At 59.6% G+C, this 56,965-nt stretch carries 53 protein-coding genes and 1 pseudogene (2 of these 54 running past the window's edge); 33 read left to right on the forward strand and 21 right to left on the reverse strand.

Annotated elements, in window-relative coordinates; translation table 11 throughout:
• Window positions 1–471 carry the 5' portion of a 2-isopropylmalate synthase gene (gene leuA, locus CCGE525_RS14105; protein ID WP_120704819.1) on the reverse strand. Its footprint begins 1,242 nt before the window's first position, so 471 of the gene's 1,713 nt are visible here — the first part of the coding sequence; the start codon lies at window positions 469–471; its stop codon lies beyond the left edge, outside the window.
• Between the two features lie 412 nt (window positions 472–883).
• Complete coding sequence (locus CCGE525_RS14110; RefSeq protein ID WP_120704820.1) at window positions 884–2,068, reverse strand: benzoate/H(+) symporter BenE family transporter; 1,185 nt, start codon at window positions 2,066–2,068, stop codon at window positions 884–886.
• Between the two features lie 259 nt (window positions 2,069–2,327).
• On the opposite strand from CCGE525_RS14110, the gene CCGE525_RS14115 reads away from it, so the two are divergent.
• The 3 genes from CCGE525_RS14115 to CCGE525_RS14125 all read left to right on the forward strand — a co-directional run bounded on the left by CCGE525_RS14115 (window position 2,328) and on the right by CCGE525_RS14125 (window position 4,068).
• Window positions 2,328–2,711 (forward strand): YciI family protein, encoded by a 384-nt coding sequence (locus CCGE525_RS14115; RefSeq protein ID WP_120704821.1) that lies wholly within the window; start codon window positions 2,328–2,330, stop codon window positions 2,709–2,711.
• A 194-nt stretch (window positions 2,712–2,905) separates the two neighbouring features.
• Window positions 2,906–3,154, forward strand: coding sequence for a nucleotidyltransferase family protein (locus CCGE525_RS38300; RefSeq protein ID WP_162950168.1), 249 nt, complete (start codon window positions 2,906–2,908; stop codon window positions 3,152–3,154).
• Complete coding sequence (locus tag CCGE525_RS14125) at window positions 3,151–4,068, forward strand: GSU2403 family nucleotidyltransferase fold protein (RefSeq protein WP_162950169.1); 918 nt, start codon at window positions 3,151–3,153, stop codon at window positions 4,066–4,068. The genes CCGE525_RS38300 and CCGE525_RS14125 overlap by 4 nt, the downstream gene beginning before the upstream one ends.
• Window positions 4,069–4,197: 129 nt before the next feature.
• Here CCGE525_RS14125 and CCGE525_RS14130 read toward each other — a convergent pair whose 3' ends face one another.
• Complete coding sequence (locus tag CCGE525_RS14130; protein ID WP_120704824.1) at window positions 4,198–4,785, reverse strand: ATP-dependent Clp protease proteolytic subunit; 588 nt, start codon at window positions 4,783–4,785, stop codon at window positions 4,198–4,200.
• A gap of 231 nt (window positions 4,786–5,016) precedes the next feature.
• On the opposite strand from CCGE525_RS14130, the gene CCGE525_RS14135 reads away from it, so the two are divergent.
• Window positions 5,017–5,799, forward strand: a complete 783-nt coding sequence (locus CCGE525_RS14135) for a DUF2076 domain-containing protein (protein ID WP_120706408.1) — start codon at window positions 5,017–5,019, stop codon at window positions 5,797–5,799.
• Window positions 5,800–5,859: 60 nt separating this feature from the next.
• Here the strand turns inward: CCGE525_RS14135 and queF are convergent, their stop codons facing one another.
• The gene (queF, locus tag CCGE525_RS14140) at window positions 5,860–6,324 is read right to left on the reverse strand and encodes a preQ(1) synthase (RefSeq protein ID WP_120704825.1); all 465 of its coding nucleotides are present in this window, start codon (window positions 6,322–6,324) and stop codon (window positions 5,860–5,862) included.
• Window position 6,325: 1 nt separating this feature from the next.
• The gene (locus CCGE525_RS14145) at window positions 6,326–7,240 is read right to left on the reverse strand and encodes a cation diffusion facilitator family transporter (protein ID WP_120704826.1); all 915 of its coding nucleotides are present in this window, start codon (window positions 7,238–7,240) and stop codon (window positions 6,326–6,328) included.
• Window positions 7,241–7,651: 411 nt separating this feature from the next.
• Here CCGE525_RS14145 and bluB point away from each other — a divergent pair, with 411 nt between their 5' ends.
• Window positions 7,652–8,401, forward strand: a complete 750-nt coding sequence (bluB, locus tag CCGE525_RS14150) for a 5,6-dimethylbenzimidazole synthase (RefSeq protein WP_245472018.1) — start codon at window positions 7,652–7,654, stop codon at window positions 8,399–8,401.
• Between the two features lie 60 nt (window positions 8,402–8,461).
• Here bluB and CCGE525_RS14155 read toward each other — a convergent pair whose 3' ends face one another.
• The 3 genes from CCGE525_RS14155 to CCGE525_RS14165 form a co-directional block, all read right to left on the reverse strand.
• Complete coding sequence (locus tag CCGE525_RS14155) at window positions 8,462–10,651, reverse strand: anthranilate synthase (protein WP_120704827.1); 2,190 nt, start codon at window positions 10,649–10,651, stop codon at window positions 8,462–8,464.
• Between the two features lie 443 nt (window positions 10,652–11,094).
• On the reverse strand, window positions 11,095–12,639 hold the full coding sequence (locus CCGE525_RS14160) for an ABC-F family ATP-binding cassette domain-containing protein (protein WP_120704828.1): 1,545 nt from the start codon (window positions 12,637–12,639) through the stop codon (window positions 11,095–11,097).
• Window positions 12,640–13,075: 436 nt separating this feature from the next.
• Window positions 13,076–15,298, reverse strand: coding sequence for a TonB-dependent hemoglobin/transferrin/lactoferrin family receptor (locus CCGE525_RS14165; protein ID WP_120704829.1), 2,223 nt, complete (start codon window positions 15,296–15,298; stop codon window positions 13,076–13,078).
• 279 nt (window positions 15,299–15,577) lie between these two features.
• Between CCGE525_RS14165 and CCGE525_RS14170 the strand changes: the two genes are divergently transcribed.
• From CCGE525_RS14170 to CCGE525_RS14185, 4 genes are all read left to right on the forward strand, one after another.
• On the forward strand, window positions 15,578–16,381 hold the full coding sequence (locus CCGE525_RS14170) for an extensin-like domain-containing protein (RefSeq protein WP_120704830.1): 804 nt from the start codon (window positions 15,578–15,580) through the stop codon (window positions 16,379–16,381).
• A gap of 172 nt (window positions 16,382–16,553) precedes the next feature.
• The gene (locus CCGE525_RS14175; RefSeq protein WP_120704831.1) at window positions 16,554–18,125 is read left to right on the forward strand and encodes an amino acid adenylation domain-containing protein; all 1,572 of its coding nucleotides are present in this window, start codon (window positions 16,554–16,556) and stop codon (window positions 18,123–18,125) included.
• Window positions 18,122–19,621, forward strand: a complete 1,500-nt coding sequence (locus tag CCGE525_RS14180) for a hypothetical protein (RefSeq protein WP_120704832.1) — start codon at window positions 18,122–18,124, stop codon at window positions 19,619–19,621. The genes CCGE525_RS14175 and CCGE525_RS14180 overlap by 4 nt, the downstream gene beginning before the upstream one ends.
• Entirely contained in the window at window positions 19,621–19,872 is a 252-nt protein-coding gene (locus tag CCGE525_RS14185; RefSeq protein WP_120704833.1) for an acyl carrier protein, read from the forward strand. Before CCGE525_RS14180 ends, CCGE525_RS14185 begins: the two co-directional genes overlap by 1 nt.
• Window positions 19,873–19,934: 62 nt before the next feature.
• Here CCGE525_RS14185 and CCGE525_RS14190 read toward each other — a convergent pair whose 3' ends face one another.
• The gene (locus CCGE525_RS14190) at window positions 19,935–21,614 is read right to left on the reverse strand and encodes a formate--tetrahydrofolate ligase (RefSeq protein WP_120704834.1); all 1,680 of its coding nucleotides are present in this window, start codon (window positions 21,612–21,614) and stop codon (window positions 19,935–19,937) included.
• A 176-nt stretch (window positions 21,615–21,790) separates the two neighbouring features.
• Here CCGE525_RS14190 and CCGE525_RS14195 point away from each other — a divergent pair, with 176 nt between their 5' ends.
• Window positions 21,791–22,303: a TIGR00645 family protein gene (locus CCGE525_RS14195; RefSeq protein ID WP_120704835.1), complete on the forward strand. Its 513-nt coding sequence runs from the start codon at window positions 21,791–21,793 to the stop codon at window positions 22,301–22,303.
• A gap of 15 nt (window positions 22,304–22,318) precedes the next feature.
• Here the strand turns inward: CCGE525_RS14195 and CCGE525_RS14200 are convergent, their stop codons facing one another.
• A complete protein-coding gene (locus CCGE525_RS14200) occupies window positions 22,319–23,296 on the reverse strand; it encodes a COG3904 family protein (protein WP_120704836.1) in 978 nt (325 codons plus the stop codon).
• Between the two features lie 88 nt (window positions 23,297–23,384).
• Window positions 23,385–23,915 (reverse strand): annotated as a pseudogene (locus CCGE525_RS14205) (aldehyde dehydrogenase family protein); the annotation flags it as partial.
• A 220-nt stretch (window positions 23,916–24,135) separates the two neighbouring features.
• Here CCGE525_RS14205 and CCGE525_RS14210 point away from each other — a divergent pair.
• Window positions 24,136–24,867 carry a helix-turn-helix transcriptional regulator gene (locus tag CCGE525_RS14210; protein ID WP_120706410.1) on the forward strand — a complete coding sequence of 244 codons (732 nt, stop codon included), beginning with the start codon at window positions 24,136–24,138 and terminating at the stop codon, window positions 24,865–24,867.
• A gap of 104 nt (window positions 24,868–24,971) precedes the next feature.
• On the opposite strand, the gene CCGE525_RS14215 is transcribed toward CCGE525_RS14210, so the two are convergent.
• From CCGE525_RS14215 to CCGE525_RS14230, 4 genes are all read right to left on the reverse strand, one after another.
• The gene (locus tag CCGE525_RS14215; protein WP_120704837.1) at window positions 24,972–26,111 is read right to left on the reverse strand and encodes a DUF2333 family protein; all 1,140 of its coding nucleotides are present in this window, start codon (window positions 26,109–26,111) and stop codon (window positions 24,972–24,974) included.
• Window positions 26,112–26,305: 194 nt separating this feature from the next.
• Window positions 26,306–27,328, reverse strand: a complete 1,023-nt coding sequence (locus CCGE525_RS14220; RefSeq protein ID WP_120704838.1) for a hypothetical protein — start codon at window positions 27,326–27,328, stop codon at window positions 26,306–26,308.
• A gap of 81 nt (window positions 27,329–27,409) precedes the next feature.
• Window positions 27,410–27,796 (reverse strand): c-type cytochrome, encoded by a 387-nt coding sequence (locus CCGE525_RS14225; RefSeq protein WP_120704839.1) that lies wholly within the window; start codon window positions 27,794–27,796, stop codon window positions 27,410–27,412.
• 96 nt (window positions 27,797–27,892) lie between these two features.
• Window positions 27,893–28,474, reverse strand: coding sequence for a thymidine kinase (locus CCGE525_RS14230; protein WP_120704840.1), 582 nt, complete (start codon window positions 28,472–28,474; stop codon window positions 27,893–27,895).
• A 231-nt stretch (window positions 28,475–28,705) separates the two neighbouring features.
• Here CCGE525_RS14230 and CCGE525_RS14235 point away from each other — a divergent pair, with 231 nt between their 5' ends.
• The 3 genes from CCGE525_RS14235 (at window position 28,706) to choV (ending at window position 31,737) form a co-directional block, all read left to right on the forward strand.
• On the forward strand, window positions 28,706–29,662 hold the full coding sequence (locus CCGE525_RS14235) for a choline ABC transporter substrate-binding protein (RefSeq protein WP_120704841.1): 957 nt from the start codon (window positions 28,706–28,708) through the stop codon (window positions 29,660–29,662).
• A gap of 171 nt (window positions 29,663–29,833) precedes the next feature.
• Window positions 29,834–30,691, forward strand: coding sequence for a choline ABC transporter permease subunit (gene choW, locus CCGE525_RS14240; RefSeq protein WP_120706411.1), 858 nt, complete (start codon window positions 29,834–29,836; stop codon window positions 30,689–30,691).
• Window positions 30,688–31,737, forward strand: coding sequence for a choline ABC transporter ATP-binding protein (choV, locus tag CCGE525_RS14245; protein ID WP_120704842.1), 1,050 nt, complete (start codon window positions 30,688–30,690; stop codon window positions 31,735–31,737). Before choW ends, choV begins: the two co-directional genes overlap by 4 nt.
• 166 nt (window positions 31,738–31,903) lie before the next feature.
• Here choV and CCGE525_RS14250 read toward each other — a convergent pair whose 3' ends face one another.
• Window positions 31,904–32,869 (reverse strand): alpha/beta hydrolase family protein, encoded by a 966-nt coding sequence (locus CCGE525_RS14250; RefSeq protein ID WP_120704843.1) that lies wholly within the window; start codon window positions 32,867–32,869, stop codon window positions 31,904–31,906.
• 183 nt (window positions 32,870–33,052) lie between these two features.
• On the opposite strand from CCGE525_RS14250, the gene CCGE525_RS14255 reads away from it, so the two are divergent.
• Genes CCGE525_RS14255 through CCGE525_RS14265 form a run of 3 tightly spaced genes read left to right on the forward strand, consistent with a single transcriptional unit; the run spans window position 33,053 to window position 34,691 of the window.
• Window positions 33,053–33,379: a PadR family transcriptional regulator gene (locus CCGE525_RS14255; RefSeq protein ID WP_120704844.1), complete on the forward strand. Its 327-nt coding sequence runs from the start codon at window positions 33,053–33,055 to the stop codon at window positions 33,377–33,379.
• Complete coding sequence (locus CCGE525_RS14260; RefSeq protein ID WP_120704845.1) at window positions 33,376–33,948, forward strand: DUF1700 domain-containing protein; 573 nt, start codon at window positions 33,376–33,378, stop codon at window positions 33,946–33,948. Before CCGE525_RS14255 ends, CCGE525_RS14260 begins: the two co-directional genes overlap by 4 nt.
• Window positions 33,949–33,983: 35 nt before the next feature.
• Complete coding sequence (locus CCGE525_RS14265) at window positions 33,984–34,691, forward strand: GIN domain-containing protein (RefSeq protein ID WP_120704846.1); 708 nt, start codon at window positions 33,984–33,986, stop codon at window positions 34,689–34,691.
• A 17-nt stretch (window positions 34,692–34,708) separates the two neighbouring features.
• Here CCGE525_RS14265 and CCGE525_RS14270 read toward each other — a convergent pair whose 3' ends face one another.
• Window positions 34,709–35,101, reverse strand: a complete 393-nt coding sequence (locus tag CCGE525_RS14270) for a GFA family protein (RefSeq protein WP_120704847.1) — start codon at window positions 35,099–35,101, stop codon at window positions 34,709–34,711.
• Window positions 35,102–35,263: 162 nt separating this feature from the next.
• On the opposite strand from CCGE525_RS14270, the gene CCGE525_RS14275 reads away from it, so the two are divergent.
• The 6 genes from CCGE525_RS14275 to ade all read left to right on the forward strand — a co-directional run bounded on the left by CCGE525_RS14275 (window position 35,264) and on the right by ade (window position 41,949).
• Complete coding sequence (locus CCGE525_RS14275) at window positions 35,264–36,013, forward strand: HugZ family pyridoxamine 5'-phosphate oxidase (protein WP_120704848.1); 750 nt, start codon at window positions 35,264–35,266, stop codon at window positions 36,011–36,013.
• A 113-nt stretch (window positions 36,014–36,126) separates the two neighbouring features.
• A complete protein-coding gene (locus tag CCGE525_RS14280; RefSeq protein WP_028751732.1) occupies window positions 36,127–36,444 on the forward strand; it encodes an ArsR/SmtB family transcription factor in 318 nt (105 codons plus the stop codon).
• 369 nt (window positions 36,445–36,813) lie between these two features.
• Complete coding sequence (gene aptA, locus CCGE525_RS14285) at window positions 36,814–38,142, forward strand: omega-aminotransferase AptA (protein WP_120706412.1); 1,329 nt, start codon at window positions 36,814–36,816, stop codon at window positions 38,140–38,142.
• Window positions 38,143–38,336: 194 nt separating this feature from the next.
• Window positions 38,337–39,617 carry an IS4 family transposase gene (locus tag CCGE525_RS14290; RefSeq protein ID WP_245472019.1) on the forward strand — a complete coding sequence of 427 codons (1,281 nt, stop codon included), beginning with the start codon at window positions 38,337–38,339 and terminating at the stop codon, window positions 39,615–39,617.
• Window positions 39,618–39,675: 58 nt separating this feature from the next.
• Window positions 39,676–40,080 (forward strand): endonuclease domain-containing protein, encoded by a 405-nt coding sequence (locus tag CCGE525_RS14295; protein ID WP_120704849.1) that lies wholly within the window; start codon window positions 39,676–39,678, stop codon window positions 40,078–40,080.
• Between the two features lie 171 nt (window positions 40,081–40,251).
• A complete protein-coding gene (ade, locus tag CCGE525_RS14300; RefSeq protein WP_120704850.1) occupies window positions 40,252–41,949 on the forward strand; it encodes an adenine deaminase in 1,698 nt (565 codons plus the stop codon).
• Here the strand turns inward: ade and bglA are convergent, their stop codons facing one another.
• Entirely contained in the window at window positions 41,950–43,596 is a 1,647-nt protein-coding gene (gene bglA, locus CCGE525_RS14305; RefSeq protein WP_120704851.1) for a beta-galactosidase BglA, read from the reverse strand.
• Window positions 43,597–43,892: 296 nt separating this feature from the next.
• Between bglA and CCGE525_RS14310 the strand changes: the two genes are divergently transcribed.
• From CCGE525_RS14310 to CCGE525_RS14345, 8 genes are all read left to right on the forward strand, one after another.
• Window positions 43,893–45,473 (forward strand): peptide ABC transporter substrate-binding protein, encoded by a 1,581-nt coding sequence (locus CCGE525_RS14310; RefSeq protein WP_120704852.1) that lies wholly within the window; start codon window positions 43,893–43,895, stop codon window positions 45,471–45,473.
• Between the two features lie 49 nt (window positions 45,474–45,522).
• On the forward strand, window positions 45,523–46,446 hold the full coding sequence (locus CCGE525_RS14315; protein ID WP_120704853.1) for an ABC transporter permease subunit: 924 nt from the start codon (window positions 45,523–45,525) through the stop codon (window positions 46,444–46,446).
• Window positions 46,443–47,360: an ABC transporter permease subunit gene (locus CCGE525_RS14320; protein ID WP_120704854.1), complete on the forward strand. Its 918-nt coding sequence runs from the start codon at window positions 46,443–46,445 to the stop codon at window positions 47,358–47,360. The genes CCGE525_RS14315 and CCGE525_RS14320 overlap by 4 nt, the downstream gene beginning before the upstream one ends.
• 1 nt (window position 47,361) lies before the next feature.
• Window positions 47,362–48,357 carry an ABC transporter ATP-binding protein gene (locus tag CCGE525_RS14325; protein ID WP_120704855.1) on the forward strand — a complete coding sequence of 332 codons (996 nt, stop codon included), beginning with the start codon at window positions 47,362–47,364 and terminating at the stop codon, window positions 48,355–48,357.
• Window positions 48,350–49,336 carry an ABC transporter ATP-binding protein gene (locus CCGE525_RS14330; RefSeq protein ID WP_120704856.1) on the forward strand — a complete coding sequence of 329 codons (987 nt, stop codon included), beginning with the start codon at window positions 48,350–48,352 and terminating at the stop codon, window positions 49,334–49,336. The genes CCGE525_RS14325 and CCGE525_RS14330 overlap by 8 nt, the downstream gene beginning before the upstream one ends.
• Window positions 49,337–49,429: 93 nt before the next feature.
• Entirely contained in the window at window positions 49,430–50,347 is a 918-nt protein-coding gene (locus CCGE525_RS14335; protein WP_120706413.1) for a sugar kinase, read from the forward strand.
• 123 nt (window positions 50,348–50,470) lie between these two features.
• Window positions 50,471–51,577, forward strand: a complete 1,107-nt coding sequence (locus tag CCGE525_RS14340; protein ID WP_120704857.1) for a glycosyltransferase family 4 protein — start codon at window positions 50,471–50,473, stop codon at window positions 51,575–51,577.
• 409 nt (window positions 51,578–51,986) lie between these two features.
• A complete protein-coding gene (locus tag CCGE525_RS14345) occupies window positions 51,987–52,427 on the forward strand; it encodes a MarR family winged helix-turn-helix transcriptional regulator (protein ID WP_120704858.1) in 441 nt (146 codons plus the stop codon).
• A gap of 12 nt (window positions 52,428–52,439) precedes the next feature.
• On the opposite strand, the gene der is transcribed toward CCGE525_RS14345, so the two are convergent.
• From der to CCGE525_RS14360, 3 genes are all read right to left on the reverse strand, one after another.
• Complete coding sequence (gene der / locus CCGE525_RS14350; RefSeq protein ID WP_120704859.1) at window positions 52,440–53,867, reverse strand: ribosome biogenesis GTPase Der; 1,428 nt, start codon at window positions 53,865–53,867, stop codon at window positions 52,440–52,442.
• A gap of 15 nt (window positions 53,868–53,882) precedes the next feature.
• Entirely contained in the window at window positions 53,883–54,566 is a 684-nt protein-coding gene (locus CCGE525_RS14355; protein WP_120704860.1) for a tetratricopeptide repeat protein, read from the reverse strand.
• 100 nt (window positions 54,567–54,666) lie between these two features.
• Window positions 54,667–55,248, reverse strand: a complete 582-nt coding sequence (locus tag CCGE525_RS14360; RefSeq protein ID WP_120704861.1) for an NnrU family protein — start codon at window positions 55,246–55,248, stop codon at window positions 54,667–54,669.
• A 200-nt stretch (window positions 55,249–55,448) separates the two neighbouring features.
• Between CCGE525_RS14360 and CCGE525_RS14365 the strand changes: the two genes are divergently transcribed.
• Window positions 55,449–56,429: a polysaccharide deacetylase family protein gene (locus CCGE525_RS14365; RefSeq protein WP_120706414.1), complete on the forward strand. Its 981-nt coding sequence runs from the start codon at window positions 55,449–55,451 to the stop codon at window positions 56,427–56,429.
• Between the two features lie 138 nt (window positions 56,430–56,567).
• Window positions 56,568–56,965 carry the start of an IS110 family RNA-guided transposase gene (locus CCGE525_RS14370; RefSeq protein ID WP_120702917.1) on the forward strand. 706 nt of this gene lie beyond the right edge of the window, so only the first 398 of its 1,104 coding nucleotides appear in the window; the start codon lies at window positions 56,568–56,570; the stop codon falls past the right edge of the window.

Consider the following 56,965-nt stretch of genomic DNA (forward strand, 5'->3'; position numbering starts at 1 on the left):
CTTGATGCCCTTCACATCCTTGGCGAACACCACGCGGCGCTGCAATTCGCTGGTGGAATTATAGAAATGCACGATCGGCTTATTGGCGCCGTCCAATGCCTCGAAGGTACGGGTGATCAGCTCCGGACGGCACTGTACCAGGACCTGCAGCGACACGTCATCCGGCACACTGCCGTGCTCGATGCACCATCTGGCAAAATCGAAGTCGGTCTGCGATGCAGAGGGAAAGCCGATTTCAATTTCCTTGAAACCCATGTCCACCAGCAGATGGAACATGCGTTCCTTGCGGTCGTGGCCCATCGGATCGACCAGCGCCTGATTGCCGTCACGCAAATCGACGGAGCACCAGATCGGCGCCTTGGTGATGGTTTTCGAAGGCCAGGTTCTGTCGGGGATGTTGATCTGAGGGTAAGCCCGGTATTTCACCGCTGCTTCGGGCATGCCTTTGGGGGAATGGCTGTTCGCGTCCATGGTTTCGTCTCTTCCTTTCCCGTCATTTGTCCCGCGTCTTAACCGATCGTACGCGGCTTGGCGATGACAAATGCGGACCCGCTGCGGGTATCCTGTCGATTTTGGGGATATGTCGCGAGGAGCGATGGCCGGGCAGGCTCTACGGCCGCCGAGCGCTCCTCAAAGGACCCGGCAACCGCGCGTAAGGCCGAGAAGAAGAAGCGAAGTAAGGGCGCGCGTATTGTCACGCAGGGCAACGCGCCCACGTGCAATCTGTTCGGAAATCTTTGCGCCAGTCGTCTTCATGGTCGCGCTTATAGCTGCGCGGCAAAAAAGAAGCAACCCCTTACCGCGCCGCACACCCGAAGGACGCGGTAACACTTCTAAATGCGCATACCTCCCCAAAATCGGTTCCGATTTAGGGGGTATGCGCTTACCGTTTGAGCAGTTGCACCCCATGTGACAAGGCCATCATCAATCCGCCGGCAATCAGGCCCCAGAAAGCGCCGGAGATCCCAGCGAATGAAACGCCCGATGCCGTGACGAGGAAAGTGATAGCGGCGGCCTCGCGCGATTCCGCCTTTTGAAAGGCATTCAAAGCCGAGTTGGAAAGTGCGCCGACCAGCGCCAGACCGGCGACGGCTTCGATCAGGATCGGCGGCGCCAGCGCAACGAAGGCGGTGACTGCGCCGGCGAGCAGCCCAAGGATGATGTACACGACGCCGGCAATGATGGCCGCCCAATAGCGCCGCTTCGGATCGGCATGCGCATCTTGCCCCGCGCACATGGCTGCGGTGATCGCGGCGAGATTGACGGCATGGCCGCCGAAGGGGGCGCTCATCAACGAAAACACCCCGGTGACGGCAAAGAGCGGGCCTGGCCTCGGATCATAGTGGTGCACCTTCAGCACGGCGATGCCCGGAATATTTTGAGACGCCATGGTGACGATGAAGAGGGGCAGCGCGATCGAGATGAGGCCGGCGACGGTGAAGACCGGCCTGACCAATTCGACGCTCGGTAGCAGCGAATGCTGCAGCGACGTCAGCGCTCCATCAGGCACCTTCACGCCGAATGCCAGCACCAGCGCAAAGGCGCCAAGCGCCGCCGGCACGGCCCAAAGCCGCTTGAACGCTCCGACCACGATCCAGGCGATGATGATCGGCAGGCCAAGCAACGGATTGAAACCGATCGCCTTGACCGGCGCGAAACAAAGTCCAAGCAACACGCCGGCGAGCATCGCATTGGCAAGCGGCGCCGGGATGGCCGCGACCGCACGTCCAAGCGGCCGGAACAGGCCGGCAATCACGATCAGCGCCGCACAGACAAGAAATGCGCCGACCGCCACCGGAAACCCACCCTCGACGGCGCCTGCGTTAGCAAGTAATGCCGCCCCCGGCGTCGACCAGGCGATACTGACAGGCAGCTTCGTCGCGGTGCTGAGCACGATGGCGCAGAGCCCCATCGAAATCGACAGGGCCGTCAACGCTGAAGCGGCCTGCGCGTCCGTTGCACCGACAGCCTGCAGTCCATGCAGTACGACGGCGAAAGAACTGGCAAAGCCGACAAAGGCGGTGAGGCAGCCCATGAACAGGCTTTGAACGGAAAAATCTTTAAGCATGACGACGGCTGGAAACTCGTGGAAGCGGCGGAACGCGCATGGAGCATCACAAGCGGCGGTCGTGCAAGTGCAGTTTCGCGAAAGAACGGAACGGCACTCCGATTGATTGTGGAAAGGATTGGACGGGGTTGCGCATCAGCCAACAAACATGTGTGATGTGTGTCCAATAGGTTTCTAAATTTCAGCCCGCCGGCCGGGGCTCCCAGGCATGCCGAAGCTCGGCCGGCTAAAATTGACAGATACATGAGGGGAACGTTCTATGTATTACGCCATCTTGGCCTATCACGAAGAGGGCGTGGTCGAATCCTGGACCAAAGAGGAGGATGCGGCGTTGATGACCGAACTTCTCCAAATCAACGATCGCCTAGTCCAGGAGAAGTCTCTGGGACCGGCCGCACGGCTCGGTCCCACGCAACGCGCCGTCACGCTGCGAGGAAAAGGTGCCGGTATGATCACCGATGGCCCCTTTGCTGAAACCAAGGAACAATTGCTGGGCTTCTATGTCGTGGATTTTCCAACGCTCGACGCAGCGGTTGCAGCGGCGCGCGACCTCCGTCGCGCCAATCCGACGGCAGTCTACGAAATCAGGCCGATTTCGCTTTTTGCACCCGGCGTGCCTCTGGCACCTCGGGACGAGGAATAGCAGGTCGCCCGGTAATTCGGCCGCAGTGGCTACAAGCCATCATCACGGCTTTCGTCACCCAACAAGACAGTAACGGTAGCAACTGCAAGTTCTTGCTGCAAGCCTGCCAAACTTGTAGCAAGAACTTGGTTGGACGCCGCTGACATGATAACCTTGCTACAAGTTTGGCAGACTTGCAGCAAGGTTATCACGTCATGAGAGTCCTGAATCGACTTGATCAAATCGCATTTTCAGATTTGGTCGAAAGAGCCCACGATGTGCAGTTTTTGGACCAATTCGGCGAAAAGGGCTCATTCACGAAGCTCAGGCGCCATAGCCGCGAATATTGGTATCATCGCACATTGGAACCACAGGACGACGGCCGTCCAAAACTGAAGGCGCTGTATGTTGGCCCCGCGGACGATCCCGAAGTTGCCAAGAGGGTGGAAATGCAACTAGGTTGAAGGCGGACTATGTTTCTCGGCGACGGCTTGCCAGCCAACTCAGACGCAGCGGGCTGCCGTCGCGAACGCGCACCGAGGGCGAGGTCATCTCACAACTCGCCAAGAGCGGCCTCTTCAGACTTCGTGCAGTTCTTGTGGGGTCACATGCGTTTCAAACCTATGGCGGACTTCTCGGCCTTAGGTTCGATGAGGCGAACTATCTGACGCAAGATGACGATATTGCCCAATACCACAGTATTTCGGTTTTGATCGATGATGCGATGGAAGACATCGGATCAATCCTCACAAAGGTAGACGCTACGTTCAAACCGATTTTCAATCCGCACTCGCCATTCCTGGTCGCGGGATACAGGAACTCTGATGGAACAAGAGTCGAGTTTTTGACCCCCAACCGAGGCGACGCGGCCAATAGCCAGAGTCTGACGAAAATGCCCGCGCTGGGCGGTATCGGAGCGCAGGCATTGCCCTACCTCGACTTCCTGATAAGAGAGCCGGTACGGTCCGTCGTGCTGCATGAGGCCGGGGTGGGGGTCGTCGTCCCTGCACCCGAGCGCTACGCTGTTCACAAACTCATCGTCTCCACACGTCTACGGGTGGAAACAGGAACTATGAGCAAGATAACGAAGGACCTGGCGCAGGCGAGTGCGCTTATCGCTCGACTATCGGAAACCAAGCAGGAGTTCGAACTCGGCTCCGCGTGGATAGAGGCTTGGGAAAGAGGCCCACGATGGAGACGACGGCTCGCTGTCGCTTCACTTCGTCTTGAGGAGGAAGAATTCTCATTACTAGAACAAGCGGTGGTCACGGCGGAACGCCTTTCCGGCATCGAAGACCGCCGTCACGGGATGGGAACGGGTAAGAAAGGAATTCTCGAACTGCGGGACCACTGGAGCGGTGGTCGTTCACCAAGCTAGGTGTGAAAGATGATGATTTCCCGGATCATGTCAACGGCTCAGCGTTTGGTGGCATTTGTAGTCCCGCACAAAAGCGCCCTCGCCCGCCTTTCCGGCAAACGAGGACGCTTCGATAAGCAAAGCGGCTAATCAGATTTCCGCCTGCGACCTCACGATCCGCGAGACCAGGCCGTAAGCCTTGGCTTCCTCGGCCGACAGCCAGTAATCGCGATCGGTATCCTTGGCGATGCGCTCGACCGGCTGACCGGTGGCTTCCGAGAAAATCTTGTTCAGGCGCTCGTTCATCTTGATGATCTCGCGCGCCTGGATTTCGATGTCGGAGGCCATGCCGCGCGTGCCGCCGGACGGTTGGTGCAGCAGGAAGCGGGTGTTCGGCAAGCAGATGCGGCGCTCTTTCGGAGCGGCGACATAGATCAAGGCGCCCGCGGACGCAACCCAGCCGGAGCCGATCATCCAGACCTTCGGCTTGATGAACTTGATCATGTCGTGAATGGAATCGCCGGATTCGACATGGCCGCCGGGCGAATTCACATAGATGCGGATATCGTCATCGCTGGCGGCCGCGAGTGCCACGAGCTGCGAGCAGACCTTCTGCGCCAGTTCCTGCGTAATACCGCCATAAATGAAGATCGAGCGCGATTTGAAAAGATTCGCCTCCGCGTCCTTGCCCAACGGCAGCTCTTTCGTCTTTTCTTCCTGTTCGTCTTCGTCGTTCATTCGCAAGTCTCCAGCAGATGTGTCCTACCGCACATAGTGCGACTCAATGCGTAAAACAATGCCGGAAAAAGGCAAGGCGCGAATAGCTCGGGAAAGCATGGCGGTATGGTTGCGGATTACCGAAAAGTAACATGAAGAGGCTTTGAAAAGCCGGAATTCCATCTTACGTCAGGTGAGCGCGATGAGAATCGCGCCCCGAATTTGCAGCAACAGATAGCCAAGGAGGCCATCATGTCGCCTGAAGAACGTCAAATGCTTGTGTCCCTCTTCGATCGCGTCCGCGCTACGGGCAGCACCCAGCGCGATGCTGATGCAGAAGCCTTCATCAATCAGTCGGTTCGCGAGCAGCCCTACGCACCCTATTTCCTGGCGCAAGCCGTGCTCATACAGGAACAAGGCATGAAGGCTGCGGCCGACCGCATCCAGCAGCTCGAAGCACGCGTGCACGAATTGGAACAGCAAGGCGCCGGCAATCAGCCGCAAGCCCAGAGCGGAGGCTTCCTGGGCGGTCTCGGCTCGCTCTTCGGCGGCCAACAACAGCCGCAGCGTGGCCCGGCGCCGCAAGCCCCGCAACAGCAGGGTCGTCTCTACGACGATTACGCCCGCAACGCTCCGCAGCCAGGCCCATGGGGCGGCCAGCAACAGCCGACCGGTCCCTGGAGCCAGCAGGCTGCGGCTCCCTCGGCGACCGGCAGCTTCCTGCGCGGCGCTCTCGGTACGGCGGCCGGCGTCGCTGGCGGCGTGATGCTGGCGGAATCGCTCTCTAGCCTCTTCAGCCCCCATCTCGGCGGCACCGGCGGCGGTGGCCTTGGCGGACTCTTCGGCGGTAGTGCCAACGCAGCCGAACAGCCGGCTCAGGAAACGATCATCAACAACAACTATTTCGGCAACGACGACAAAAGCGATCAGAATGACAACGATCAGTCCAATGTCGACTATGCCGCGGACGATCGGGATGACGACTACGATGATGATTCGTCCGACACTGGCGGAGACGACAGCTCGTTCGCGTGACACGGATCGTCTCTAATTGCAAAAGCCGCTTTCCCTTGGGATGGCGGCTTTTTTTCAATTTCAGCCACGCCCACGATAGGGCTGCACGCCTTGATCCGGCAGCCATACGCCCTCGGGTGGCTTGCCCGTTTGCCAGAAAACATCGATCGGGATGCCGCCCCGGGGATACCAGTAGGCGCCGATACGCAGCCATTTCGGCTCCAGCAGATCCACCAGCCGTTTGGCGATGTAGATCGAGCAATCCTCATGGAAGGCGCCGTGGTTGCGGAAGGAATGCAGGAAGAGTTTCAGCGACTTCGATTCCACCAGCCATTCGCTCGGCACATAATCGATGACGATATGGGCAAAGTCCGGCTGCCCGGTCATCGGGCAGAGGGACGTGAATTCCGGCGCAGTGAAGCGCACGACATAATCCGTGCCGGCATGGCCGGACGGCACCTTTTCCAGAACGGCAGCCTCGGGGTTTGCGGCCGTTTCTGTCTGACTGCCGAGCATCGACAGACCGGAAACATCGGTTGTAGGCATCTTAGGTCTCCTTGATCACCTTGACGCGGATGCCATGGGCCTTCTCGCCCTCCGGCTCCACGTGAATGGTTATTTCCGCGCCCGCATGGATCGCCCGTATGGCGTCTTCAAGGCGATCGCAGATGCGATGCGCCTCGCGAACCGGCATCGCTGCGGGTACGACGAGATGGAAGTCGACGAAGGTGACGGCGCCTGCCCGGCGCGTCTTCAGATCGTGCACGCCGAGCGAACCCTCCGCATGCGTCGCGATCGCCTCCTTGATCACCACTTCCTCGTCCGGCAGGACGGCCTTGTCCATCAGCCCGTCAATGGAATTGGAGGTCACTTTCCAGCCTTGATAGAGAATGTTGATGGCGACGAGAATGGCAAGTACCGGGTCGAAGATCGGATAGCCGGTGCCGATCGCCAACAACAGGCCGATGAGCACGCCGACCGAGGTATAGACATCGGACATGATGTGCTGTCCATCCGCCGTCAGCGCCGGCGAGCGGTGCTCGCGTCCAGCCCGGATCAGCGTCAGCGCCCATAGGGCATTGAGGACACCGGCAGCAAAGTTGATGGCGAGACCGAGAACGGGCGCCTGCATCGGCTGCGGATTGCTCAGGTGCCCCACTGCTTCCTGCACGATCATCAGCGCCGCAACGATGATCATCGCACCTTCGGTGACAGCCGAAAGATACTCAGCCTTATGGTGGCCGAAGGGATGATCGTGATCCGCCGGCTTCTGCGCATAGCGGATGGCGAAGAAGGCGATGAAAGCGGCCACGACATTGACAAGGGATTCGAGACCGTCCGACAACAGCGCGACGGAGCCCGTCACCCACCAGGCGAGCATCTTCAGCCCCATGACGCCGAGCGATATCGGAATGCCCCAGAGGGCCAGCCGTTTGATTGTCTGGTTGCCCTGTCCGTTCATGTGTTTCTCCAATGCGGATGCGGCCATGCTTATGCGAGTGAATTGCAAAAACTGTGCCGTTCAAATGCAAAACCGCCCACGCGAAAATCGCGCAGGCGGCTCATTGGGGCTCATATGATGCAGAACGCGCCGTTTGTCAAAGGACGACCTGGATCTCGCGCATCACAATTTATCCGAAATATAGCCGTTAAACAAAGCAGGGAGGCCGCCAGTCCAGCCTCACGCTGAGATCAACAACGGCCGGATAGACCTTCCACGACAACTTCGGACGAATCCCATGCCCGCCTGTGAAAATCATAACGGCACCTTCCCGCGCAAGCGCGCACTAAGCTATACATCAACCCGCAACGACCCAGCGAACGGCATGCCGCCAATGAAACGTCGCCGCTGCCTCTAAATCCATGGTGGAACATGCCCTCATTTGATGATCCCGCCCATCCGCGCAACGCCCCTTCGCCCGCCGACATATCGACCAAGGAAGGGGATCATCTGATAGCGGCATGCGCGTTTTCGGAAACAGAACGAGCCGCAGTCTACCGCGCCATCGAAACCCGCCGCGACGTGCGCGATCAGTTCCGCTCCGACCCCTTGCCCGAGGATCTTGTCAGACGGCTGCTCGAGGCTGCCCATCACGCGCCGTCCGTGGGCTTCATGCAGCCGTGGAACTTTATCCTGGTCAAGCAGGGCGAGACGCGGGACCGGGTGTGGCAGGCATTCCACCAGGCGAACGAAGAAGCCGCGCTGATGTTCGACGGAGGACGACGCTCGCAATATCAGCGGTTGAAGCTCGAAGGCATCCGGAAGGCTCCGCTCAGCATCTGCATCACCTGCGATACTCAGCGCGGTGGGCCTGTCGTGCTTGGGCGGACGCACAATCCGGCTACGGACGTCTATTCGACGGTCTGCGCCGTTCAAAATCTTTGGCTTGCCGCGAGGGCCGAAGGCGTCGGCGTCGGCTGGGTGAGCATTTTCCACGAGGAAGCCATCAAATCGATCCTCGGCATACCCGAGCATGTGAAGATCGTTGCATGGCTTTGCGTCGGCTATGTGGACGAACTCTATGACATGCCGGAGCTCGCCGTGAAGGGATGGCGGGACCGGCTCCCGCTCGAGGAGCTGATTTTCGAGGAATGCTGGCAGGCGGACGGCAAGGAACGCTAGATTCCGCCAATTTGGCGAAATCCCAGCGGCCCATTGGTATCCATCAGCGAAGCGGCGCCGTCAGGCAGCCTTGGTCTTCACTCTGCGCGCCAGATGTGCCACGACATTCTCGATCATCCGCATGCCGGCGTCGCCGCCGAGTGTCATGATCGATTCCGGATGGAACTGAACGGCTGCGATAGGCTCCTTGACGTGCTCTATCCCCATGATCGTGCCGTCCTCGCTTTCGGCCGTAATCATGAAATCGCGCGGCAGCGTCGAGGGATCGGCGAAGATCGAGTGATAGCGACCGACAGTGACCTCGCGGCCAAGGCCGGAGAACACCAAGCCAGGCTCCAACACGCGGATGCGCGAGGGCTTGCCGTGCATCGGCAGCGCCAGATGACGAAGCTCACCGCCATAGGCTTCGGCCAGCGCCTGCAGACCAAGGCAGACGCCGAAGATCGGGAGGTTCCGCGCCCGCGCCTTCTTGATCGTCGCCTTGCAGTCGAAATCCTTCGGATTGCCAGGTCCGGGCGAAAGCACCACCAGATCCGGGTCCAGCCGATCGAACACGTCTTCCGGCACCGGCGTGCGTACGGTCGAGACGGTCGCACCCGTCTGGCGGAAATAATTCGCCAGCGTATGCACGAAACTGTCTTCATGGTCGACCAGCAGAATTTTTACGCCCTTGCCGACGGAGGCAACGTCGCGCTGCTGCTTGCCGGAATTCGCAGCCTTGGCATCACGGATAGCGGACAACATGGCGGAGGCCTTCAGTTCGGTTTCGGCTTCTTCATCCTCTGGGATCGAGTCGTTCAGCAATGTAGCGCCGGCCCGCACCTCGGCAATGCCGTCCTTGATGCGCACGGTGCGCAACGTCAGCCCAGTATTCATGTCGCCGTTGAAGCCGACCATGCCGACCGCCCCGCCATACCAGGCGCGCGGGCTCTTCTCATGGTTTTCGATGAAGCGCATGGCCCACAGCTTCGGCGCGCCGGTGACGGTGACGGCCCATGCGTGGCTCAGGAAACCGTCATAGGCGTCCATGTCGTCGCGCAAACGGCCCTCGATATGGTCGACCGTATGGATCAACCGCGAGTACATTTCAATCTGCCGGCGGCCGATGACCTTCACCGAGCCCGGCTCGCAGACGCGGCTCTTGTCGTTACGGTCGACATCCGAACACATGGTCAGCTCGGACTCGTCCTTCTTCGAATTCAGCAGCTTCAGGATCTGCTCGCTGTCGGCGATCGGGTCGTCGCCGCGCTTGATCGTGCCGGAAATCGGGCAGGTTTCGATACGGCGGCCGGAGACGCGGACGAACATCTCAGGCGAAGCGCCGACCAGATATTCCTGATTGCCGAGGTTGATGAAGAAGGAATAGGGCGACGGATTGATCGCCTTCAGCCGCTTGGAAATATCGGACGGCTTGCTCTCACAACGCTCCATGAATTTCTGGCCAGGCACGACTTCGAAGAGATCGCCCTTGCGGAAGCTTTCCTTCGCCTTGACCACCAGCTCGGCATATTCGCCGGGACGATGATCGCTCTTCGGCGGAATGGCATCGGTATGACGAAAAGGTTCGGCAGCGATCTCGCCGGACTTGCCTTCGGTCGAAACGCCGCCTTTGGCGAAATCATAACGATCGATCCAGGCCTTGGCCGAGTAGTTGTCGACCACCAGGATTTCATCCGGCAGGTAGAGTACCATGTCGCGCTGATCGTCGGGACGCTCGAGCTTGAGGTTGATGGCGTCGAACTGGAAGGCGAGATCGTAGCCGAAGGCGCCATAAAAGCCGATGCTCGCATCAGCCTGCGAGTAGAAGAGATCGGTCACGGCGCGCAAAACGGTGAACACGGTCGGCGTCTTCGATCGCTCTTCTTCGGTAAAGACCCGATCCGGCGTCTTCACCGTCAGGTCGAGCCGGCGGGCTGTCGATGCGCCAAGCACCAGTTCGGAAACCGTCTTCAGCTTTTCAGCGATGAAACCGAGGATGACCTCGCCCCGCTCATTATAGGCTTTGATCCAGACATTGCGCCCATTGCAGGACAGACCGAGCGGCGGATCGACGACGGCGGTATCCCAACGGGTGTAGCGGCCAGGATATTCGTAATTCGACGAGAAGACCGCGCCTCGGCGCTCGTCGAGCTTGTCGATATAGGACGAAACCGCATCCGCATAGGGAGTCGGCCGGCGCTGCCGGGTGACGGTGATCCCCCCCTTCGTCTCGTAGATTTCCGCACCATCGTCCCGAAGGATCGTTACCATTGTTCCTCACTCCGTTGTCGGGCCCGGATGACAGGCGGCCTTTATAGCAAAAAAGCCGCCTCGAAATCTCGGGCGGCTCACTCGTCGTCTTTGAACACGATTGGTCGAGGCCGCCTCAGCGAGCCCACCACCAAACAGCAATGTTGTTCAAGGACATGTTCATGGAGCGAATTGTTAGCGTGAGATGAGGTGATGCGCAAGCGGGATAAACGGGGAAAGTTCTTGAATGGGTGAGCTTATCACCATGTCAGGCAAGTCTGCCGATGCTGCAAGTCTGTGCCCGGCCCCTCACCCCGCTCATGCGGGGCGAGGGAGTTCACGGCCGCAGGAGCGGTTTTCCTCAGGGCAGTAAGGCCGGTGTTCGCTCGATCGTTCCTTTCCCCGAAGGAGCGGGGAGAAGCCCAGGATAAGGGGCCAGGCACCTAGGTGCGGCATCGGTGGAGCTATCTGACGCCCACCATCCCCTCGCCGCGCCGCCCAGCCTCCCCAAAAAACTCCTCCGGCCCGTCAACTTCGACCAGTCGCCTCTTCTCGATCAGCCAGAAGCGATTGCCTATGGCGCCCACGAAACTGCGGTCGTGAGACACAAGCAGACAACTTGCCTCCCGCGCCATCAACTCACCTTCCAGCGCCTCCTGCCCATCGATATCAAGGTGATTGGTCGGTTCGTCTAGCAGATAGAAGTTGGGGTTGGTCAATCGCAGCACCAGCATGGACAATCTCGCCTTCTGGCCGCCCGAAAGCCTGCCGATAGCGCGCCCCTGCATGTCGATGCCCATGCCGGCGCCGGCGAGCAGGGTGCGCGCCCGTTGTTCGCCCAGCTCGAACAGCCGCGTGATCAAGCCGAGCGGGGTATCGTCAGGGCGGAGATGGGAGAGCGCCTGGTCGCTATAGCCGAGCGTCAGCGATGGCGTCGCCTTGATCGCCGCTACACCAGTCTGACCGACTATGGCATTGCGGATCATTTCAACAAGACGGGTCTTACCCGCACCATTGTGACCAAGTAGGACGATGCGGTCGCTCTGGCAAATCCAGCGTTTGCCGGTCTTGAACAACAGCGTACCGTCAGGTGTTTCGACGGAAGCGTCGTCCAGCGTCACCAATATCCTGGCCTGAATGCCGCGATTGGCGAGCTTGATTGCGCCTGATGACCGCTCCTGATGACCGGGCCGGGCCGTATCCTCAAAACGCTCGGCGCGCGCCTTGAGCTGCTTCGTCTTCACTGTCAGCAAGTCGCTGCCGGAATTGATGCCGAGGTTGTTGAGCTTGGCCGCCTGCTTGCGCAGTTGCTGGGACGTTTTCATATCCTTCTGGAAACGCCGCTCGTCGGAAGCGTCGGCCTCGTCCAACGCTGCCCGCGCCCGGCTATATGGCAGAGAATAGGCCAGCGATAGCTCCTGTCGCAGGAAAAGAGTGCGGTTGCAGACGGCATCGAGAAAGGAGCGGTCGTGGCTGGATATCAGCACGGGCACGTCACGCGGCAGAGCGTTCAACCAATCCTCCAGCAGGGCGATCTTGGCGAGATCGAGATGGTTGGTCGGCTCGTCCAGCAGCAGCAGGTCGGGTTCGGTCACCCAGACTCGGGCAAGCATGGCAAGCCGCTGCCAGCCACCGCTGAGTTCGGCAAGCGCCCTCTCACGCATGGCCTGCGGCACGTCGAGCGAATCCAGCGTGACGTCGACGCGCCAGCCCTCGCTCTCAGCCTGCTCCTCCGGCAGAGCGCGCAAAACCGCATCGTAAAAGGATACAGCAGCCAGATTGGCGGGCACATTTTGTTCGACATAGCCGACCTGCAGCCCGCGCGAGCGAGTGATGTCGCCGACCGTCGGCTCCAGCCTGCCGGCGATGCAATTGAGCAGAGTGGATTTCCCTCGGCCATTTGCGGCAACGATGCCAACGCGGTCGCCGGCGCCAACGGTGAAATTGAGATTGGAAATAAGCGGCACACCCAGGGTGACGCCAAAATTGCGGAGATTGATCAGAGTCATGGTCTTTTCCGGTCTGATCCGAGCACAGCCGCGACGCTCCATCGCTGTGGTTATCGGCGGAAACTCGGTTGAGTGTCATCACGCAGCCGCGCGAACATGCGCGCTGCATTACCCATAGGGGCAGACCAGAAAGACGGTGAATGAGAAGCGGTCTCTGATCAGCCCTGCAAACGCATTTGCAGGGCTTGGTTCGGGCCGAACTGGCGATTGCGCCAGACAAACGTGCTCATCTTCGGCCCTCCTTTCTCGATAGGTTGCAGAGTCTTGATAGCATTGAACGCTGAAGGAGACAATGTTTGAACGCTTAAGGGCAACAGTACGGCAAATGCGAGGTCTATCTCGCCCGCCAAGGGCGAGATAGACCGTTCAAAGACTAAAAAGAAAAAAGGGTGATGCCGAAGCACCGCCCCCTATTTGCTGCAGAGGATGACATCGCTCAGAACTTCTGCGTCAGTGTCAGCTTGAAGGTCCGGCCCGGCTCCGAATAGAATTCGTGCGGTTGCGTCAGGCTGGTCGAGGCGACGTTGAGTGCGTCGTAATAGGTCTTGTTGAAGATGTTGTAGACCCCTGCCCGCAGCGACAAGCCCTTCACCTGCTCCGGCTCCCACCATGCCGTCAGATCGAAGATGCCATAGCCCGGCGTGCGGAAGCTGTCGCCATCCTTCTTCGGCTCGCTGGTGGCGGTGATGAAGGTCAGATCCGTACCCCAGATCTCGGTGGCATAGCCGACGGTGAAGGCCGCCTTTGCGGGAGCGACGGAGTCGAGCCACTCGCCGGTATCGGAGTCCTTGCCGTTAGCGTAGGCGAGCGCACCCTTGATGTGGATGCCGTTGTCGAACTTCTTGTGCGCATTGACCTCGACACCGAAGATACGGACGTTGTCGCGATTGAAGTATTCCGTGATGCCGAGCGGATAAGTGCCTGTCGGATCAACAGACCTTTCGCTGTCGATGAAGTTCTTGTACTTGTTGTAGAACCCGCCGATATGGCCACCGAAATCATCATCACCGAGGTTCGCGCCGATTTCGACGCCGTTGCTGGTTTCCGGCTTCAGGTTGGGATTGCCATAGCTGACGTAGCCGCCGGGAACGCCGTAGTTCAGATAAAGCTCACTGACATCAGGCGCGCGGAAGCCCATGGCCCACTGGGCATAAAGCTCAACATTGTTCTGCGGCTGGTACGCCGCGCGCAGCTTTGGCGAGAAACGGGTATCAGACTGTCCGGACGGTAGGCCCGAATAGTTGGCGCTATCGCGATAGGCGTCGGTATTCTTTGGCGAGTAGTCATACCAATCGAAGCGCAGGCCCGGCGTCAGCGAGAAGCTGCTGGAGCCGATCTCGATCTTGTCGTCGATGAAGGCGCCGACGCGCTTACCGTCGACATCGGGCATATCCGACTGATTGGTATGCAGGAACGCGCAAGAAGCGGCCCAGCGGGGAAGATCGCAGCTATCGCCGCCGGCCGAATATTGATGCGTATTGGCGAAGGCGACATCGAGGCCGAAGGTGACGTTGTGATGCAGGTTGCCCGTGTCGAAGGACTTCGACGCATTGCCGTTGAAGCCGATGCTGCGGTCCTCGACCTCGTTGCGGCGCCAATAATCGCCGATAACGGAGGTATAGCGATAACCCTCGGCGCCGTTTTCGCGCAGAAGGTTCTGCCAATAGAAGACCGCATTGGCGGTATCGATCAGCGAGTCGGCGCTGTCGGCGTCATATTTATAGTCGAGCGATACGCGGTTGCGCTCGATACCGTCAGTTTCATCGTAGTTACCCGGGCGGAAATTGCCCGTCGGGCTCTGCTTGCTGCGCCAATCGGTGTCCGTGTCCTTGCTGAAGTGCTCCGCCGTGACGCCGAAGGTACCAACATCGGTGTACTGGCGGATCTTGAAGAGACCGTTGCGCTGGTTGTAGTCGGCCGGATCGGCCTCGGTGCGCTTGGTGGAGTAGCCGCCAACGTCACCGTTGTTTTGCAGCTCATGTCCGTGCGTGTATCCGCCCTCGAAAAGAACGGCGGTGTTGTCGATGCGCTTGGCGACGGCGGCTGAGCCATCGATACTGCGGTCGTCGCCATTGTAGCCGAACTTGAAGACGCCGCCCCAGGTCGAACCAGGCGCGATCAGGTCTTCCGGCTCCAGCGTGCGCAGGACGAAAGCGCCGCCGAGAGCACCGGAACCGGCACGGCTGGAATCGGAGCCGCGGACGACATCGACCGTCGAAAGCGTGTTGAAGTCGAAGCTGTTGATGCCGCCGTCCGCCTCGCGAGCGCCGTCAAGCAGGAACGGGATCTTGATGCCGTCGATCGTCGTCAGCACGCGATCGTCTTGGAGACCGCGAATATTGACGCTGCCGCTGGTGCGATCGAAGCCGACGCCGACTTCAGTGCTGCGGCCAAGGTCCTCGATACGGGTGATCTGATTGTCGTCGATCTCCTTAGCCGTCGTCTCCGTGGCCGTCGGCGAGTCGGCAAGTACATCCTTCGATGCCTTTCCCTTGACGACAATGGGTTTCAGCTCCGTTACGCGGTCGCTCTTCGGCGCCGCTTTGTCTGCGGTCGCATCATTCTGATTTGTCGTCTGCGCGTAAGACGCCGTGCCAAGCCCGAGGGCCAGAAACGCAGTGCACGCCAAGAGAACCGAGCGGGATCGCCGGACAACCATAACCATTCCTTTCGAATTGCTTCACCGGGCTGGCTGGTTGGTGCCTTCTGACGCACGCAAGGGGCTGGCTGGGTTCATTCCGTTGAACGAAGCGGAGCAATTTCCGCCTTCTTTCTGCCCGATAAAAAACATGACTATTATTGTCAATATATCTAACCGCGATAATCATGAATAAAATTATCATGTTTAAAGGCGGATCGATAAAGTTGCTGAATTGCAACGAAATCGCTGCATCGAGCGTTCTCCCGGCGTTGCTATTAGAAATGGGTGAAATACTTGATGCTTTTCCGGATCATCTCCGTCACCACCGCCGTCGCCATGTTGACGGCAGCATCCCTCCCCGAAACCGGCCCGATGCCACAGCCCAAGCCAGATGGCGAGCAAAGTCAACCGCTCGACGAACTGCCGATACCGACACCGAAACCAACCGTTCCGGAGGCCCAACCAACCATTCCGGAGACCGAACCGCCCGCCGGGGAAATGCAGGGACCGCCCAGGCCGCCACTGACCGTTGCAACGGAATCGGACGAAGATCATCAAGCTTGCATTGGAAAGCTGAGCGCCATGGGCGCGGTGTTCAAGGACATTCCCCGCATCGATGACGGCAACGGCTGCGGCATCGACAAGCCGATTGCTCTTTCCGAACCTCTGCCCGGCATCAAATTGAAACCGGAGGGCACGATGCGATGCGAGGCCGCTCTAGCACTTGCCCACTGGATGAAGGAAAGCGTTATACCCGCCGCTGAGACGGCGCTGAAAGACAATGGTCAGATCACCGCGATCAACCAAGCCTCCACCTATGTCTGCCGCCTCCGCAACAACGCCGCCACCGGTAAGATCTCGGAACATGCCCGCGGCAATGCCGTGGACATCGCCAGCTTCACCTTTGAAAATGGCAAGACCGTCGCCATCGAGCCCCGCCACGAAGACCCGACGCTAACAGGCGCATTCCAGCGCACGGCCAGCGCCTCCGCCTGCCTCTATTTCACAACCGTTCTCGACCCGGATAGCGACGCCGCGCACGAGACGCATTTCCATTTGGACGTGCTGAAGAGGAACGGCGAGTTCAGATATTGCCATTGAACATTAGGCCTCAGCTTGCTTATGAGAACTGCAGCTCACAATTGCGTGAGCGTTAATCCTCTGTACCTCCTGTAGTAACCATGATGGCCGAAAAGCGTTGCATCACCGGGCTTTTCGCGAAAACTGCGCTCATTGCGAAAGTGGAGGTCCCGAATGAGGGGCCGCAATTGCTATGACCGAAAATATTGCATTGCCGCTTTGCCGGCACAGTCTCGAAAGACCTGATGCGTTGGCGCTCTCCGTCAATGGAAGAGAGCTCAGCTATCGTGAGCTTGCGACCCTGTCGCGCCGTATTGCCAGTTGTCTGCAGACGGTGGCAAGAACCCGGCGTGTCGGCATTCTTGCTACCCGCAGCCTTGCCGCCTGCGCCGGAATTCTCGGCACCGCATGGTCCGGCAGCACCTATGTTCCGCTCAATCCTAGGCTTCCCCAGGCGCGGCTCGTTGATCTCTTTTCGACGCTGGATCTCGATGCACTGATCGTCGATGCCCGCGGCGCAGCGCTTCTGACGCCGGAGGTACTGGCCGCGGCACCCCGCACCGTCCTTGCCGGCGATGAGGGCATTCCTTCGGCGGATGGCACCAATATCAGATCGTTCTCGATGCTGGATGATCCAGGGCCTGACAAACCCGCTGATATCGCCGAGGATCATCTCGCCTATATCGAATTCACCTCCGGAACGACCGGCACTCCCAAAGGCGTCATGGTGCCGGTGAGTGCGGTCAACCATTACCTCAAGGTCATGCAGAATTGGTTCGGCCTCACACCGGACGACCGGGCGGCGGAAACCTGTGACATCACCTTCGACCTCTCCGTCCACAACATGTTCCTGACGTGGCATGCCGGTGCTTCCCTGCATGTGATGAACCCTCTGCAGATGGTTGCCCCCGCCCGCTTCATTCGCGATCGAGCGATCACGAGCTGGCTTTCCGTACCATCGATCATCGCCATGATGCGGCAGAACCGGACGCTGGAGGCCGATACGTTGCCGAGCCTGCGCCTATCCTTCTTCTGTGGCGAGCCGCTGCCGGCGGGCGCGGCCCGCGCCTGGGCGAAAGCGGCGCCGAATAGCCGGATAGAAAACATTTACGGCCCGACCGAGGCGACGATCGCCTGCCTGCGGCAACCGGTCATCGAACCCATCGCCATAACGCCGAACCGCGAGATCGTAGCAATCGGCAGGGCTTATCCACGCATGGCGGCACGAATCGTCGATATGGGATTGCGACCCCTGCCGTCGGGCACGCCCGGCGAGATTGCCCTTTCCGGCGCGCAACTGGCCAAAGGCTATTTCGGTCAGCCGGAACTTACGGCTGAACGTTTTCCTCTTATCGACGGCGAGCGCTGGTATCTGACCGGCGATCTCGGCGTCGAGGACGAGGACGGCACTCTTCACCACCTCGGGCGCCTGGACAATCAGGTCAAGGTTCTCGGCAATCGCGTCGAACTGGAAGAGATCGAAATGCATCTGCGCGCAACATCCAAGTCTGACCATGTTGCTGCCGTCGCCTGGCCGCTGGCGGATGGTTCCGCGAAAGGCATCGTCGGGTTTGTGTCGGGCGCGGCACTCGATGCAGCCACCATCAAGGAGGAGCTTCGCAAGCGGCTGCCCTCCTATATGGTTCCAAGCGTCGTCCATCGGGTCGGTGATCTCCCTCTAAACGGCAACGGCAAGGTGGATCGCAAAGCGCTCGTGACACGCCTCGACGCCGGAACCGTTGCTGTCACGGAGAAGGCTCTATGACCGACAGCATCCTTTCCGGCGCCGTCGCCCGCCCCTCCCAGATAACCAAATTGCTCGCCTGGCGTCGCGCGTGGCTGCAGATGGATAAGAACCCGGATATGATCCGCTTCGCCGGCACGCTTCGCGGCTCTGTGGTCATCCACGCTGCCTTCTTCGCCGTCCTCCTTCTCGCCGGTCTCGACATCGGTTTCGGCACGGCCGCGATAGCGATTGCCGGACTGATCGGTTGTGCCCTTCTTCCATCGAAGCGCACTCTGGTCATCGCAGCCTCCACCTTGTTGTTCCTGATCATCCGGCCATTTCACGCCTTTGAATTGGCTGAAATCCCGCCTGCCATCATCGAACGTCTTGGCCTAACCGGCACCAGCCCGAAAATCCTGGCCTGGGCCGCGACCGCTTTGTTCATGATCGCCGCATGGATCGCCCTTTATTTGCAGGGCCGCTACCGCGAGACGCTCGCGGCGAAGCGCCCGCTGTTGTCCATGGTCGTCCTCTTCTGGCTGCTTGTGCTTATCGCCGTTTCCAACACGCTGCCGGCGCTGCCGCTGGCGTTCCTCTGGACCTTCCTGGCCGCGTTCGCTTCCGGATTCTGGTTTCTCGCCTATGCGCTGGCAGATCAGAAAGCGAAGGACCCGACACGCAACGGCATTCGCCTCGGCCTGTTTCACCCCTTCTGGGAGGGGCCGCCATTGCCGACGGGCAAAGGCGCGGCCTATCTGAAGAAGTTCGAGGCCAAGGATGAAACCAGCCTTGCCGTCACTCGGCTGAAAGCGCTGAAGCTCCTTGTCTGGGGCGTGCTGCTCACCGCCCTGTACCTCGCGCTGACGAAGCTGATCAATGGCTATGCCGGCTTGCCGACCCTGCATCGCGCCATGGAATTATATGCAGCCGGCACGCCGGTTCCCGCTTACGAAGCCTGGGCGGCGTTGGCCGTCCATTATCTGCTCGATATCGCTTTCATTGCCGGCTGGAGCCATGTTGTGGTGGCGATCGTGCGCATGGCGGGCTACGCCATTCCTCGCAATACCGCCCGCCCCCTTTCGTCCCGCACGCTCGCCGAATTCTGGAACCGTTATTACTTCTACTTCAAGGAACTGCTGGTCGATTTCTTCTTCTTTCCGGCTTTCCTGCGCTACTTCAAGAAGCAACCCAAGCTGCGAGTGGCCTTCGCGACGCTCTGTGCCGCGTCCTTCGGCAATGTGCTTTTCCACTTTACCTGGAACCTCAATCTGACGCTCGATTATGGCTTGCTCGGCGCCATGCAGCATTTCGAAAGCTATGCGGTTTATTCGCTGCTGCTTGCCGGCGGATTGATCATCTCGCAGTTGAGAGGCCGCAAACCAAAGCCGGAAGACGGCTTCCTGCGCTATGAGGTCTTGCCGCGCATCGGTGTCGGCCTGTTCTTCTGTCTCATCGCTGTCTTCAACGAGACGCCGGAGCTCTTCACGATGCACGATCGCATCGCCTTCTTTTTCAGCCTGTTTGGAGTGATGTGATGACCATCATGGTGATCGACAAATTGCGCGCCACCGTCGGCAACCTGCTTGCCGCCCGCGGCGACCGCAACCCATTTTCCGAAACCGAACCTCTCTTCACAACCGGTCGCCTCGATTCGCTGGCCGCAACGGAACTGATCGTCGCGCTTGAACAGGATTACGGCCTCGATCTGGCGACCGCTGATTTCGATATTTCTGCGCTCGATACGCTGCGCGATCTTTCAAAGCTGGTGGCGGCCCTACATTCGTAGATCAGCGCAGTCCTTGGGAAACTTTGACCATCGCGGCAAGCCAGCTGCACCAGAATCAGAACTTAAAACAATCCCTCGATGTATCCATGATCATTGAGGAAAATCCGTTCTGCCGCCGGTGATTTCGGCAGGCCCGGCATGGTCATGATCTCGCCGGTGATGGCAACGACGAAGCCGGCCCCGGCGGACAGACGCACTTCGCGAACAGGCACGATATGCCCTTCCGGCGCGCCGCGGACATTCGGGTCCGTCGAGAAGGAATATTGCGTCTTCGCCATGCAGACCGGCAGATGGCCGTAACCCTGATCCTCCCAGGAACGCAACTGGTCGCGCACGGCCTTGTCGGCAGTCACCTCGCCGGCGTGATAGATCTTTGAAGCGACGATCTCGATCTTTTCGAGCAAGGAGAGATTGTCGGGATAGAGCGGCTGGAACTTCGCTTGGTTGGATTCGGCAAGCTCAACCACCTTATAGGCAAGCTCTTCGATCCCCGCAGACCCCTCGGCCCAATGGCGACAAAGGATCGCCTCGGCGCCGAGCCGCGCCACATAATCCTTCAGCGCCTCGATCTCCGCATCCGTATCAGAGATGAAGTGATTGATCGCAACGACGACGGGCACGCCGAATTTGCGGACATTGGCGACATGCCGGCCAAGATTCGCGCAGCCCTTCACCAGGGCTGCGACATTCTCCTGGCCGAGATCGTCCCTCTTGATGCCGCCATTCATTTTCAGCGCCCGCACCGTCGCGACGATGACGGCCGCAGCCGGCGAAAGCCCGGCCTTGCGGCACTTGATGTCGAAGAATTTTTCCGCGCCGAGATCGGCGCCAAAGCCCGCTTCCGTCACAACGTAGTCGCCGAGCTTCAGCGCCGTGCGCGTGGCGATCACCGAATTGCATCCATGGGCGATGTTGGCGAAGGGGCCGCCATGCACTAAGGCCGGATTGTTCTCCAGCGTCTGTACCAGATTCGGCTGCATCGCATCCTTGAGCAGCACCGCCATGGCGCCGTCAGCTTTGAGATCGCGGGCATAAACAGGCGTGCGGTCGCGACGATAGCCGATGATGATGTCGCCAAGCCGCTTTTCCAGGTCCTTCAGATCAGAAGCCAGGCAGAGGATCGCCATGACTTCAGAGGCGACTGTGATGTCGAAACCGCCCTCACGCGGAAAACCGTTGGCCACCCCGCCGAGCGAGGCGACGATATCGCGCAGCGCTCGGTCGTTCATGTCCATGGCGCGCCGCCAGGTGATACGGCGGACATCGATATTCTGCTCGTTGCCCCAATAGATGTGATTGTCGATTAATGCCGCTAATAGATTGTGCGCCGACGTAACGGCGTGGAAATCGCCGGTGAAATGCAGATTGATGTCTTCCATCGGAATGACCTGCGCATAACCGCCGCCCGCCGCCCCACCCTTGACGCCAAAGCAGGGTCCAAGCGAAGCCTCACGCACGCAGACAATCGCCCTCTTGCCGATGCGGTTCAGCCCGTCGCCAAGCCCGACGGTCGTGGTCGTCTTCCCTTCACCGGCCGGCGTCGGATTGATGGCAGTGACCAGGATCAGCTTGCCGTCCTTCTTATCTTTCTGCGCGGCAATGAAATGAGCGCCGATTTTCGCCTTGTCATGCCCATAAGGCGCAAGATCTTCGGGCGGAATGCCGAGCTTGGCGCCGATCTCGACGATCGGCAATTTCTTCGCGGCACGCGCGATTTCTATATCGGATTTCACCGCTGCCATAAGACCCGTTCCCGCCCTGAACATGGACACATTCCTCCTGCCGGGATAGCTCAATAAATATCCACTGTGAATAGCTTCAGATTGCGGTCCTCCATGAAACTGTTCTGTCTTGCCGCAAGGCGGACGCGCACTTATTTTCGCGGAGTAGCTGCAGGATGAACGGAAAAGGATCAGACATGAAGTCCCTGGAATTGCTGGTCGAGCGCATTATTCTCTCCAGCCGCTGGATTCTGGTCGTCTTCTATCTCGGCCTGGCCGCCGCACTCGCAGTCTATGCCGTCTCGTTCGGCTACAAATTCCTGAAGGTCGTCGCAGGCGTCTTCCAATACGAGGAAGCGGACATGATTCTCGCCATCCTCGGCCTCATCGATGCCGCACTGGTGGCCAGCCTTATCGTCATGGTGATGATTTCAGGTTACGAAAATTTTGTCAGCCGCTTCGACCAGGCCGATGACGAAGTCTCCTTTCTCGGCAAGCTCGATTCCGGCAGCCTGAAGATCAAGGTCGCCGCCTCCATCGTCGCCATTTCGTCGATCCATCTGCTGCAGGTCTTCCTCAACGCCACTCAGTACGAGAACAGCAAGCTGATGTGGCTGACCATCATGCACCTGACCTTCGTCGTGTCCGCGCTCCTGCTCGGCTATCTGGAAAGCATCATCATGTCCAAAGCCAAAAGCAAAGACACCTGAGGCCCGAAAGCACAGCTATTCGCCGACGGCCGCCGGCGCATCGGGCGTCGGTGCAACGGAGGCCGGCGCAGCAGAGACCGATGGCGGCTCGGCGCACTCGGCAATCGATTGTTTGTCCTTACAATCCCTTGCGGCAACGAGTTGGTCGGCAGCGGCAAGCTCAGTCGTCAATTTCAGCTTCAGCGCATCCATCTGCGCAATAAGATGGATCGAGGTCGGCTGGGTGCCGAGCATCAGATCGACAAGTGATTTGTCGATGCCCATCTCCTTCAGGAAGCTGACCAGCCTCGCCTTCTGTTGCTTATCAAGTTTGGTCGTGTCGTGCTTACCGACGAATTTGCGGCCGATCTCGCGCTTGGAGAGGATCTTTCGCCTGCCATCCACCGTCTCATATTCGGTGCGATACTGAACACGCACTTCACTGTAGGTCGTGGTGATTTGATGCACGCCGAGGAGCGCGAAGGGGCTGGAAACGCGCTCGACGCCGCCGGCAAAAAACAGCGGGCAGGCCGAAAAACAGATGGCGCCGAATGAATAGGCATCGCCCTTGATGGAGCCGTCCTTTGCGCGGGCAGCCGAACAGATCGGCTCGGCATAGGAACATTCACGCGAGCGCGTCCTGCCGACCGCAATCGCAAGTTTCTGCTTGCGAATGGCATAGGCCATCTCCATTGCCGCGCGGACATCACCGCCCGGCGAGCTGACGATGATCGGCAATTTCCTGTTGCCGAGGCGTTTTAGCAGCTTTTGCAACTTCTTCGGCGAATCCGCCATGATCTGCCCTTCGGCCGAGATCCAGTCCGGGCAGCTGTTGTCGCCACGGCACCAAGCCATGTCACCATGCACCAACAGGAATTCCATGGGCTGACCGACGGCAGAACCGGCAGCCTCAGCGGACGTGAAGGAAAGCAACAGAAGAAGAACTGTCGTCAGGAACCACAAGGTCCGTTGGCAACACCGCGCGACACGCTGCGGAAAGAAACGAAAGGTCATGCAATAAAGGCCTGGAAGCGATTGCTGTGGCTAGACCGATAGCAATCACTTTTGACCTTCGCAAGGCGCGCGCTTCGATGGTCGTTCGTCAACCGTCACCCATGGCGATCAGGCTGGCATTGCCGCCGGCGGCCGCCGTATTCACCGAGATCATCTGCTCGGGCGCAAATCGCTGCAAATAGGCGGGCCTGCCGGCCTTGAACACTGTGCCGGAAAGCCCCGAGCCGCCGAAAGGCTGCGTTCCGACCACGGCGCCGATCATATTGCGGTTGACATAAACGTTACCGGTGTCGAGCGCCTCAGTGATGGTCTTGATCGTCGTCTCAATGCGACTATGGACGCCAAGCGTCAGGCCGTAGCCGGAAGCGGCGATATCGGCCAGTACCCGAGGCAGCTCCTTCGCCTTCCATTTGACGACATGCAGGACGGGACCGAAGACTTCCTTGGTCAGTGCCGCCGGCTTGTCGAGTTCGACGATGTGCGGCGCAAAGAAACTGCCTCCATCGGGCGCCTTGCCGGCGTATCGCACCTTCTGGGTCTTCTCCATACCGCTGATATGGGCTTCCAGCATCGCCTTCTGCTTTTCGTCGATGATCGGACCGACATCGGTATCGGGCGTACGCGAGACGCACACATATGCCGTAATGGAGGAAGTCAAGGGAACAACATTTCTGCCCGTTTAGGTCACATTTCGGAAAAGTAATACAAATCAGAACTTTACCATATTAAAACATATGAAAATGGAATTATTTCTGATTAGTGTCGCAAATTTGTCTCTAGCATTCGCCCGCAAATCCGGTATTTGATAGCCATAACACGCTATGGGCGCTTACATCCAAATGTCCTTTATCATTACCGCTGAGAGACAACTGTTGCTTTCCGCCGAGTTGGCCACCGCCCGGACACAAACGGCTTTTGCGCAGGCTTTGGAGCGTACGAGTTCCGCTTTTGGCTTCAGCCACGCGGCCCTCATGAGCGCTCCGGTTGCAGAAGATTCCCTACTGACGCCGCTGGTCATCGAAGGCTCGATACCCTCTCAGTTTCTGCGTGATTTCGACCGTTATCAGTTGCTCCGCCGTTGCCCCATGCTGATGCGTGTGCGGGACTCGGTGATGCCGCGTCCGTGGCATCTGTTGGAAAAAGCTGCCGCCCACGACATCGAGCCGCCCCGCGAGCTGCGCACGCTCTTAATCAACCATAATTGCCCCATGGGCGTTGTCATTCCCGTCAATTCCTCGGACGGACAGCGCCTCGTCTTCTGGTTCATGGGTAACCGTAACAGCCTTGGCCAGAGCGAGCTCAACGAGCTCACCATGATCATGCTGCAGGGTCTCGACACCTACAACTGCATCAGGCGCAACGACGGTTCCGTCCCGCATATGCTTTCAGCCCGCGAACTCGAAGTGGTTCGCTGGACGGCGCAAGGCAAGACCTCGGTCGAAATCGGCCAGATCCTGTCCCTCTCCGATCATACGGTGAACGCCTATATGACCAACGCGATCAGGAAGCTTGATTGCGTTAATCGGACACAGTTGGTCGCCAAAGCCATCCGCTTGAAACTGATCAGTTAATCGTTTTAGCAGGCGCAAAATCGTCACTTCGGCGGTCTCGCGTCGACCTCCGCAACAGCTGCATTCGCCTGGCTCATGGTGTCGCCTGACGATCGGCCCGCCCTTTAGCGGCCACCGAGAACAGTGCGCATTTCTACCAGATTCGAGCGCACGCGCAGAATATAGAAGCCCATCGTTGCGAGATGGCTCGGCATGATCCAACCGTCCTCACGCCCGTTCGAGATGATAAACGGCTGGATCCGCAAGGCGGCCTGCAACTGCCTCATGGTGCTGGTCCAGAGCGTGCCGAGATTGCGCTCCGCTATGACTTGCTGGAAATCGGCGCCCACGGCGCTCAGGATGCCGTAATAGCCGTAGAGTTGGCCATAGGCGAACCAGAAACGATCGTCGGCGCGCATGTCGAACCAGCCGTAATTGTGGTTTTCCGATCGCTCCGCCAGAATATCCGACGTGCTGCCGAGATCGTTGGCGACACGATCGATGAATTGCAGAAGATTGTCGGCGCGGCTGTCGAAGACGGCATTACAGGTGCCGAGATCGGCGTTGAACTTGCGCAGGCTGCCGATTGCGGCGCGATAATAGCTCGGCGTCGGCGTCTTCGGACCAAAGGGTCGCATGCCGAAATACCAGCTCGTTTCGTCGAATTGCAGATTGCCGCGGGCGCTCTGCAGGTCGCTGTTGATGCCGGATGTGCCGCGCACGCGGCCGAGTGTATCGACCAACTCCACTGCCGTGCGCCGCACCGCCTGGTTTACGCCGCGCTGAAAAGCCGCCTTGTTGTCGAGGAACGGCGTGTCGTCCCAGCTCATGCCGAAGAATCCGAGCTTGAAGAGCAGCATCGAGGAGATCCAGGCATTCTGGTTGACATTGAAATCGATAAGGTCGGCGGTGACATCGACGATCCCCGAGGTCTGGCAGGTTTTCGGCGCATTCGCAGCTGCCTGCTGACCATCCGCTGCCGGCAGTTGCTGCCCTGCCCCTACCTTACGATCTGCAAACTTGTAGACATCGGGATAATTGGCGTCGAAGCCACTCCAGACCTGCGTCTGCCAGATAAAATAGACGTAGAGCGTCGCGATCAGTGCCAGGAAAGCGGCAATCGGCAACTTGATCAGCCAATTGCGCTGACGGTACCAGCCATGGGCGGCAAGAAATGGCCACACGATCCAAACGACGAGAAGCCCAAAACCGCGCGCAATGGCACGGCCGATCCGCTTGAAGAACGCAGTGATCGAATCGAGCATGAACCTCTCCTTTGCTGCGCCACGCGTCCTTCGGACGAGCAATGGGCGCAGTACACCTTCAATCCACATAGAGTCGGAAAACCGATCGGGATTTTCGAACTATATGCAGCCTATGGCTATTCTCGCTCCAGCAGATATGTGTTCCCGGAGGAGACAGCAACCGGCTGTTGTCATTTTTCAACCTGGGACGACGATCAGCTCTCCGGCTCGATCTCTGCCGGCGGCTCGATCATGGTCGCTGGCGCAGGCGGCGGACGCGGGTCCAGCCGCCGTGTAAAGATATCGTCGGCGCGAGCCTTGCGCGCTGCGAGATCGTGCCCTGCAAGCACATTCTCCTCGAAGGTCGCGATCAGAGCTGCGACCAGCTCTGGTCTTTCGGTGGAGGGCAGAGCCGGTACGACTTCCGACGTCACGGCCTTCAGCAAAGCAATCCGCTGCTCGATATCGACAGTCAGCTTGCCCGTCATCGCGTTGACAGCCGCGATTTCCGCGTTCAGGACGTCAGCCAGTTCCTCATAGATATCAATGAGCCGCTGTAGCGCGGCTCGCCCCGGCTGCAAAGTCCGCTCCTGCTCACGGAGAGCACCTTGTTCGGCAAGCAGCCTGTGATATTCGGTCTCCAATTCGGATCGGGAACCGGCATCATGAGCAGAAGGGATGCTACTGCGGCGGTCGGCAATTCTCGGAATTAAGGCATCGGTTTGGCGCTGCAGCTGCTCGATATCGAAATCAATGTGTCGTCGCCGCTCGATGATCCGCTCCAGATGCGACTCACAGTCGCGAAAGGATCGAACCAGCGCCGGCCGGGCGGTCTTGAACTGGGCGTCGAGGGAAGCTGAAGCCGCCAGCGCCGCCTCGAGATCGGCCGCGATCGACGCCGGCTTGGCATGGCCCATCCCGACCTTGCGCCCCGGTCCCCCGGAAGTGTCGATCCCGGCCTTTTCATCGAACAGCCGCCGGTGCTGTAAGTCTGCGCTTGCGGTAGCCAGATCGAGCTCTTTCACCAACGACAGGCTCCGGGCCTTCCAGCGGTCGAGCAACTCGATGGTCTCACGCACCAACGCCTCTTCAACCGGGAAATTGATGGTGTCGAGACGTCCGTCGCTCTTGGTGTGGCGACTGAGCCCGGCATTAGCCGCATCCATGCCTTTGATCGCGTTGTCGAGCGTCGCGCGCGCCTTGTCGATCTCGCCGCCGAAGGAGTGGACCTTGACCATGAAAGCATCTCTCAATTGCCGTCATTGGCGAGACTAACCGCTTAAACGCGCAAAGAAAATGCCTGAACGCATAAACCTGCCTTACGGCGCAACAGCCGGGCTCTTCAGATAGGCGATCAAATTGTCGAGATCCTTGTCACTCTTCAAACCGGGGAAAGTCATCTTCGTGCCTTTCACGAGGAATTGCGGACTGGGCAGGTATTTTCGCAGCAGCGCCTCGTCCCAGACTTTACCACCGGCGCCGAACGCTTTCATAGCGGGCGAATAATTGTAATCCGGGACGGAGGCCACTGGGCGACCGACCACACCCATCAGCGACGGGCCGACATGGTTTTCATGCGCGGTCGCCGTGTGGCAGACGGCGCATTTCTTGAAGACTGCCGCGCCCGCTACTGCGTCTCCGTCGGCAAGGGCGGCGGAGGCAGACAAAAGAACGGCAGCCGCGGCCGCCAGACAGCGCAATTTCATAGCTCCTCCCGATCGGACATCTCGAAGCGATCCCAATTGCCGCGACCATAGAGAAATTCACTGCCGCTTGCGGGATGACGCAATGCCGCGGGCACTTCACTCCCCGGCTATCGCCTCCTCCCAGTGACGGCGGCAGAGCGAGACATATTTGTCGCTGCCGCCGATCTCAATCTGTGCACCCTCGTGCACCACCCTGCCCTGTCCATCCAGGCGCACCAGCATCGTCGCCTTGCGGCCGCAATGGCAGATCGTCCGCACTTCACGCATCTCGTCGGCGATCGTCAGAAGTTCCTGCGAGCCCGGAAACAGCTTGCCTTGGAAATCGGTGCGCAGACCATAAGCCATGACGGGTACGCCAAGGCGGTCGACAATGTGGGCAAGCTGCCAGACCTGCTCGCGCGACAGAAATTGTGCCTCGTCGATGAAGACGCAGGCAAGCGGCTCCCCGACGTGCAGATTGTCCACCATCGCAAAGAGATCGTCCGACTCGTCGAAGGGAGTGGCGGCCATCTCCAGGCCAATGCGCGAGGCGATCTTTCCACGACCGGCACGATCATCGAGCGCGGCGATGAAGGCAACCGTCCGCATGCCGCGTTCCTGGTAGTTGTAAGCGGCCTGCAGCAGCATGGTCGATTTGCCGGCGTTCATCGTCGAATAGTGGAAGTAGAGCTTGGCCATGATATTCTCCTTGCGGGCTTCATGGGTGCTCCGTTGCCGGAAGGAAAGACGCCGTAGGCGAAAACCACAGGAATTGCGAGAGGCGGCGTGCGGGACAGAACGGCGGACACATTCGACCGGAAAATGCAGAAGTCGCATTCAGCCCCTGCAAACCGGCGCAAATACACTGAGGTCGCTTGAAAATGTCAGTTATTGGTGGTTGCTTGGGAACGCTAGACTGGGAGTTACACAATGATAAAAATGACTTTTACAGCATTTGCTTTCGCTTCAGCTCTCTCCGCGCTGACGCTCGGTGCAACCACCGTTTCCGCCGCTGAAGCGGCAAGCTGTGGCACCGTGCATTTCGCCGATGTGGGCTGGACCGATATTACCTCGACCACGGCGACGGCCTCTATCCTTCTGAAGGCCCTCGGCTACGACACCGACATCAAGGTGCTCGCTGTTCCGGTGACCTATCAGTCGCTGAAGAACAAGGACATCGACGTCTTCCTCGGCAACTGGATGCCCTCCATGGCCGAGAACATCAAGCCGTTTGCCGCAGACAAGTCTGTCGAAACGGTTCGCGCCAACCTGGAAGGTGCCAAGTACACACTGGCGACCAACGAAAAGGGAGCCGCGCTCGGCATCAAGGACTTCAAGGATATCGCCGCCCACAAGGACGATCTCGACGGCAAGATCTACGGCATCGAGCCGGGCAATGACGGCAACCGCCTGGTTATCGACATGGTCGACAAGAACACCTTCGGCCTGAAGGGCTTCGAAGTGGTCGAATCCTCCGAGCAGGGCATGCTCGCGCAGGTTTCGCGCGCCGATAAGGAAGGCAAGCCGATCATCTTCCTCGGCTGGGCCCCGCATCCCATGAACAACACCTACAAGATGACCTACCTTACCGGCGGTGACGACGTCTTCGGACCGAATTTCGGCGGCGCGACCGTCTACACCAACGTCCGGGCAGGCTACCTGCAGCAATGCCCGAATGTCGGCGCCTTCGTCAAAAACCTCGTCTTCTCGCTGCCGATGGAAAACGACATCATGGGCAAGATCCTGAACGACAGCAAGGATCCTGAAGTGGCTGCCACGGAATGGCTCAAAGCCAATCCGACGGCGATCACCCCCTGGCTCGCCGGCGTCACCACCAAAGACGGCGGCGACGGGCTCGCGGCGGTCAAGTCCAAACTCGGCCTGTAACATCCGGGGATAAGGGGCGGCTCAACCGCCCCTTTCTCTTGCCTGAACGAGAGACTGCTTCCCTCCTATCGCGCCGCAGATCGGGTAGCGACCCGCGTGGCGCCATAGGCCGTTATTCTCCGGCGGCCCCATCCGGAACCACTTGAGACGTCCGGAATCGCCGCCCCAATGGTGGGCAAAGACGTGAACTGGTTAACCGATTATCGCATCCCCATCGGTCCATGGGCCAAGGCCGTCGTGGATTGGCTGACGAGCAATGTCACATGGTTTTTCGACGGACTTTCCTTCGTCGTCGCCCATGTGATCACCGCGCTGCTATATGTGCTGCAGGCGCCGCATCCCTTGATCGTCGTCGTCGTTTTTGCGGCCATTGCCTACTGGCTGCGCCGGAGTATTCCTGTCACGGCTCTGACTTTGATCGGTCTGCTGATCACCATCAATCAGGGCTATTGGAAGGAAACGACCGAGACGCTGGCACTGGTGCTGGCCTCGACCTTCGTCAGCATGCTCGTCGGGGTTCCCCTCGGCATCGCTGCGGCCCGCCGCCCTTGGCTCTATGCCTTCATGCGGCCGGTTCTCGATCTGATGCAGACCATCCCAACCTTCGTCTATCTGGTGCCGGCGATGATCCTGCTTGGTCTCGGCATGGTGCCGGGGCTGGTCGCTACCGTCGTCTTCGCCATCCCCGCACCGATCCGCATGACCCGTCTTGGCATCATATCGACACCGCCATCTCTCGTCGAAGCAGCCGAGTCCTTCGGCGCAACGCAGCGGCAGGTGCTGCGCAAGGTCGAGCTCCCCTTCGCGACGCCGCAGATCATGGCCGGCCTGACCCAGACGATCATGCTCTCGCTCTCCATGGTGTCCATCGCTGCGCTCGTCGGCGCGCCTGGCCTCGGCGTGCCGGTGCTGCGCGCCTTGAACAACGTCAACGTTGCCAAGAGCTTCGATTCCGGCGCGTGCATTGTCATCCTGGCAATCATTCTCGACCGCATGTTCCGTGCCCCCGGCGAAGGAGAAAATTCATGACCACCGCCGTCGGCTTCAAAAATGTCAGCATCATCTTCGGCGACCGCCCCGAGGCAGCACTCAAGCTCGCCGACGCGGGCAAGTCCCGCGATGAGATCAGCAAGATGACCGGCCTGGTGCTCGGCGTCGCCAATGCCACCCTTGAGATCGAGGAAGGCGAAATCCTCGTGCTCATGGGCTTGTCCGGCTCCGGCAAGTCGACGCTGCTGCGTGCCGTCAACGGATTGGCGCCAGTGGTGCGCGGCGATGTCCTCGTCAACAGCAAAACCGGGCCGGTCAACCCCTATAGCTGCAGCCCCAAGGCGCTGCGAAACCTGCGCATGCACACCGTCTCCATGGTCTTCCAGCAGTTCGCACTGCTGCCCTGGCGCACCGTCGCCGACAATGTCGGCTTCGGATTGGAGCTTGCCGGCGTGACGGAAGCCGAGCGCAAGAAACGCGTCGACGAACAATTGCAACTCGTCAACCTGACGCAATGGGCCAACCGGAGGGTCAACGAACTCTCCGGCGGCATGCAGCAGCGCGTCGGTCTCGCCCGCGCCTTTGCCACGGGCGCACCGATCTTGCTCATGGACGAGCCGTTCTCGGCGCTCGATCCGCTGATCCGCACCCGCCTGCAGGATGAGCTTCTGGAATTCCAGCGCCGCCTGAAGCGGACGATCCTCTTCGTCAGCCACGATCTCGACGAGGCCTTCCGCATTGGCAACCGCATCGCCATCATGGAGAGCGGACGCATCATCCAGTGCGGCACACCGCAGGAAATCGTCAAAAATCCCGCCGATCAATATGTTGCCGACTTCGTGCAGCACATGAACCCGATCAGCATGCTGACCGCTCGCGACGTCATGCAGCGGGGCCTCGGCCACACCGCAACAGGCGGCTCGGTCACTGCGACAGCAACTGCCACGACGCCGCTCATCGATATTCTCGACGCACTGACACGTCAGCCGGGCAACATCGGCGTCGTCGACAACGGCGCGATTATCGGGACGATTTCCGCGCAGGATGTCGTGGCCGGCCTCACCAGCCACCGGCGGAAGGAATAGATTTCAAAGCCCCTCCACCTCCAAGAGGGGCTTGATAAATTCCTTCGCGAGCGCATGGAACGGCAACAATACACCCTATAAGAACTTGGGAACGGATGGCTCATGCAAGTCCCGGCCATCCCCTCCTTCACCGCATATTTCGGTGCAATGCCAGGTATCCCTAAGCTTATTGCGTGCTCGCGAGATATTTGCGAAAAAATGCAAGTACTTCAGCATCAAATTCCTTGTGAAACGCCGTTCGGTCGAAGCCCGGTCCGTCGGTGCAGACTTCGGGCGCGATCTTTGTCAATTCCGCCGGACAAGGGGCGAGAAAGGCGAAATGCTGGGAATTGGGCACCACGTGAAAATCCGGTTTTGACGGCAACTGGTTGGCTACGCCCAAGACGCTCTCCGGCGTCACGCCGCCGCCGCCCTGTTCGGAGGCCCATAGCTGCACTGGCACCGTTACCTTTTTGAAACTCTCCTCCGTGAAGAAGATGCTGAGCGGGTCGGCGATCACTGCAGCCTTGATGCGTGGGTCGTGGGCGAGTTCAGGGAGCTCTCCTTTGTGAACCTGATCGCAGGGCGCGCTGTCCTTGCCTTCACATAGCCTCAAGCGCTTGCCGAAAAACGGGTTGGCGCCTATAGCGACGAGACCGGTGTAGCCCCCGCGTGAAAAGCCGAAAATGCCGATGCGGGCGGCATCGACGCTTGCGGAATCAGGCCATGGGCCGAGCACGAAGTCGATCGCCCGCCTGATGTCCGCTGGGCGATCCACAAAGACCGAGAATTCGTCGGTACGGCTCTTGTCCATCGCATTGTCGCCGGGATGGTTGATGGCGACGACGATGAAGCCGGCATTCGCCAAGATCTCAGCCGTATCATGATGATCGAAGAAGGCGCCGCCCCTGCCATGCGAGATGATGACAAGCGGCAGTCTCTTGCCCGTAATCGGGCAATCCTTGGCGACGGACATGATGAAGGGGCCAAGTTTCACTTCGTTTGCCGACTGAGCGCACGGATACCAGACCGCCCCTTCCAGTGGCTGAAGTGGCCCGCTGCCCGGCACCTCGATGAATTGGAAGCCGGCTGCATGCGCCAGTGAGGCCGCAAGACAAAGGAAAGCGGCAAGGATGAAGCTCAGGCGGGTCATTGTCATAGCTCCTTTAACGAGAAGTAATCGTCGGCAGGGTCGGTCCGCTCATGAAAATGCAGCCTAGCGGTGGATGATCGTGACAGCATCAGGAGTGCCTGAGACCCACGCCGGATGCAGACTAACTACTACCTTGCATAAACAGGTAGCTTGTTATATTCAGATTGTAAACCGGGGCTCGCCATGACCGACTCGATCCAAGTCCAATTGCGAAAAGGCGCTCTTGATCTATGCGTCCTAGCCGTGCTGTCGCGAGGCGAAAGCTATGGCTACGAAATCGCCAGCACGTTGGTCGCCGCCGTCGGCATGGGGGAAGGTACGATCTATCCTCTGATGCGGCGGATGCAGAATGACGGCCTCGTCGCCACGCGCATCGTCGAGTCAAGCAACGGGCCGCCCCGCAAATATTATCGGCTCACGCCGTTGGGCCGGACGATTTTCGAAGCTCATCGTCGCGACTGGCGCTCCTTCACGGGCGCAGTCGATAAACTTCTTGAGGATTTGCCATGACCAGGGACGCCTTCTTGCGCACGCTGAGACTGGGGCTCGCCGGTCTGCCGCCTAAAGAGATCGAGGATATCGTTGACGACTATTCCGCTCATTTCGCCGAATCCGATGCCTCCGGCCGCAGCGAGACGGAGGTCGCGGCGGCGTTGGGCGACCCGGCCAGGATTGCCCGGGAGTTACGGGCCGAGGCCGGACTACGCCGATTTGAAGCCCACTGGAGCGTCTCGAACATGTTGGCGGCCGCGCTGGCCTTGGCTGGCCTCGCCATTGTCGACATCTTTTTCCTCTTGCCGCTGCTCATTGTCACGATCTTCGTTGTGCTCGGCCTTGCCATCGCGCTACTGGCCATCGGCGCGATAGGCCTCAAGATCATTCTCACCACGCTGCTGTTTGACCTTGGCGGCGCGGTCACGGCGACTTTGAGCCGCGTCTTCATCGGCGCCGGGCTGATGAGTTGCCTTCTCGGCGGTGGCGCCTTGCTGCTGCTGGGGATGGGCGCGGGCATACGCATATTCGGACACTATGCCCGCTTGCATTACCGCCTGGCTCAATCGGACCACGACCGCGTTTGAGCGTTGCATCACACCGATCTGAAGGAAACCGGACAATGACTGGGAAATTGGCATTCGTCGCGACGACGGGACTAATCGGTGCAGTCGTCTTTCTGGCGTTGGGCATCGGACTTTCCCGACAGGATTGGGCCAACGCAAGACATTTGTGGGGTGCCATGCCGTCCACCTGCGGATCGACCGCATCCACCAGACAGCAGGTTACCCTGCCCTTCGCCGCCGGCGACAGTCTGGCGATCGACCTGCCGGCTTCGGTCCACTACCAGCCGGGGGACAAGGCGGAGACGATCGTGAGCGGCGATCCCGCCCTTCTCGACCACGTGCGGATGGACGGCGGCAAATTGAGTTTGGATTGTGATCCGGGCTGGCTTGAATCCCGGCTCGATGTCAGCTTGTCGGGACCGGCGATAACCGAATGGAAATTACTCGGCAGTGGAGATCTTACCTTGTCGGAGATCAATCAGCCTCGGTTGCGGCTGAGCATCCGCGGCAGCGGCAGCGTTGCCGCGACGGGAGCCACCGAAACGGTCGGCCTGAACATCTCCGGTTCGGGCGCGGCGCGGCTCAAAAACTTGACCGCGAAATCCGCGCAGATTGAAGTTCGTGGCAGTGGCGACGTGCAACTTACTGCGCAGTCGGATGCAGACGTCTCGATTTCCGGAAGCGGAAATGTCGAGCTGTTCGGTCGCCCGATCTTGCGGCGTTCCGAGATCAAAGGCAGTGGCCACATCGAGCAAGTGCCGTAGCTCCGCCAACTCGCGCCCTACTCCTCAAAGCGGCTCGTCGCGTCACGGTCGCGGTCGTATCGCCTCTTGAGCGGAAACGGCGGCAGCCAGGACTCGCGACGGACAGTCCAGAGTTCATAGGTTGGCATCAGCTGGTCAGGGGCATCCAGAGATCCTAGGCTCACTTCGATCTCGTCTGCGGTACGTGCGAAAACGGACGAGCCGCAGCGGGGACAGAAAAACCGCCCGGCGTAGTCGCGTGTTTCGCCATCGATCGTCACTGCATCCTGAGGGAAGATCGCAGAAGCATGAAAAAGGGCACCATGATGCTTTCGGCAATCGAGGCAGTGGCAAATGCCGACCCGGTACGGGAGTCCCGACGCCACAATGCGGACGTTGCCGCACAGGCAACTGCCTGTAAAACGATCCATATTGCGTCTCCTCTAAGATCAAGCGGGCGGGAATAATCGGCTTTATTATACAGCTATCCTCGGAACACGTCGCTTTGCATATGCTACCCTCGCCGATAGGATACCGCGCTCGAGGCGAGCACACCTGCCACGTTCCCCGAATGTCAGATGACGGAGATCACCATGAACGACAAGCCATCCGTGCTGCGGGAAACCGATGACGAGGCACGCAGGCAGGCACGCATCTTGCTGCGCTCCGCCCGCTATGCGGCCCTCGCCGTCATCGATCCGGAGACCGGCTTCCCATCCGTCAGCCGCGTGTTGACCGGTACGGATATCGACGGCGTACCGGTCATTCTGGTCTCCGGCCTTTCAGCTCATACCAAGGCATTGTCGAAAGACCCGCGCGCTTCAGCCCTCTTCGGCGAGCCCGGCAAGGGCGATCCGCTCGCCCATCCACGCCTCAGTGTTCAATGCAGCGCCGAGCGTGTCGATCACGGAAACCGTCTGCACGGACGCATTCGTTCACGTTTTCTTGCCCGCCATCCCAAGGCGAAGCTCTATGCCGACTTTTCGGATTTCTGCTTTTTCCGCCTCGTACCGCTTGCCGCCAGCCTGAATGGTGGTTTCGGAAAGGCCTATATTTTGCCGGGTGACGATCTGATGATTCTTTCGGCAGCGAACGAGGTGCTTGCCGAACAGGCAGATGCGACAGTGCGAGAATTACTAGCCCACTACCCAGATATCGTCACAACCATTGTGGGTAGACTGAGGGGCTCCGGTGGCAAAAATTGGCGTATTTGTGGCTTAGATATGGCAGGAATCGACCTAATTTGGGGAGATGAGGCCCTGAGATGGGAATTCAACCCGCCTTTAGGGGAGCTGTCGGACGCTCATACATACATATCTAAAATAGCATACTCGATACCTTAAATTTAGGTATATACAATCTTTGGCCTATATTGGTATTGTTACTTATCGGATTAACTCGCCGATTAGAAATATCGCAATTTCTGATGTACGCTCCGCATTAGGAAGATTAGAAGATGAAGACAAGAAATTTGGCCGAACACTCCAACGTGGCGGCAGCATTATTATCTGCAATGGCGAACCCGAAGCGCCTCATGATTCTTTGCAGCCTGGTCAAGGGTGAAGTTCCGGTTGGCGTATTGGCCAACCAGGTGGGGCTCAGCCAATCTGCACTTTCCCAGCATCTTTCGAAGCTGCGTGCCCAGAAGCTGGTGAAGACCCGCCGTGACGCCCAAACGATTTACTACTCCAGCACTTCGGACTCGGTCATTCGGGTTCTGGAAACGCTGGAAGACATTTATTGCGAACCGGAAAAAAGTAGATCGGCTGCTTAATAGCCAAAATTGGCTCTAAGTATCCGAGGCAGGATCTTTTCGGAAAAGATTATTCCAACCTTAAGATCCGGCCGCTTTCATTACCACATATATAATTGATTTGGCTGGCAAATTTCCCAATTTGCCAGCCTTTTCGCGTTAGGCGCTCACCCTTGGATTAGCCCATGCGGCAAGGTGGCATCGCTGCGGGCAGCAATATATCGCACGAGACAGAACCAAAATGAAACCACGATGGACCACCCGTCATCTTCGGCGCCCACCTTTGTCTTGACGCCAAGAGGCCGGCTGATAATTTGACCGGGCAGTAAATAATCACGCGGTTCCACGCCGCGATCGGGAAATGGCCCCCGAATGGCCATGGAGAACAGCATGTCCGACCGTTTGAATGCCACCCCCAACGATCTGCGCGCATTTTGGATGCCGTTTACCGCCAATCGCCAGTTCAAGAAGGAACCGCGCCTCTTCGTCGGCGCTAAGGATATGTATTATACCACCCATGACGGGCGGCAGGTACTGGACGGAACGGCAGGCCTGTGGTGCGTGAATGCCGGCCACTGCCGGCCGAAGATCACTGAGGCCATTCGCCAGCAGGCGGGCGAACTCGACTATGCACCGGCCTTTCAGCTCGGCCATCCCAAGGCCTTCGAGCTGGCGAACCGGCTGGTGGATATCGCGTCCGAAGGCATGGACCATGTTCTTTATACCAATTCGGGTTCTGAATCGGTCGAGACCGCACTCAAGGTGGCGCTTGCCTATCATCGCGTGAAGGGCAACGGCTCGCGCTTCCGCCTCATCGGCCGCGAGCGCGGCTATCACGGCGTCAACTTCGGTGGCATCTCCGTCGGCGGCATCGTCTCCAACCGTAAGATGTTTGGTACGCTGCTCACCGGCGTCGACCATATGCCCCACACGCATGTTCCCGGCAAGAATGCCTTCACCCGTGGCGAACCCGAGCACGGCGGCGACATCGCCAGCGAGCTGGAGCGTATCGTCACCCTGCATGACCCCTCGACCATCGCTGCCGTCATCGTCGAGCCGGTCGCTGGTTCCACCGGCGTATTGATCCCACCGAAGGGCTATCTGCAGAAGCTGCGCGAAATCTGCACCAAGCACGGCATCCTGCTGATCTTCGACGAAGTCATCACCGGTTTCGGCCGCCTCGGCACCCCCTTCGCCGCGCAATATTACGACGTGAAGCCGGACATGATCACCACAGCCAAGGGTCTGACCAACGGCGTCATCCCGATGGGCGCGGTCTTTGTGACTTCGGAAATTCACGACGCCTTCATGCAGGGACCCGAGCACATGATCGAGTTCTTCCATGGCTACACCTATTCCGGCAACCCGATTGCCTCTGCCGCTGCTCTCGCCACGCTCGATACCTACAAGGAGGAAGGCCTGTTGACGCGTGCTGCCGAGCTTTCGGACTACTGGGCCGATGCGCTGCACTCCCTGAAGGACTGCCCGAACGTCATCGACATCCGAAACACCGGCCTGATCGGCGCCATCGAGCTCGACCCCATCGCCGGCGAACCCACGAAGCGCGCCTTCACTGCCTTCCTCAAGGCCTACGAAAAGGGCCTGCTGATCCGCACCACCGGCGATATCATCGCGCTCTCGCCGCCGCTGATCATCGAGAAGCACCATATCGACGAACTCTTCGGCAAGCTCAGGGATATCTTGCAGAATAATATCTAGTTCGACTTTTCATGGGCGCTATCCGATCCGCGAACTCGAAAAATTCCCTCTCCCCGCCTGCGGGGCTATGGCATTCACACATTTAGAATTGCCTATGGAGTGGAGTTCTGATTCTTCTGCAAAAAGCAGGAGAATTAAGCGATGGGTGATTTGGGCCTGGGACGGTTTGGCGACCGTCGCTTGGAAAAAGGGGGGTGTTCTTGCTGGAGCGCCTTGTTGAGACGGCTGGCCAGGGGATGCGGGTGCGCAAGCTCGGCGGCAATCGGGCTGGAGAGATCCGCTTGAGCCGGTTTTTGCGCAATGATGCGGTTGATCCGCAGGCGATGATCGATGCGGCGGCGTTGCGCACGGCCAGCCGTTGCGCGGATCGGCATATCTTGGCCATTCAGGATACGACGGTGGTGCGCTCCGGCGGCGGTGGCGGTCTTTACCTGCATGCGATGATCGGGGTCGATGCGGATGATGGCGCGATCATCGGCGCGATCCATGGGCAGTTTTTAAGCCGCGACAAAGGCAAGCGCGGCACGCAGCGCGCGCGTCCGATCGAGGAGAAGGAAAGCTATCGCTGGCTGGAGGGCGCCGACCGCGCCGCGCAGGTTTGCGCGGCCGCGCGCCACATCACCGTCATCGCCGACCGCGAAAGCGATATCTACGAGGCCTTCACCCGACGGCCCGCCAATGTCGATCTCGTCATCCGGATGGCTTGGGATCGCAGCTTCGGTAAGGACCAGCCGTCGCTGTTGGCCATGGCGGACGCCTTGCCGGTTGCGGCAAGCCTGGCCTTCACGCTGCCGGCCAAGCCGGGCCGCAAAGAGCGCGACGCGCAGTTGGCGATCCGCTTCAGTGCGGTGACATTGCCGCGCCCGAAGAATGGCATCTACAACAACGTCCCGGATGGTGTGCGCCTCTTTCTGGTGGATGTGCGCGAGAGCGCACCGCCGCCGGGCGAGACGCCGATCCATTGGCGGCTGCTGACAACCTACGAGGTGTCGGATGCAGGCCAGGCGGCGGCGGTCATCGCCCTTTATCGCCGCCGCTGGGCAATCGAGCAATTGTTCCGCACCCTGAAGACGCAGGGCTTTGATATCGAAGCCCTGCGCATCGAGGACGAGGTGCCGCTGAGCAATCTAGTGATGGCCGCCTTCGTCGCGGCCGTGATTGTGCAGCAACTGGTGCATTCGCGCGACGGCGCTCCTCCGGGCGGCGCCTTGCGCCCCATCGAAGACGCCTTCGAGCCGAGCGACCGGCCGCTTCTGGAAGCCTTCAGCGCCAAGCTGGAGGGCACGACCGCCAGACAGAAGAACCCTCATCCCAAAGGCTCGCTGGCCTATGCCGCCTGGGTCTGCGCCCGCCTCGGCGGTTGGACCGGCTACTACGGCAAGCCGGGCCCAATCGTCATGCTCGACGGCTGGCAACAGTTCCAAGCAGCCAAGCGCGGCGTATCCCTTCTCCTCTCCGCTTGCGACTATGTGTGAATCTAATAGGCCTGCGGGGAGAGGGCTAGGGTGAGGGGCTTTCCACGGGGACAATAAAATGCGGGGGCCGGAGCTAAAGACGACACACCGCGCGCGCAGCCTCCGTCAAGCCGAGAACGATGCCGAAGCAAAACTTTGGTCGGAAGTCCGAAACCGACGACTAAACAATTTCAAATTCGTTCGGCAGTTTCCGATTGGTCCATATTTCGCGGACTTTGCGTGCCGCGAGCGGTGCCTTGTTGTCGAAATCGACGGCAGCCAGCATGTGGATAATAAACACGATGGAGTTCGCGATGAGTTCATGATTGCCGAAGGCTGGTCAGTTGCCCGCTTTTGGAATGTTGATGTGTTAACATCTATGCCCTCGGTTCTCGAAACTATCGTGGCTATTTGTGATGGCAGATTAACCGAAGCTGTGTTGGCTCGCGATTTTAAGTTTCTTCCGGCAGCATCTCTGAAATAGCCCCTCACCCCCGCCCTCTCCCCGCATGCGGGGAGAGGGAGTCTGTCGAGACTCGCGGAACCGAGAAACACTGCTCTATCAACAAATTCGGACAGATCCCCTCTCCCCGTAAAACGGGGAGAGGGCTAGAGTGAGGGGCGACACGGAATCACAGCGGATGTGGGAAAAACCATGACCACCAAACTCGAACGCTATATCGACCAGGGCGTTGGCCGGGAGCCGGCGGATATTGTGCTCAAGGGCGGGCAGTTCTTCGACCTGGTGACGGGGGACCTCGTCGACTCGGATATCGCCATTTGCGGCGATCGTATCGTCGGCACCTGCGGCACTTACAAAGGCAAAACCGAAATCGACATTTCCGGCAGAATTGTTGTCCCGGGCTTCATCGACACGCATCTGCATATCGAATCCTCGCTGGTGACGCCGCATGAGTTCGACCGCTGCGTCCTGCCCTACGGCGTGACCACGGCGATCTGCGATCCGCATGAGGTCGCCAATGTACTTGGTACGGAAGGTATCCAGTATTTCCTGGATTCCTCGTTGGAAACCATCATAGACATCCGCGTCCAGCTCTCATCCTGCGTACCCGCAACGCATCTGGAAACATCGGGCGCCGATCTGCCGATCGAGCGGCTCCTGCCCTTCCGCGACCATCCAAAAGTCATCGGCCTGGCGGAATTTATGAATTTCCCAGGCGTCGTACACAAAGATCCCATCTGCATGGCCAAACTCGACGCCTTCCAGGGCGGCCATATCGACGGCCATGCGCCGCTGCTGCGCGGCAACGACCTAAACGGCTATCTCGCCGCCGGCATCCGCACCGAGCATGAATCGACCACTGCCGAGGAAGCTCTCGAAAAGATCCGCAAGGGCATGCATATCCTGGTGCGGGAGGGTTCGGTCTCCAAGGACCTGCACGCCCTGATGCCGATCCTGACCGAGCGTCTGTCGCCCTATCTGGCGCTTTGCACCGACGATCGCAATCCGCTCGACATCGCCGAACAGGGTCATCTCGATTACATGATCCGCACGGCCATCGCCCACGGCGTAGGCCCGCTGGCGATCTATCGCGCTGCCTCGATCTCGGCTGCCCGCGCCTTCGGCTTGCTTGACCGCGGCCTGGTGGCACCCGGCTGGCGTGCCGATCTCGTCATCATCGACAGTCTGGAGAACTGCAAGGCGGAAATCGTTTTCTCGGCGGGCCGGCGCGTCACCGCGGAGCTCTTCGCCACCCGCAAGCCGGTCGAACCTGTCGGCCTCGACAGCGTCAGGGCACGCCCGATCAACGCCGCCGATTTCGGCGTGCCGGTCACCGACGGCGAGAGCTCCGTCATCGGTGTCACCCCTGGCAAGATCATCACCGAACATCGCCGTTACAGCCTGCCGGTCAAAGGCAACCAAACCGATATCGACCTCGGCAATGACATCATCAAGGTCGCCGTCATCGAGCGGCACGGCAAGAACGGCAATCATGCCAATGGTTTCGTCCAGGGTTTCGGCCTGAAGAAGGGTGCGATCGCCTCGACGGTCGGTCACGACAGCCACAATATCTGTGTCGTCGGCGTCAGCGAGGACGACATGGCCCGCGCCGCCAACCGCCTTAGCGAAATCAACGGCGGTTTCGTCGTCGTCGAGAACGGCATCGTCACCGGCGAAATCGCCCTGCCCGTTGCCGGCCTGATGAGCCTCGAGCCCTATGAAAGCGTGCGCGATACGCTGCATCATCTGCGTCAGGCGGCTTACGCCCTCGGCGCGACACTGGAAGAGCCCTTCCTGCAACTCGCCTTCTTGCCACTACCGGTCATCCCGCATCTGAAGATCTCGGACCGGGGCCTTGTCGATGTCGACAAGTTTATGCTGATTGGGTGATCATCCCACCTGCCCGCAGAACACATCCAACGCCGCAAGAGTCACCACCTCGCTGGCATGGGCCGTCGCAAAGCCCGGCATCGGCACGGTCTTCGTCACCTTGATCCCCTTTGGCAGAGCAACCTTTACGGGCTTGCGAGACAGGTTGAAGACAAAGAGCAGTGTTTCACTGCCCTTCTTGCGAGTGAAGGCGAGGACGTTCTCTTTGGTATCGAGGAATGTCATGTCGCCGTCGACGAGCGCTGCGTGCTGCTTTCTGAAGGCGAGCGTCTCGCGATAATGGTGAAGCACAGACTGTGCATCCGCCTGCTGCTTGTCGACGGCGAGTGCAGCGTGCTGATAAGGCACCGGCAGCCACGATTTCTCCGCCGTGGTGAAACCGGCATGGACGCGGCTCGCCTCCCAAGGCATTGGCGTGCGGCATCCGTCGCGGCCCTTGAACGCCGGCCAGAAGCGGATGCCGTAGGGATCCCGCAAATCCTCGTAGGCGAGTTCCGCCTCGGGCAGGCCCAATTCCTCGCCCTGATAGAGGCAGATCGAACCGCGCAAGGTGGACAGCAGGGAAATCGCCAGCTTGGCAACATGCGGTTGTTCGGCCTCCGTTTCGGCAAAGCGGCTGACATGACGATGGACGTCGTGGTTGGAGAAGGCCCAGCAAACCCAGCCGTCGGTGACGTTCTCCTGGAAATCGCTGACGCAGCGACGGAAATGTTTCGGCGTGAAATCCGGCCCGAGGAGATCGAAGGTGTAGCACATATGCAGCTTGTCGCCGCCGCTGGTGTAGGCGGCCACCGTCTGCAGCGAGCGAGCGCCGTCGCCGACTTCGCCGACCGTCGTTCGTCCCTCATACTGATCGAGCAGCGTGCGGAAACGCTTCAGGAAGCCGATGTTTTCCGGCTGCGTCTTGTCGTGAAGATGGTTCTGCATGCCATAGGGATTGCTTTCCGGCGCATCCAGTCCGCCAGTGGCAACCACGGCCGGCGGATTGTCCCTCAGCTTCTTGTCGCAGAAATAATAGTTCACCGTATCCAGCCGGAAACCGTCGACACCGCGATCGAGCCAGAACTTGACCGCCGCGAGCACGGCATCCTGGACGTCGCCATTGTGGAAATTCAAATCCGGCTGCGAGGTCAGAAAATTGTGCTGGTAATATTGCCGACGCACGCCATCCCATTCCCAGCCCGGCCCGCCGAAGATCGACAGCCAGTTGTTCGGCGCCGTGCCATCCGGTTTCGGATCGGCCCAGACATACCAGTCGGCTTTGGGATTATCGCGGCTCGCCCGGCTCTCGACGAACCAGGGGTGGCGATCCGACGTATGCGAGATAACTTGATCAATGATGACCTTGAGGCCGAGCGCATGCGCGGCCGTCATCATCTCATCGAAATCGGCGAGCGTGCCGAAGATTGGATCCACATCGCAATAGTCGGCGACATCGTAACCCATATCGGCCATGGGCGAAGTGAAGAACGGAGCCAACCAAATGGCGTCGACCCCGAGTGAGGCGATATGCGGCAGGCGCCGGGTGATGCCCTTGATATCACCGAGCCCGTTGGCATCGGTATCCTGAAACGACCGCGGATAGACCTGATAGATCACCGCACCGCGCCACCAATCGGCTCCCGCCGCTTTGCCCGTTGATTTCATGAGACAATCCGCCCTGATTTCCTATCGCTTTTCAGATCGCACACTAAGCCTTGGGCGGCAAGCTGCAAACCGAACGAAGCATGAAGCCCAGGATTGCGTAAGCAAAAATTTGTGAAGTGGTTTCGGAAAACTGCCAAGGTGGATATTCACAACCATGAGCCATGCCTCGCTTTGGGACTTGAAAGCGACGTTGCTTCGGATAACTTGCGACATTGACCTGCACGTACAGGTCACCTGCGGGATCAAAAACAGCCTTGAAAAACAAGGCCTATAACACCAGAAAGGTGGGGAAAGATATGACTCATTTCACCAAAAAATTCATCGCATCGGCCTTCATAGGCACCCTGTTGAGCGTCTCCGCGCATGCCGCGACCCTCAATATCCACAATGGCGGCGACCCTACGTCGCTCGACCCGCAAAAAATTTCCGGCGACTGGGAAAACCGCATCGACGGCGATATTTTCGAAGGCCTGGTGACGGAAGATCCCAAGGACAACCCGATCCCCGGCCAGGCAGCAAGCTGGACCATTTCTCCCGATCAGAAGGTCTATACCTTCAAGCTGCGTGACGGCATCAAGTGGTCCGATGGCCAGCCGGTAACGGCTCAGGACTTCGTCTTCGCCTTCCAGCGCCTGATGGACCCGAAGACCGCCGCCCAATACGCTTACCTGCAATATACGATCCTGAATGCGGAAAAGATCAACAAGGGCGAAATCAAGGATCTCAGCCAGCTCGGCGTCAAGGCGATCGACGACAAGACGCTGGAAATCACGCTCGAAAACCCGACCCCCTATTTCCTCAACGCTTTGATGCACTACACGGCCTATCCGTTGCCAAAGCACGTTGTTGAGGCAAAGGGCGACGACTGGGTCAAGATCGGCAACATCGTCACCAACGGTCCCTACAAGCCGACCGAATGGGTGCCGGGCTCGCATGTCAGCAACGTCAAGAACGATCAGTATTATGACGCCAAGGACGTAAAGATCGACAACGTCAACTTCTATACGCTGGAAGATCAGGCCGCAGCGCTGAAGCGCTACCGCGCCGGCGAATTCGATATCCTGACGTCTTTCCCCGCCGACCAGATTGAATGGATTCGCAAGAACCTTCCTGATCAGGCGCATGTGGTTCCGTTCCTTGGAACCTATTATTACGTTCTAAACGCCACAAAGCCGCCCTTCAACGACAAGCGTGTCCGCCAGGCCCTCTCCATGGCCGTCAATCGCGAAGTCATCGGGCCGAAGATCCTCGGCACCGGCGAACTGCCGATGTATTCCTGGGTACCGCCGGGCACGGCCAACTACGGAGAGCCGGCCTATGTAAGCTGGAAGGACGAGCCCTATAGCCAGAAGGTCGAGGAGGCCAAGAAGCTGCTCAAGGAAGCCGGCTTCGGCCCCGATCATCCGCTTAAGGCGCAGCTCCGTTATAACACCAACGACAACCACAAGCGCATCGCTGTTGCGATCGCTGCCATGTGGAAGCCGCTCGGTGTCGATATCGAGCTCTACAACACCGAGACCAAGGTGCATTACGATGAAATGCAGCGCGGCCAAGTGGAAATCGGTCGTGCCGGCTGGCTCGCCGACTACAACGATCCGATCAATTTCCTGAACCTCCTGTCGACCGGCGTCGAAATGAACTATGGCCGCTGGAGCAACCCGCAATATGACGCGCTGATCAAAGAGGGTAACGAGCAAACCGACCTGAAGAAGCGGGCCGAGGCCTACAAGAAGGCCGAACAGCTTGCGCTCGACGACAGCGCCGCGATCCCGATCTATTACTACGTTTCCCAGAATATCGTAGCTCCGAAGGTCCAGGGCTTCGTGGATAATATTCAGGACATTCACCGCACTCGCTGGCTGTCCATCAAAGAATAAATAGGAAAAGGCCCCGCCTGCTCTTGCCGGGCGGGGCCTCAACGCACCCATGTTTCGCTACGCTCTCCGTCGCTTGCTGTCGACAATCCCCGTTCTGTGGATTGCCGTGACAGTGTGTTTTTTCATCCTGCGCCTCGCTCCCGGCGGCCCCTTCGATGGCGAACGGCCATTGCCGCCTGAAGTCAAAGCCAACCTCGCGGCCCACTACAATCTCGATAAGCCGCTGGCAGAACAATATCTGATCTATGTTGGCGATGTGCTGAAGGGTGACCTCGGCCCCTCTTTCGCCAACCAGGATTTCACCGTTACCCAACAGATCATGTCGGGCTTTCCCTACACGCTTACCATTGGCGGCGCCGCCTTCGTTCTTGCCACGATCATCGGCGTATTCATCGGCTGTCTTGGGGCGCTCTACCAGAACCGGAGCGCCGACTACTGGCTGGGCGGGGGGCTACTCATCGGCCTGGTGATGCCGAGCTTTCTGATCGCCCCTATTCTGCAGCTCGTCTTCGGAAATACGCTTGGCTGGCTGCCGGTCGGCGGCTGGGGTAACGGCTCGATCAGGTTCCTGATCCTTCCGGTCGTCGTTCTGACATTGCCTCATGCCGCGCGCATTTCGCGCCTGATGCGCGGCTCCATGATCGAGGTGATGAACCAAAACTTCATACGCACTGCCAAGGCCAAAGGCATCGGCCCCCGCCTGACCGTCATGCGCCACGCGCTGAAGCCGGCAATGATGCCTGTCGTCTCCTATCTCGGACCGGCGGCAAGCTACCTGCTCACCGGTTCGCTGGTGGTAGAAAGCATCTTCGGCCTTCCCGGCGTCGGACGCTATTTCGTCGGTGCTGCGCTCAACCGTGATTACGGCATGGTGCTCGGCACGGTCATCTTCTACATGGTGCTGATCGTGTTCCTGAACCTGCTCGTCGACATCACCTATGCCTGGCTCGACCCGAAAGTGAGAATGCGATGATCCTCAACCCCGCAAAACGAGAATTGCTGGAAGCGGAGTTGCTCTCCGCCGAGGGACTTGCGCCGAAGGGCCGTTCCTTGACCGGCGACGCGATGCGTCGCCTCCTGCGCAACAAGGCAGCTGCGCTGTCGCTCATTGTGCTGGCGCTGCTGGTCCTCATCGCCATTTTCGGCCCGAGCTTCCTTCCCTTCAACTACGAGGATCCGGATTGGACCTCCTTCCGTGGCCCGCCGGATTTCGCCGCCGGCCATTATTTCGGTACCGACGGCAACGGCCGTGATCTCTTAGCGCGCACGCTCTACGGCACGCGCGTCTCGCTGACCGTCGCGCTCGTCGCCACCCTGGTCTCGGTTATCATCGGTGTGCTTTATGGCGCTGTCTCGGGCTATTTCGGTGGCCGTGTGGACGCCATCATGATGCGTTTCGTCGACATCATGTACGCCCTGCCCTACGTGCTCTTCGTCATCCTGCTGATGGTGATCTTCGGCCGCAACGTCTACTTGCTGTTTGCGGCGATCGGTGCGCTGGAATGGCTGACCATGGCGCGTATCGTGCGTGGCCAGACACTCTCCATTAAGCAGCGGGAATTCATCGAAGCAGCGCGGGCCTCCGGCCAGCGATCGTTCAAGATCATCCTGAAGCACATCGTTCCGAACCTTGTCGGGCCGGTCGTCATCTATGCGACGCTCACCATTCCCGAAATCATCGCCACGGAAAGCTTCCTTTCTTACCTCGGCTTCGGCGTACAGGAACCGTTGACCTCACTTGGTACGCTGATCGCCGATGGCGCGGCCGGCATGGAGACCACACCCTGGCTCTTGTTCTTTCCCGCCGGCTTCCTTGTCGCCCTGCTGATGAGCTTGCTCTTCATCGGCGACGGCTTGCGCGACGCTTTCGATCCGAAGGATCGCTGACATGACAGACACGCTTCTCGAACTCAAAGACTACTCCATCACCTTCCGCACACCGGAGGGCGAGGTCGCCGCTGTCTCGAAGATGAACCTGAAGATCGGCCGTGGCGAACGTATCGCCATCGTCGGCGAATCCGGTTCCGGCAAGAGCCAGACCTTCCTTGGCCTGATGGGCCTGCTCGCCAAGAACGGCCGCACCAGCGGCCAGGCGCTCCTCGACGGCAAAGACCTCCTGACGCTGAAGCCGCGCGAACTCGACCATGTGCGCGGCAAGGACATGGCCATGGTCTTCCAGGACCCGATGACCGCCCTCAATCCCTCGCTGCGGATCTCCCGGCAGCTGACCGAACAGCTCGAAGTCCATGGCGGGCTTTCGGCGCGCGCGGCATCCGCCGCAGCCCTCGACATGCTGAAGCGCGTCGGCATTCCCGACCCGACGCGACGCTTCAACCTCTATCCGCACGAGCTTTCGGGCGGCATGCGTCAGCGCGTCGTCATCGCCATGGCGTTGCTCACCAAGCCGAAGCTCCTGATCGCCGACGAGCCCACGACGGCGCTCGACGTCACAATTCAGGCGCAGATCCTCGATCTCTTCAACGAGCTGACGGCGGAAATGAATACGGCACTAGTGATGATCACCCATGACCTCGGCGTTGTCGCCGGCCTCGCCGATCGCGTCGCCGTCATGTATGCCGGCCGCATCGTCGAGGAAGCGCCGGTCGAAGAGCTGTTCGAAAATCCTGCCCATCCCTATACAGCGGCGCTCCACGCCTCCATCCCGCGGCCGGACCAGGATGTGGACGATCTCGCCGTCATTCCGGGTCGGCCGCCGAACCTGATGCATCTGCCGCGCGGCTGCGCCTTCTCGCCGCGCTGCGCCCATGTGCAGGACGACTGTCTGGACGCGCCGCCGCCGCTCGAGCAGCTTGAGCCACGACGCTGCGCCGCCTGCTTCCATCCCCTTTCGGCTAATCAGGAACGGAGCCTCGTCCATGGCTGAGCAAACGCTTCTGAAGGTCGAACATCTGACCACGCAATTTGAACTGCCATCGAAATCCTTCTTCAAACCGCCGCTGACCCTGACGGCGGTCAACGATGTCAGTTTCGAGCTGAAGACCGGGCGCACGCTTGGCATCGTCGGCGAATCCGGCTGTGGCAAGTCCACGCTCGGCCGTTCCATCCTGCGGCTGATCAAGGCACAGAAGGGCCGCATCATGTGGCAGGGCGGCAACCTGCTGGATCTTTCCGAAGAGGAAATGCGCGCCGCCCGCCGCGACATGCAGATCATCTTCCAGGATCCGATCGCCTCGCTCGACCCGCGCATGACAGTCGGCGACATCATCGCCGAACCGCTGACGGTGTTCGAGCCGAAGCTAACAAAGGCGCAGCGGCAGGAACGCGTGCGCGAAATCATGGCGGCGGTCGGCCTCGTGCCGGAGATGATCAATCGCTATCCGCATGAGTTCTCCGGCGGCCAGGCGCAGCGCATCGGCATCGCCCGCGCCGTTGTGACACGACCGAAGCTGATCGTCTGCGACGAGCCGGTCTCGGCCCTCGACGTCTCGATCCAGGGCCAGGTGATCACGCTGTTGCGCAAGCTGCGCAAGGAGTTCGGCCTGACGCTGATCTTCATCAGCCACGACCTCTCCGTCGTGCGCCTGATTTCGGACGACGTGCTGGTGCTTTACCTTGGCAAGGTGGTGGAAGCGGGCGACGCCGCCACGGTCTTCGACCATCCGGCTCACCCCTACACGCAGGCTTTGTTCTCTGCCGCGCCCATCCCCGACCCGAAACGGGCGCGTGGCCGCGAACGCATCCGCCTGCAGGGCGATCCGCCCTCGCCGCTTAATCCGCCGGCCGGCTGTGTCTTCTCGCCGCGCTGTTGGAAGGCAACCGACATCTGCAAGACCAAGATGCCGCCGACCGAGCACGTTCGCCCCGGCCAGACCGCGGCGTGCTATCATATGGACAGGCCGTAAGGCTCAAGAGGTGGACGGCGCACCCCGCCGTCCACCTTGCTCAAGCAGCCGCATGCGCGTATGCAGCAGCGAAGCGAAACGCAGGAGGAAGTCTTGGGCGGGCATTTTCTATCGATCGGCGAATGCATGGTAGAGTTGTCGCAAGCCGAAGACGGACATCTGCGCAAGGGCTTTGCTGGCGATACCTTCAATACGGCCTGGTATGCCCGCGCCTGCCTGCCGGCCGACTGGTCCGTCGACTATTTTACCGCGCTCGGCGATGATGCGATGTCTGACGAGATGCTGAATTTCATGAACGCGCATGACATCGGCACCTCGAATATTCGCCGCCTCCGTGGCAAGACGCCCGGCCTCTACATGATCAACCTGAAGGATGGCGAGCGCTCCTTCAGCTACTGGCGCGACAGCTCTGCCGCACGCCAGCTCGCAGCCGACGGCGACAAGCTGCGCACAGCGATCGAAGCCTCCAACGTCCTCTATTTCTCCGGCATCACGCTGGCGATCCTGACGCATGAAGACGCCGAGACGCTGCTTTCCGAACTCCGCCGTGCCAAGGCCATTGGTAAGCTGGTGGTCTTCGACCCCAACCTGCGTCCGCGCCTCTGGTCGAGCTTCGACGCCATGCACACCATGATCGGCGAAGGCGCCCGCGCCTCGACGCTGGTCATGCCGAGCTTCGACGACGAGGCCTCGCATTTCGGCGACGACTCGATCTCCAGCACCATCCGTCGCTACCGGCTGCACGGCGCCAATATGGTAGTCGTCAAGAATGGTGCCGAAGGTGCGACCGTCGGCGCCGACGCCGGCGAAACGCTCGTTCCCGCCGCCAAGGTTGCCAAGGTCGTCGATACGACCAGCGCCGGCGATAGTTTCAATGGCGCGTTCCTGGCCCATTATCTGGAACATGACGATCCCGTCGCCGCCGCCCGTTTTGCCGCCAAGATCGCCGCAAAAGTCATCCAGGAGCACGGTGCTCTGGTGCCGCGGGAAAAGCTCCAAGCCACGAAGTAAGCGCTGTAATATTTCCATCATGGACACCCCGCACAATAGAACAGGCGCGGGAATCATCTTTGCTGCACCGTATTTGGTTGTACCGACACTATGAGGGTGCGGTGCGGATGGAATTTTTTGGACATGTTGCAACGCTTGTCGGACATCGATCACAGAGCATGGGCTGAGGCGGCAACGCCGGTCGCGACGCAGGAACGCCTGCTCATCGTCAGCGATGCATGGCATCCGCAGGTGAATGGCGTCGTTCGCTCCATCGAAAATACCAACCGCGAACTGGCGCGCATCGGTGTCGATGTCGTCATGATCACACCGGAAGGTTTTCGCAGCGTCCCCTGCCCGACCTACCCGGAAATCCGCCTGTCGATCGCAAGCTACCGCAAAGTCGCCGCCAAGATCGAAGCGGCACGACCGACCTATGTGCATATCGCCACAGAAGGACCGCTCGGATTGACGGCCCGGAGCTGGTGCCTGAAAAACGACATGCCGTTTTCGACCAGCTATCACACCCGCTTTCCCGAATATGTCGCGGCCCGGCTGCCGATCCCGCAAAGCTGGCTCTACGCCTTTGTCCGATGGTTTCACAATGCCGGTTCCGGCTGCATGGTGGCGACGCCGAGCCTTGCCAATGAGCTCAAGCAGAAGGGCATCCACAATCTGCTGCCCTGGAGCCGCGGTATCGACTCCACGCTTTTTCACCCACAGCCGCTTGAAGACAAGCCCTTCGGCCTGCCTCGCCCGATATTCATGACCGTCGGCCGCGTGGCGCTCGAAAAGAACCTGCCGGCCTTTCTCGATCTGGATCTGCCCGGCTCCAAGGTTGTCGTCGGCGACGGACCGGCACGCGCTGAGTTGCAGAAACTTTATCCGAACGTGCACTTCCTCGGCTCGAAGTTTGGTGAAGCACTGGCGCATGCCTATTCGCAAGCCGACGTTTTCGTCTTCCCATCAAAGACCGATACATTCGGCAATGCCATTCTGGAGGCATTGGCGAGCGGCGTTCCTGTCGCTGCCTATCCCGTCACCGGCCCCGCCGATATCCTTGGCGGCAACGATGCGGCAGGCGTCGTCGACGAAGACCTGGCCAAAGCCTGCCATGCAGCACTCTCCTCCTCCCGCGAAGCTGCTCGCGCTCTCGCGCTCAACTATTCCTGGGAAGCCGCCACGACGCAATTCATCGGCAACGTCCGCGTCGCCAATCATCGCGGCCGGATGCTGGCACGAAACCACTGAACGCAGCTTAGCTGTTGTCCGACGGCGGCCATTGCTGCGCGCGGCGTAGGGCGCGTGTGAGTTCGATATTGCCATCGACTCCATCGCAGGGAACGCACTGCCCGCGGCTGCGTTACTTGGCAAGCATGTAGCCACCACCGTCATGTTACCAGCGACACCGTCATCACCCGGCTAGGGACGGCTGGGGCCGACATTGAATTCCACAGCATACTCCGCCACATATTTGAATGGGGCATAAGCTGCTGGCGGTTGGTGGGTTCGGCTCCAGAGCAGGGTCGGCGCTGCTTTTTGCACCACCACGCCCGACTGCTTTTCGATGGAATTGCGAAAAAGCATAGCTGTCATGCATTTTTATGTATACGATTATTTATCGCACGACTTAAGTACAGCGGCTTACGGAGTGTTAGAAATGACAAACGATCCATTGAAACTGGACACTTTCATATGCTTCGCCCTCTATTCGGCGAACCATGCGATGAACCGGCTATACAAGCCCATGCTCGATGAGTTGAACCTCACCTATCCGCAATATCTCGTCATGGTGACATTGTGGGAGGAAGACGGCCAGACCGTCGGCAGCATCGGTGAAAAGCTCTTCCTGGAGTCGAGCACGCTGACGCCGCTGTTGAAGCGCCTGGAAGCCGCCGGCTTTATTCGACGAACCCGCAGCAAGGAGGATGAGCGCCAGGTGCTGATCCGCCTGACAAGCGAAGGTGTGGCCTTGAAAAAGAAAGCCGCGGACATTCCCGCTTGCATCCTCGATGCATCGGACACCACGGCGGCCGAACTGACACGATTGAAGGCAGAGATCATTACGCTGCGCGAAGCGCTTACCAAGAACGCCGCCTGATCCCCCAGGCGGTCACCGCTTCTTTTTGGTCTCGTAAGGATTTTCCGACGAGCGGAAATGAATGCGGATCGGCACGCCTGGCATGGCGAAATCTTCACGCAGGCCGTTGATGAGATAGCGCACATAAGATTCCGGCAGCGCGTCCGAGCGCGTACAGGAAATCATGAAAGCCGGCGGGCGTGCTTTCACCTGTGTCATGTATTTCAGCTTGATGCGCCGGCCGGAAACCGCCGGTGGCGGATGCTGAACCTGCTGCGTCTCCAGCCAGCGATTGAGCTTTGCAGTGGACACGCGCTTGTTCCAGACCCTATCGGTGTCGACGATCGCCTGCATCAGCCGGTCCAACCCCTCGCCCGTCTGGCCGGAAATCGGCACGGCGCGGATGCCGCGCGCCTGCGGCAGCAGCCGGTCGGTCTTTTCGCGCAGATCGGCAAGCACGGCCTGGCGATCCTCGATCATGTCCCACTTGTTGAAGGCAAGCACGGCGGCGCGGCCCTCGCGGATGACGAGATCGACGATCTGCAGATCCTGCTTCTCAAAGGGAATGGTGGCGTCGAAGACGATGACCACGGTCTCGGCAAAACGAATGGCTCGTAGCGCATCGGCGACGGAAAGCTTTTCGAGCTTTTCGATGACCTTGGCCTTGCGGCGCATGCCGGCGGTATCGAACATTTTGATGGTGCGACCGCGCCAGGTCCAGTCGACCGAGATCGAGTCGCGGGTAATTCCTGCTTCCGGGCCGGTCAGCAGCCGGTCCTCGCCAAGGAAGCGATTGATCAGCGTCGACTTGCCGGCGTTCGGACGACCGACGATGGCGACGCGCAGCGGCCTCGTCTCGTCATAGACCGGCTCCTCGTCGATTTCTTCACCGTCCTCGCCGACCGCAGGGCGTCGAATGCTGACATTCGTCTCCGCCTCGTCATCCTTGGGCGGAAAGGCGCGCTCATGCCCGAGCGCCTCGACGATCGCATCGCGCAGATCCATCATGCCCTGGCCATGTTCGGCAGAGATCGGGCAAGGCTCGCCAAGGCCGAGCGTGAAGGCGTCATAGAAGCCGCTGTCGGAACCGCGCGCTTCCGACTTATTGGCGACGAGCACCACCGGACGGCCGCGCTTGCGCAGCATTTCGGCCAACGCCTTGTCGACATGCGTAAGGCCCATCTTGGCGTCGACGACGAAGAGCGTCAGATCGGCCTCGTCGATCGCCGCTTCCGTCTGGGCACGCATACGGCCTTCCAACGTCTCCTCATCGGCCTCTTCGAGACCGGCGGTATCGACAATACGAAACCGAAGATCGACCAGTCGTGCGTCGCCAGGCCGGCGGTCGCGCGTCACACCCGGCGTATCGTCGACAAGCGCAAGCTTCTTGCCAACCAAACGGTTGAAAAGAGTGGACTTACCGACATTCGGGCGACCGACGATCGCAACCGTGAAACTCATGTAGCGATCTACCCTTCAGCCTTTTGCAACCGGAGCCTTGCCGGACGCAGTGATGAGGTCGAGCAGCATCTGAGCACGGTTGCCGACATTGCGTGGGCTCTGAGGATCGTCGACGATCGCCTGGAACCATTGCCGTGCCTTGGCGAAATCACCGGCTTTGTAGGCGGCAAGACCGAGCACGTCACGTGCGGAATGCCGGAAAGCATTGGCCGGCACAGCCAGTTCCTGGGCTTCCGCGGCAACCTGATCGTACGTGCCCGTATCGACAAGCAGATAAGCAGCGCGCAGGCGAGCCGCATCCTGGATAACGGCCGGAACGCCGGACTCCTTGCCGATGGCCGAGAACGCAGCAATCGCGCCGGCCGTATCGCCCTTCTGCGCCTGCAACGTCGCGGCGCGCATGCGTGCCAGCAGCGGGTAGGAACCGCTGCCACTCTTCTCAACTGTGGCTAACGCGGCCAGCGCCTCGTCCGTCTTGTTCTGGTCAGCCAGCGTCAGCGCCGCGATGAACTGATCGCCGCTGCTGCCGGCCTGACGACCCGACCAGTAGCGGTAGCCGCTATAGGCGGCAGTGCCGAGAACGATGAGCACGGCGGCGCCGATGATAAGCCGGCCAAAACGGCGCCATACGAACCGCAACTGGTCCGAACGCAGTTCCTCGTTCACCTCGCGGATGAAGCTATCGTCGTTGAATGCCATTCTCGTCTCCGGCCTAGGCCAAAATATTGCAAAGAGCTTATGGGTAGTGGGGCCTTCTACTCCATTTTGCGGCCGTTGTAAGGGGGAATGGCAGAAATCGTCACATAACGAGTGGCGAAACCCCGATAATCCACCCGTGCAGCTTCCAAATGATCAACCCCCAGACCACGATACCGATGACGATGGCATAAAGATCGTATTTCGCCGAAACGAAGGGCCGCAGAGAAATCTCGCCCGCGCGTTCGCGTCGCTTCAGCGATATCCGCGTGATGACGCCCCAGGCCAGGAAGGCCGCAAAGAGCAACATGGCGGCGCCATCGCCATTGGAAAGCAGATGCGCAAAGGCCCAGATCTTTACCGAGAGTACCATCGGATGCTTCGTTCTCACCGCGATATGCCCCGCCGGCAGCAGTGAGGCGACCAGACAGATCAGCGCAAAAAGCATCAGCAGGATGGTGATATGGCTCATCCAGATCGGCGGAGACCATATGGGCGTTGCATCCCTCGCCTGCCCGAAACCATAAATCAGCAGAATCAGGGTAGCGATACTGGCGATCGAATAGCCGATCTTCCAGCCGGGTTCGCCGAGGCTCGAAATCATCGAGCGGCGGAAACCAGGTACGACGACGCGGATTAAGTGGACGCCGAGGAAAAGAACAATGCCGAGAATAAGCAATGACATGAGTGAAATCCCGTTCGTGTCTTGTGAACACATCAGTACCGGCTATGGCGAAAAATTGCCAGCGAGACCGCAGCTTTGCCGCATTTCAGCAGCAGGGAAGAGCCAAACGCTAGAGCATGATCTCGAATCGAATATCCGCAGCGAAAACTGTAACCCGGTTTTCGGATGAGAGCATGCTCAATCAAATAATCTCGGTGCCCATGTTTCGTTTCATCTCTTTTGCCTCCCTCGCCCTTTCCCTGGCGCTCCCCGTCGCGGCTAAGGCCGATGAAAAACCGAAGCAGCTTGTGATGATCTCCTTCGACGGGGCGCATGACAATGCACTCTGGACGAAGAGCCGCGAGATCGCTTCACGCAACGGTGCGCACTTCACCTACTTCCTCTCATGCACCTTCCTGATGAACCGCGATCAGGCCAAGGCTTATCAGGCGCCGGGGCAGAAGGCCGGCAAATCGAATGTTGGTTTCGCCAAGAGCGAGGACGACGTCCGCACCCGCATCGCCAATATCTGGGGCGCCCATCTCGAAGGTCATGATATTTCCAGCCATGCCTGCGGCCACTTCGACGGCAAGGCATGGACAGCAGCGGATTGGCAGCAGGAATTCATGAATGCGCGCGTGGCGCTGCGCGACGCCTGGAAGAATGTCGGGGAAGCCGACAAAGAACCGCTGGGCTGGCAAGAGTTTGCGACGAAAGACGTCAAAGGCTTTCGCGCACCGTATCTTTCCACTAGCGACGGCCTGGTGCCGGCCGAAAGAGCCATGGGCTTCCAGTATGACGCCAGCCTGGTGACCCGAGGACCGATGTTGCCGCAGGTGGTCGACGGCATCTATCGCTTCGGCCTGCCGCTGATCCCAGAGGGTCCCGACCATCATCTGGTAATCGGCATGGACTATAATCTCTATGTCCACCATTCGAAGGGCGTCGAAGACAAAGCCGATTCCAAGTCCTTCGAAGACCGCACCTTCGACGCGTTCGAAGCCGCCTTCGACAAACAATATAACGGCGAACGCATCCCGCTGCAGCTCGGCTTCCATTTCGTCGAAATGAACGACGGCGCTTATTGGCGTGCCCTCGACCGCTTCGTCACCGACGTCTGCCACAAGGAAGGCGTCGCCTGCGTCAGCTATTCGGAGGCTATCCCGCTCATTGCAATGCGAGGCAAGCCGCAGCAGGGGTGAGGAGCGGTCGGGCGAAGCCCAAGCAATCGACCTAGACTAAATGTTCGCCTGGGACCGGGTGACCCGTCTCACAATATGCAGGTATCGAGGGTTGCGAGAGCGATGCCCTCGTAGAGCCTCATGCATAGGAGACGGGCCATGGACGAGACTATCACATATGTCGGATTGGATGTTCACAAAGAGACGATCGCGGTGGCGCTCGCTGACGGCGGTGGGCGCGGTGACGCGCGCGCGTTTGGCCAGATCGTCAATACGCCAACGGCCTTGACCCGCATGCTGGCCAAGCTTTCGCAGCCGGGTCGGACATTGAAGTTTTGCTACGAAGCGGGACCTTGCGGCTACGGCATTCAGCGGCAACTGTCTGCCGCAGGTCATGATTGCGTGGTCGTCGCCCCTTCTTTGATCCCGCACAAACCAGGCGATCGCATCAAGACAGACCGTCGGGATGCCAACAATCTGGCAAGACTTCATCGCGCTGGAGAACTGAGCGCTGTTTGGATACCAGATACAGCCCATGAGGCGATGCGTGATCTGGT

Origin of the sequence: Rhizobium jaguaris (assembly GCF_003627755.1) — a bacterium.
GTDB classification, from domain to species: Bacteria; Pseudomonadota; Alphaproteobacteria; order Rhizobiales; family Rhizobiaceae; genus Rhizobium; species Rhizobium jaguaris.

Bases quoted from the DNA above. Each gene is read 5' to 3' on its own strand.
- CCGE525_RS14315 (WP_120704853.1), top strand. From the start codon at position 45,523: ATGTTTCGCTACGCTCTCCGTCGCTTGCTGTCGACAATCCCCGTTCTG.
- CCGE525_RS14280 (WP_028751732.1), top strand. From the start codon at position 36,127: ATGAAGACAAGAAATTTGGCCGAACACTCCAACGTGGCGGCAGCATTA.
- CCGE525_RS14200 (WP_120704836.1), bottom strand. From the start codon at position 23,296: ATGACCTTTCGTTTCTTTCCGCAGCGTGTCGCGCGGTGTTGCCAACGG.
- CCGE525_RS14130 (WP_120704824.1), bottom strand. From the start codon at position 4,785: ATGAACGACGAAGACGAACAGGAAGAAAAGACGAAAGAGCTGCCGTTG.
- CCGE525_RS14220 (WP_120704838.1), bottom strand. From the start codon at position 27,328: ATGGTCAAGGTCCACTCCTTCGGCGGCGAGATCGACAAGGCGCGCGCG.
- CCGE525_RS14180 (WP_120704832.1), top strand. From the start codon at position 18,122: ATGACCGACAGCATCCTTTCCGGCGCCGTCGCCCGCCCCTCCCAGATA.
- CCGE525_RS14355 (WP_120704860.1), bottom strand. From the start codon at position 54,566: ATGGCATTCAACGACGATAGCTTCATCCGCGAGGTGAACGAGGAACTG.
- CCGE525_RS38300 (WP_162950168.1), top strand. From the start codon at position 2,906: ATGAGAGTCCTGAATCGACTTGATCAAATCGCATTTTCAGATTTGGTC.
- CCGE525_RS14235 (WP_120704841.1), top strand. From the start codon at position 28,706: ATGATAAAAATGACTTTTACAGCATTTGCTTTCGCTTCAGCTCTCTCC.
- CCGE525_RS14155 (WP_120704827.1), bottom strand. From the start codon at position 10,651: ATGGTAACGATCCTTCGGGACGATGGTGCGGAAATCTACGAGACGAAG.
- CCGE525_RS14110 (WP_120704820.1), bottom strand. From the start codon at position 2,068: ATGCTTAAAGATTTTTCCGTTCAAAGCCTGTTCATGGGCTGCCTCACC.
- CCGE525_RS14230 (WP_120704840.1), bottom strand. From the start codon at position 28,474: ATGGCCAAGCTCTACTTCCACTATTCGACGATGAACGCCGGCAAATCG.
- CCGE525_RS14135 (WP_120706408.1), top strand. From the start codon at position 5,017: ATGTCGCCTGAAGAACGTCAAATGCTTGTGTCCCTCTTCGATCGCGTC.
- choV (WP_120704842.1), top strand. From the start codon at position 30,688: ATGACCACCGCCGTCGGCTTCAAAAATGTCAGCATCATCTTCGGCGAC.
- CCGE525_RS14215 (WP_120704837.1), bottom strand. From the start codon at position 26,111: ATGCTCGATTCGATCACTGCGTTCTTCAAGCGGATCGGCCGTGCCATT.
- CCGE525_RS14175 (WP_120704831.1), top strand. From the start codon at position 16,554: ATGACCGAAAATATTGCATTGCCGCTTTGCCGGCACAGTCTCGAAAGA.
- CCGE525_RS14115 (WP_120704821.1), top strand. From the start codon at position 2,328: ATGTATTACGCCATCTTGGCCTATCACGAAGAGGGCGTGGTCGAATCC.
- CCGE525_RS14170 (WP_120704830.1), top strand. From the start codon at position 15,578: ATGCTTTTCCGGATCATCTCCGTCACCACCGCCGTCGCCATGTTGACG.
- aptA (WP_120706412.1), top strand. From the start codon at position 36,814: ATGTCCGACCGTTTGAATGCCACCCCCAACGATCTGCGCGCATTTTGG.
- CCGE525_RS14365 (WP_120706414.1), top strand. From the start codon at position 55,449: ATGTTTCGTTTCATCTCTTTTGCCTCCCTCGCCCTTTCCCTGGCGCTC.
- der (WP_120704859.1), bottom strand. From the start codon at position 53,867: ATGAGTTTCACGGTTGCGATCGTCGGTCGCCCGAATGTCGGTAAGTCC.
- CCGE525_RS14325 (WP_120704855.1), top strand. From the start codon at position 47,362: ATGACAGACACGCTTCTCGAACTCAAAGACTACTCCATCACCTTCCGC.
- CCGE525_RS14345 (WP_120704858.1), top strand. From the start codon at position 51,987: ATGACAAACGATCCATTGAAACTGGACACTTTCATATGCTTCGCCCTC.
- bluB (WP_245472018.1), top strand. From the start codon at position 7,652: ATGCCCTCATTTGATGATCCCGCCCATCCGCGCAACGCCCCTTCGCCC.
- CCGE525_RS14270 (WP_120704847.1), bottom strand. From the start codon at position 35,101: ATGGATCGTTTTACAGGCAGTTGCCTGTGCGGCAACGTCCGCATTGTG.
- CCGE525_RS14320 (WP_120704854.1), top strand. From the start codon at position 46,443: ATGATCCTCAACCCCGCAAAACGAGAATTGCTGGAAGCGGAGTTGCTC.
- CCGE525_RS14190 (WP_120704834.1), bottom strand. From the start codon at position 21,614: ATGGCAGCGGTGAAATCCGATATAGAAATCGCGCGTGCCGCGAAGAAA.
- queF (WP_120704825.1), bottom strand. From the start codon at position 6,324: ATGCCTACAACCGATGTTTCCGGTCTGTCGATGCTCGGCAGTCAGACA.
- CCGE525_RS14145 (WP_120704826.1), bottom strand. From the start codon at position 7,240: ATGAACGGACAGGGCAACCAGACAATCAAACGGCTGGCCCTCTGGGGC.
- CCGE525_RS14340 (WP_120704857.1), top strand. From the start codon at position 50,471: ATGTTGCAACGCTTGTCGGACATCGATCACAGAGCATGGGCTGAGGCG.
- ade (WP_120704850.1), top strand. From the start codon at position 40,252: ATGACCACCAAACTCGAACGCTATATCGACCAGGGCGTTGGCCGGGAG.
- CCGE525_RS14165 (WP_120704829.1), bottom strand. From the start codon at position 15,298: ATGGTTGTCCGGCGATCCCGCTCGGTTCTCTTGGCGTGCACTGCGTTT.
- bglA (WP_120704851.1), bottom strand. From the start codon at position 43,596: ATGAAATCAACGGGCAAAGCGGCGGGAGCCGATTGGTGGCGCGGTGCG.
- CCGE525_RS14160 (WP_120704828.1), bottom strand. From the start codon at position 12,639: ATGACTCTGATCAATCTCCGCAATTTTGGCGTCACCCTGGGTGTGCCG.
- CCGE525_RS14360 (WP_120704861.1), bottom strand. From the start codon at position 55,248: ATGTCATTGCTTATTCTCGGCATTGTTCTTTTCCTCGGCGTCCACTTA.
- CCGE525_RS14195 (WP_120704835.1), top strand. From the start codon at position 21,791: ATGAAGTCCCTGGAATTGCTGGTCGAGCGCATTATTCTCTCCAGCCGC.
- CCGE525_RS14255 (WP_120704844.1), top strand. From the start codon at position 33,053: ATGACCGACTCGATCCAAGTCCAATTGCGAAAAGGCGCTCTTGATCTA.
- CCGE525_RS14250 (WP_120704843.1), bottom strand. From the start codon at position 32,869: ATGACCCGCCTGAGCTTCATCCTTGCCGCTTTCCTTTGTCTTGCGGCC.
- CCGE525_RS14225 (WP_120704839.1), bottom strand. From the start codon at position 27,796: ATGAAATTGCGCTGTCTGGCGGCCGCGGCTGCCGTTCTTTTGTCTGCC.
- CCGE525_RS14210 (WP_120706410.1), top strand. From the start codon at position 24,136: ATGTCCTTTATCATTACCGCTGAGAGACAACTGTTGCTTTCCGCCGAG.
- CCGE525_RS14265 (WP_120704846.1), top strand. From the start codon at position 33,984: ATGACTGGGAAATTGGCATTCGTCGCGACGACGGGACTAATCGGTGCA.
- CCGE525_RS14185 (WP_120704833.1), top strand. From the start codon at position 19,621: ATGACCATCATGGTGATCGACAAATTGCGCGCCACCGTCGGCAACCTG.
- CCGE525_RS14310 (WP_120704852.1), top strand. From the start codon at position 43,893: ATGACTCATTTCACCAAAAAATTCATCGCATCGGCCTTCATAGGCACC.
- CCGE525_RS14295 (WP_120704849.1), top strand. From the start codon at position 39,676: ATGCGGGGGCCGGAGCTAAAGACGACACACCGCGCGCGCAGCCTCCGT.
- CCGE525_RS14275 (WP_120704848.1), top strand. From the start codon at position 35,264: ATGAACGACAAGCCATCCGTGCTGCGGGAAACCGATGACGAGGCACGC.
- CCGE525_RS14330 (WP_120704856.1), top strand. From the start codon at position 48,350: ATGGCTGAGCAAACGCTTCTGAAGGTCGAACATCTGACCACGCAATTT.
- CCGE525_RS14260 (WP_120704845.1), top strand. From the start codon at position 33,376: ATGACCAGGGACGCCTTCTTGCGCACGCTGAGACTGGGGCTCGCCGGT.